The 54736-nt window shown below is 30.5% G+C and carries 65 protein-coding genes, 2 pseudogenes and 1 riboswitch; of the genes and pseudogenes, 61 read left to right on the forward strand and 6 right to left on the reverse strand.

The window, feature by feature from the left end:
• A partial coding sequence (locus HZY83_RS00130; RefSeq protein ID WP_218925277.1) for a hypothetical protein occupies positions 1 to 545 on the reverse strand: 545 nt, incomplete at its 3' end.
• Positions 546 to 758: 213 nt separating this feature from the next.
• On the opposite strand from HZY83_RS00130, the gene HZY83_RS08295 reads away from it, so the two are divergent.
• The 3 genes from HZY83_RS08295 to HZY83_RS00140 all read left to right on the forward strand — a co-directional run bounded on the left by HZY83_RS08295 (position 759) and on the right by HZY83_RS00140 (position 6760).
• On the forward strand, positions 759 to 1088 hold the full coding sequence (locus HZY83_RS08295) for a CapA family protein (RefSeq protein WP_255460127.1): 330 nt from the start codon (positions 759 to 761) through the stop codon (positions 1086 to 1088).
• 34 nt (positions 1089 to 1122) lie between these two features.
• A complete protein-coding gene (locus HZY83_RS00135; RefSeq protein ID WP_370520015.1) occupies positions 1123 to 1950 on the forward strand; it encodes a CapA family protein in 828 nt (275 codons plus the stop codon).
• A 460-nt stretch (positions 1951 to 2410) separates the two neighbouring features.
• Positions 2411 to 6760 carry a mucin-binding protein gene (locus HZY83_RS00140; protein ID WP_179942095.1) on the forward strand — a complete coding sequence of 1450 codons (4350 nt, stop codon included), beginning with the start codon at positions 2411 to 2413 and terminating at the stop codon, positions 6758 to 6760.
• Between the two features lie 74 nt (positions 6761 to 6834).
• On the opposite strand, the gene HZY83_RS00145 is transcribed toward HZY83_RS00140, so the two are convergent.
• Positions 6835 to 8052: a Tle-like phospholipase domain-containing protein gene (locus HZY83_RS00145; RefSeq protein ID WP_179942096.1), complete on the reverse strand. Its 1218-nt coding sequence runs from the start codon at positions 8050 to 8052 to the stop codon at positions 6835 to 6837.
• 153 nt (positions 8053 to 8205) lie between these two features.
• Here HZY83_RS00145 and HZY83_RS00150 point away from each other — a divergent pair, with 153 nt between their 5' ends.
• The 41 genes and pseudogenes from HZY83_RS00150 to HZY83_RS00345 all read left to right on the forward strand — a co-directional run bounded on the left by HZY83_RS00150 (position 8206) and on the right by HZY83_RS00345 (position 30393).
• On the forward strand, positions 8206 to 8880 hold the full coding sequence (locus HZY83_RS00150; protein ID WP_218925278.1) for an HAD family hydrolase: 675 nt from the start codon (positions 8206 to 8208) through the stop codon (positions 8878 to 8880).
• Between the two features lie 477 nt (positions 8881 to 9357).
• Positions 9358 to 9666 (forward strand): 30S ribosomal protein S10, encoded by a 309-nt coding sequence (gene rpsJ / locus HZY83_RS00155; RefSeq protein WP_179942152.1) that lies wholly within the window; start codon positions 9358 to 9360, stop codon positions 9664 to 9666.
• Positions 9667 to 9686: 20 nt separating this feature from the next.
• Positions 9687 to 10349, forward strand: coding sequence for a 50S ribosomal protein L3 (rplC, locus tag HZY83_RS00160; protein ID WP_179942097.1), 663 nt, complete (start codon positions 9687 to 9689; stop codon positions 10347 to 10349).
• Positions 10350 to 10377: 28 nt separating this feature from the next.
• The gene (rplD, locus tag HZY83_RS00165) at positions 10378 to 11001 is read left to right on the forward strand and encodes a 50S ribosomal protein L4 (RefSeq protein WP_179942098.1); all 624 of its coding nucleotides are present in this window, start codon (positions 10378 to 10380) and stop codon (positions 10999 to 11001) included.
• On the forward strand, positions 11001 to 11282 hold the full coding sequence (gene rplW, locus HZY83_RS00170) for a 50S ribosomal protein L23 (RefSeq protein ID WP_179942099.1): 282 nt from the start codon (positions 11001 to 11003) through the stop codon (positions 11280 to 11282). Before rplD ends, rplW begins: the two co-directional genes overlap by 1 nt.
• Before the next feature lie 35 nt (positions 11283 to 11317).
• Entirely contained in the window at positions 11318 to 12148 is an 831-nt protein-coding gene (rplB, locus tag HZY83_RS00175) for a 50S ribosomal protein L2 (RefSeq protein ID WP_179942100.1), read from the forward strand.
• Positions 12149 to 12226: 78 nt separating this feature from the next.
• On the forward strand, positions 12227 to 12508 hold the full coding sequence (gene rpsS, locus HZY83_RS00180; RefSeq protein WP_179942101.1) for a 30S ribosomal protein S19: 282 nt from the start codon (positions 12227 to 12229) through the stop codon (positions 12506 to 12508).
• Positions 12509 to 12535: 27 nt separating this feature from the next.
• The gene (gene rplV, locus HZY83_RS00185; protein ID WP_135156418.1) at positions 12536 to 12871 is read left to right on the forward strand and encodes a 50S ribosomal protein L22; all 336 of its coding nucleotides are present in this window, start codon (positions 12536 to 12538) and stop codon (positions 12869 to 12871) included.
• Positions 12872 to 12914: 43 nt separating this feature from the next.
• The gene (gene rpsC / locus HZY83_RS00190) at positions 12915 to 13568 is read left to right on the forward strand and encodes a 30S ribosomal protein S3 (RefSeq protein ID WP_179942102.1); all 654 of its coding nucleotides are present in this window, start codon (positions 12915 to 12917) and stop codon (positions 13566 to 13568) included.
• 2 nt (positions 13569 to 13570) lie between these two features.
• Positions 13571 to 13996 (forward strand): 50S ribosomal protein L16, encoded by a 426-nt coding sequence (gene rplP / locus HZY83_RS00195; RefSeq protein ID WP_179942103.1) that lies wholly within the window; start codon positions 13571 to 13573, stop codon positions 13994 to 13996.
• A 23-nt stretch (positions 13997 to 14019) separates the two neighbouring features.
• On the forward strand, positions 14020 to 14205 hold the full coding sequence (gene rpmC, locus HZY83_RS00200; protein ID WP_370520016.1) for a 50S ribosomal protein L29: 186 nt from the start codon (positions 14020 to 14022) through the stop codon (positions 14203 to 14205).
• Positions 14206 to 14219: 14 nt separating this feature from the next.
• A complete protein-coding gene (rpsQ, locus tag HZY83_RS00205; RefSeq protein WP_179941099.1) occupies positions 14220 to 14483 on the forward strand; it encodes a 30S ribosomal protein S17 in 264 nt (87 codons plus the stop codon).
• Between the two features lie 40 nt (positions 14484 to 14523).
• The gene (gene rplN / locus HZY83_RS00210; RefSeq protein ID WP_021753546.1) at positions 14524 to 14892 is read left to right on the forward strand and encodes a 50S ribosomal protein L14; all 369 of its coding nucleotides are present in this window, start codon (positions 14524 to 14526) and stop codon (positions 14890 to 14892) included.
• A 39-nt stretch (positions 14893 to 14931) separates the two neighbouring features.
• The gene (gene rplX / locus HZY83_RS00215) at positions 14932 to 15237 is read left to right on the forward strand and encodes a 50S ribosomal protein L24 (protein WP_179942105.1); all 306 of its coding nucleotides are present in this window, start codon (positions 14932 to 14934) and stop codon (positions 15235 to 15237) included.
• Positions 15238 to 15269: 32 nt separating this feature from the next.
• Entirely contained in the window at positions 15270 to 15809 is a 540-nt protein-coding gene (gene rplE / locus HZY83_RS00220) for a 50S ribosomal protein L5 (protein WP_179942106.1), read from the forward strand.
• A gap of 18 nt (positions 15810 to 15827) precedes the next feature.
• Positions 15828 to 16097 carry a 30S ribosomal protein S14 gene (gene rpsN / locus HZY83_RS00225; RefSeq protein ID WP_179942107.1) on the forward strand — a complete coding sequence of 90 codons (270 nt, stop codon included), beginning with the start codon at positions 15828 to 15830 and terminating at the stop codon, positions 16095 to 16097.
• A gap of 29 nt (positions 16098 to 16126) precedes the next feature.
• The gene (gene rpsH / locus HZY83_RS00230) at positions 16127 to 16522 is read left to right on the forward strand and encodes a 30S ribosomal protein S8 (protein WP_179942108.1); all 396 of its coding nucleotides are present in this window, start codon (positions 16127 to 16129) and stop codon (positions 16520 to 16522) included.
• Positions 16523 to 16545: 23 nt separating this feature from the next.
• Positions 16546 to 17082, forward strand: a complete 537-nt coding sequence (gene rplF / locus HZY83_RS00235) for a 50S ribosomal protein L6 (protein ID WP_179942109.1) — start codon at positions 16546 to 16548, stop codon at positions 17080 to 17082.
• Between the two features lie 28 nt (positions 17083 to 17110).
• Positions 17111 to 17467 (forward strand): 50S ribosomal protein L18, encoded by a 357-nt coding sequence (rplR, locus tag HZY83_RS00240; RefSeq protein ID WP_179942110.1) that lies wholly within the window; start codon positions 17111 to 17113, stop codon positions 17465 to 17467.
• Between the two features lie 20 nt (positions 17468 to 17487).
• Positions 17488 to 17985, forward strand: a complete 498-nt coding sequence (rpsE, locus tag HZY83_RS00245) for a 30S ribosomal protein S5 (protein ID WP_179942111.1) — start codon at positions 17488 to 17490, stop codon at positions 17983 to 17985.
• Positions 17986 to 18001: 16 nt separating this feature from the next.
• Positions 18002 to 18178: a 50S ribosomal protein L30 gene (gene rpmD, locus HZY83_RS00250; protein ID WP_179942112.1), complete on the forward strand. Its 177-nt coding sequence runs from the start codon at positions 18002 to 18004 to the stop codon at positions 18176 to 18178.
• 22 nt (positions 18179 to 18200) lie between these two features.
• On the forward strand, positions 18201 to 18641 hold the full coding sequence (gene rplO / locus HZY83_RS00255; RefSeq protein WP_179942113.1) for a 50S ribosomal protein L15: 441 nt from the start codon (positions 18201 to 18203) through the stop codon (positions 18639 to 18641).
• The gene (gene secY / locus HZY83_RS00260; protein WP_179942114.1) at positions 18641 to 19942 is read left to right on the forward strand and encodes a preprotein translocase subunit SecY; all 1302 of its coding nucleotides are present in this window, start codon (positions 18641 to 18643) and stop codon (positions 19940 to 19942) included. The genes rplO and secY overlap by 1 nt, the downstream gene beginning before the upstream one ends.
• Positions 19943 to 19944: 2 nt before the next feature.
• Positions 19945 to 20598 (forward strand): adenylate kinase, encoded by a 654-nt coding sequence (locus HZY83_RS00265; protein WP_179942115.1) that lies wholly within the window; start codon positions 19945 to 19947, stop codon positions 20596 to 20598.
• Positions 20599 to 20613: 15 nt separating this feature from the next.
• On the forward strand, positions 20614 to 20829 hold the full coding sequence (gene infA / locus HZY83_RS00270) for a translation initiation factor IF-1 (protein WP_003144387.1): 216 nt from the start codon (positions 20614 to 20616) through the stop codon (positions 20827 to 20829).
• A gap of 25 nt (positions 20830 to 20854) precedes the next feature.
• Positions 20855 to 20968, forward strand: a complete 114-nt coding sequence (gene rpmJ / locus HZY83_RS00275; protein ID WP_179942116.1) for a 50S ribosomal protein L36 — start codon at positions 20855 to 20857, stop codon at positions 20966 to 20968.
• Positions 20969 to 20986: 18 nt separating this feature from the next.
• On the forward strand, positions 20987 to 21352 hold the full coding sequence (gene rpsM / locus HZY83_RS00280) for a 30S ribosomal protein S13 (protein ID WP_179942117.1): 366 nt from the start codon (positions 20987 to 20989) through the stop codon (positions 21350 to 21352).
• 25 nt (positions 21353 to 21377) lie between these two features.
• Complete coding sequence (gene rpsK / locus HZY83_RS00285) at positions 21378 to 21767, forward strand: 30S ribosomal protein S11 (RefSeq protein WP_179942118.1); 390 nt, start codon at positions 21378 to 21380, stop codon at positions 21765 to 21767.
• A gap of 36 nt (positions 21768 to 21803) precedes the next feature.
• Positions 21804 to 22745 carry a DNA-directed RNA polymerase subunit alpha gene (locus HZY83_RS00290; protein WP_179942119.1) on the forward strand — a complete coding sequence of 314 codons (942 nt, stop codon included), beginning with the start codon at positions 21804 to 21806 and terminating at the stop codon, positions 22743 to 22745.
• A 15-nt stretch (positions 22746 to 22760) separates the two neighbouring features.
• Positions 22761 to 23129 carry a 50S ribosomal protein L17 gene (gene rplQ, locus HZY83_RS00295; RefSeq protein WP_179942120.1) on the forward strand — a complete coding sequence of 123 codons (369 nt, stop codon included), beginning with the start codon at positions 22761 to 22763 and terminating at the stop codon, positions 23127 to 23129.
• 437 nt (positions 23130 to 23566) lie between these two features.
• Positions 23567 to 23803, forward strand: a complete 237-nt coding sequence (locus HZY83_RS00300; protein ID WP_179942121.1) for a hypothetical protein — start codon at positions 23567 to 23569, stop codon at positions 23801 to 23803.
• A 93-nt stretch (positions 23804 to 23896) separates the two neighbouring features.
• On the forward strand, positions 23897 to 24052 hold the full coding sequence (locus HZY83_RS00305; protein WP_179942122.1) for a hypothetical protein: 156 nt from the start codon (positions 23897 to 23899) through the stop codon (positions 24050 to 24052).
• Positions 24053 to 24232: 180 nt separating this feature from the next.
• Complete coding sequence (locus HZY83_RS00310) at positions 24233 to 24433, forward strand: cold-shock protein (RefSeq protein ID WP_179942123.1); 201 nt, start codon at positions 24233 to 24235, stop codon at positions 24431 to 24433.
• A gap of 126 nt (positions 24434 to 24559) precedes the next feature.
• Positions 24560 to 25051 (forward strand): tRNA adenosine(34) deaminase TadA, encoded by a 492-nt coding sequence (gene tadA, locus HZY83_RS00315; RefSeq protein ID WP_179942124.1) that lies wholly within the window; start codon positions 24560 to 24562, stop codon positions 25049 to 25051.
• The gene (locus HZY83_RS00320) at positions 25020 to 25841 is read left to right on the forward strand and encodes a methyltransferase domain-containing protein (RefSeq protein WP_179942125.1); all 822 of its coding nucleotides are present in this window, start codon (positions 25020 to 25022) and stop codon (positions 25839 to 25841) included. Before tadA ends, HZY83_RS00320 begins: the two co-directional genes overlap by 32 nt.
• Before the next feature lie 14 nt (positions 25842 to 25855).
• A complete protein-coding gene (locus tag HZY83_RS00325; protein WP_179942126.1) occupies positions 25856 to 26893 on the forward strand; it encodes a competence protein CoiA in 1038 nt (345 codons plus the stop codon).
• 13 nt (positions 26894 to 26906) lie between these two features.
• Complete coding sequence (locus tag HZY83_RS00330; RefSeq protein ID WP_179942127.1) at positions 26907 to 27806, forward strand: DNA-processing protein DprA; 900 nt, start codon at positions 26907 to 26909, stop codon at positions 27804 to 27806.
• A gap of 146 nt (positions 27807 to 27952) precedes the next feature.
• Positions 27953 to 28720 (forward strand): TatD family hydrolase, encoded by a 768-nt coding sequence (locus HZY83_RS00335; protein WP_179942128.1) that lies wholly within the window; start codon positions 27953 to 27955, stop codon positions 28718 to 28720.
• A 14-nt stretch (positions 28721 to 28734) separates the two neighbouring features.
• Positions 28735 to 29382 (forward strand): annotated as a pseudogene (locus HZY83_RS08300) (ubiquitin-like domain-containing protein); the annotation flags it as partial.
• Positions 29383 to 29475: 93 nt separating this feature from the next.
• Positions 29476 to 29745 (forward strand): annotated as a pseudogene (locus HZY83_RS08305) (transglycosylase SLT domain-containing protein); the annotation flags it as partial.
• A 141-nt stretch (positions 29746 to 29886) separates the two neighbouring features.
• Positions 29887 to 30393, forward strand: a complete 507-nt coding sequence (locus HZY83_RS00345) for a GNAT family N-acetyltransferase (RefSeq protein WP_218925279.1) — start codon at positions 29887 to 29889, stop codon at positions 30391 to 30393.
• A gap of 58 nt (positions 30394 to 30451) precedes the next feature.
• On the opposite strand, the gene serS is transcribed toward HZY83_RS00345, so the two are convergent.
• Positions 30452 to 31732, reverse strand: coding sequence for a serine--tRNA ligase (serS, locus tag HZY83_RS00350; RefSeq protein WP_179942130.1), 1281 nt, complete (start codon positions 31730 to 31732; stop codon positions 30452 to 30454).
• A gap of 486 nt (positions 31733 to 32218) precedes the next feature.
• Positions 32219 to 32317, forward strand: a riboswitch (glycine riboswitch).
• Positions 32318 to 32400: 83 nt separating this feature from the next.
• Here serS and HZY83_RS00355 point away from each other — a divergent pair.
• The 8 genes from HZY83_RS00355 to grdD all read left to right on the forward strand — a co-directional run bounded on the left by HZY83_RS00355 (position 32401) and on the right by grdD (position 39931).
• A complete protein-coding gene (locus HZY83_RS00355) occupies positions 32401 to 32772 on the forward strand; it encodes a GrdX family protein (RefSeq protein WP_179942131.1) in 372 nt (123 codons plus the stop codon).
• Positions 32773 to 32786: 14 nt separating this feature from the next.
• Positions 32787 to 33731 (forward strand): NAD(P)/FAD-dependent oxidoreductase, encoded by a 945-nt coding sequence (locus HZY83_RS00360; protein WP_179942132.1) that lies wholly within the window; start codon positions 32787 to 32789, stop codon positions 33729 to 33731.
• A 23-nt stretch (positions 33732 to 33754) separates the two neighbouring features.
• Positions 33755 to 34072 (forward strand): thioredoxin TrxA, encoded by a 318-nt coding sequence (gene trxA / locus HZY83_RS00365; protein WP_179942133.1) that lies wholly within the window; start codon positions 33755 to 33757, stop codon positions 34070 to 34072.
• 19 nt (positions 34073 to 34091) lie between these two features.
• Positions 34092 to 35378: a glycine/sarcosine/betaine reductase component B subunit gene (locus HZY83_RS00370; protein ID WP_179942134.1), complete on the forward strand. Its 1287-nt coding sequence runs from the start codon at positions 34092 to 34094 to the stop codon at positions 35376 to 35378.
• A gap of 19 nt (positions 35379 to 35397) precedes the next feature.
• A complete protein-coding gene (gene grdA / locus HZY83_RS00375; protein WP_179942135.1) occupies positions 35398 to 35856 on the forward strand; it encodes a glycine/sarcosine/betaine reductase complex selenoprotein A in 459 nt (152 codons plus the stop codon).
• 25 nt (positions 35857 to 35881) lie between these two features.
• Positions 35882 to 37189 carry a glycine reductase complex selenoprotein B gene (gene grdB, locus HZY83_RS00380; protein ID WP_179942136.1) on the forward strand — a complete coding sequence of 436 codons (1308 nt, stop codon included), beginning with the start codon at positions 35882 to 35884 and terminating at the stop codon, positions 37187 to 37189.
• A gap of 66 nt (positions 37190 to 37255) precedes the next feature.
• Positions 37256 to 38776: a glycine/sarcosine/betaine reductase complex component C subunit beta gene (grdC, locus tag HZY83_RS00385; protein ID WP_179942137.1), complete on the forward strand. Its 1521-nt coding sequence runs from the start codon at positions 37256 to 37258 to the stop codon at positions 38774 to 38776.
• A gap of 12 nt (positions 38777 to 38788) precedes the next feature.
• On the forward strand, positions 38789 to 39931 hold the full coding sequence (gene grdD, locus HZY83_RS00390; RefSeq protein WP_179942138.1) for a glycine/sarcosine/betaine reductase complex component C subunit alpha: 1143 nt from the start codon (positions 38789 to 38791) through the stop codon (positions 39929 to 39931).
• 68 nt (positions 39932 to 39999) lie between these two features.
• On the opposite strand, the gene HZY83_RS00395 is transcribed toward grdD, so the two are convergent.
• A complete protein-coding gene (locus tag HZY83_RS00395; protein ID WP_179942139.1) occupies positions 40000 to 40425 on the reverse strand; it encodes an HIT family protein in 426 nt (141 codons plus the stop codon).
• 11 nt (positions 40426 to 40436) lie between these two features.
• Positions 40437 to 41261 (reverse strand): purine-nucleoside phosphorylase, encoded by an 825-nt coding sequence (locus HZY83_RS00400; RefSeq protein ID WP_179942140.1) that lies wholly within the window; start codon positions 41259 to 41261, stop codon positions 40437 to 40439.
• A gap of 156 nt (positions 41262 to 41417) precedes the next feature.
• Here HZY83_RS00400 and HZY83_RS00405 point away from each other — a divergent pair, with 156 nt between their 5' ends.
• The 5 genes from HZY83_RS00405 (at position 41418) to HZY83_RS00425 (ending at position 47544) form a co-directional block, all read left to right on the forward strand.
• Positions 41418 to 42521 carry a BMP family lipoprotein gene (locus HZY83_RS00405; protein WP_179942141.1) on the forward strand — a complete coding sequence of 368 codons (1104 nt, stop codon included), beginning with the start codon at positions 41418 to 41420 and terminating at the stop codon, positions 42519 to 42521.
• Between the two features lie 203 nt (positions 42522 to 42724).
• On the forward strand, positions 42725 to 43831 hold the full coding sequence (locus HZY83_RS00410) for a BMP family lipoprotein (RefSeq protein WP_179942142.1): 1107 nt from the start codon (positions 42725 to 42727) through the stop codon (positions 43829 to 43831).
• 197 nt (positions 43832 to 44028) lie between these two features.
• Positions 44029 to 45540: an ABC transporter ATP-binding protein gene (locus HZY83_RS00415; RefSeq protein WP_179942143.1), complete on the forward strand. Its 1512-nt coding sequence runs from the start codon at positions 44029 to 44031 to the stop codon at positions 45538 to 45540.
• Between the two features lie 15 nt (positions 45541 to 45555).
• On the forward strand, positions 45556 to 46623 hold the full coding sequence (locus HZY83_RS00420) for an ABC transporter permease (RefSeq protein WP_179942144.1): 1068 nt from the start codon (positions 45556 to 45558) through the stop codon (positions 46621 to 46623).
• Entirely contained in the window at positions 46624 to 47544 is a 921-nt protein-coding gene (locus HZY83_RS00425) for an ABC transporter permease (RefSeq protein ID WP_179942145.1), read from the forward strand. It abuts the gene before it with no gap.
• A gap of 207 nt (positions 47545 to 47751) precedes the next feature.
• Here the strand turns inward: HZY83_RS00425 and HZY83_RS00430 are convergent, their stop codons facing one another.
• Positions 47752 to 49083 carry a hypothetical protein gene (locus HZY83_RS00430; RefSeq protein WP_179942146.1) on the reverse strand — a complete coding sequence of 444 codons (1332 nt, stop codon included), beginning with the start codon at positions 49081 to 49083 and terminating at the stop codon, positions 47752 to 47754.
• Between the two features lie 482 nt (positions 49084 to 49565).
• On the opposite strand from HZY83_RS00430, the gene glmS reads away from it, so the two are divergent.
• From glmS to HZY83_RS00450, 4 genes are all read left to right on the forward strand, one after another.
• Complete coding sequence (gene glmS, locus HZY83_RS00435) at positions 49566 to 51365, forward strand: glutamine--fructose-6-phosphate transaminase (isomerizing) (RefSeq protein ID WP_179942147.1); 1800 nt, start codon at positions 49566 to 49568, stop codon at positions 51363 to 51365.
• A 176-nt stretch (positions 51366 to 51541) separates the two neighbouring features.
• On the forward strand, positions 51542 to 52474 hold the full coding sequence (locus tag HZY83_RS00440) for a diacylglycerol/lipid kinase family protein (RefSeq protein WP_179942148.1): 933 nt from the start codon (positions 51542 to 51544) through the stop codon (positions 52472 to 52474).
• A 123-nt stretch (positions 52475 to 52597) separates the two neighbouring features.
• Entirely contained in the window at positions 52598 to 53914 is a 1317-nt protein-coding gene (gene murC / locus HZY83_RS00445; RefSeq protein ID WP_179942149.1) for a UDP-N-acetylmuramate--L-alanine ligase, read from the forward strand.
• Between the two features lie 53 nt (positions 53915 to 53967).
• Positions 53968 to 54507 carry a DUF948 domain-containing protein gene (locus HZY83_RS00450; RefSeq protein WP_179942150.1) on the forward strand — a complete coding sequence of 180 codons (540 nt, stop codon included), beginning with the start codon at positions 53968 to 53970 and terminating at the stop codon, positions 54505 to 54507.
• The last annotated feature ends 229 nt before the right edge of the window (positions 54508 to 54736 follow it).

Consider the following 54736-nt stretch of genomic DNA (forward strand, 5'->3'; position numbering starts at 1 on the left):
CATATAGATATCATATTAGCTCTTGTGAAAAATACTACAAAGAAAGATATTCCTAATAAAATTATATTAAGTTTAGTAATTTTGTTGTTTATAAAGTAGTTTAAATAAATGTATAAAGAAAATGTTATGAAAGGTAAAGCTAATGTTTCTACATTCAAACCTAATTCTGAAATATATGTATAACTAAAGAAAGTTATGATTATGCTAAATAATATAGATAGTTTACTGTTTGTAAATAACTTTATTATTTTCAATGAAAAATAAATAAATATAAAAATAAATGCTGAAAATATTAATTTTATACCTTTTTCTTCTAATATTGTGTAACCAAGGTAGTGGGTTAGAAATATAAAAATACCTTTATGATCAAACAAATCTTTATATGGAAGTTCACCTTTTGTCATAGCATATCCGAAGTATTCAAATATAGGAGTATCTCCCATAGGTAGTCCTCTAAATATGGATACTGGTAGCATAAAATAATATATAATACTAAATATACCTGCTGCAAAAATTAAAGTATTTCTTTTATTAAAATTAAACAATAAAATTCCCCTTTCGCTAAAATAATGCTAAGTAATAATTATATAATATATGTATACATTATTCAAATATTATATATGCAATTATTTTATAATGTAAAATGATTGTTTTGCTAGTTGTCGTATGTGATAGGAGATATACCATTATATTATTTTAATAAAAATTTTTTTTGTTAATTACTTTTGATATAATATTATTTGATAGGAGTTGAATATATGAAAAATAATAAAAAAAGTTTAATTATATTAGGGTTTATATTTTTGATAATTTCATTTGGGGTTTATTTTATCTTTTATCACCAAAACGGTAAAGATACAATAAGTAGCAAGACTGAAGATATAAAAACTGTTCAAATTGTTGCTAATGGAGATATTCTTTATCACGATGTTTTGTATTGGAGTGCTAAGGATGAGAAAGGTAATTATAATTTTGATCCTTATTTTGAATATGTTAGAGATAGGATATCAGAAGCGGATTTAGCAATAGGTGATTATGAAGGGACAATAAGTGATAAACATTCTTTGAGTGGGTATCCTTTAATTTAATAATCCCGAAGAAGTAGCAAAATCTACGAAGAATATAGGTTATGATGTTGTAGATTTAGCGCATAACCATATTTTAGACACAGGGCTATATGGTTTGAAAAATACATATAGACAGTTCAAGGATGTAGGAGTAACTCCTATAGGAGTTTATGTGGATAATAGTCGAGAAGAATCAGATATAGTTATTAAAGAAGTTAATGGAATAAAAATAGCATTGCTAGCTTATTCTTATGGGTTTAATGGTTTAGAAAGTGAACTTACTAATGAGCAGTATAATTATTATTTATCTGATTTAGATGAGGCAAAAATGAAAGTTGAAATAGAAAAGGCTGAAAGACTGGCGGATATCACAGTAGTTATGCCTCAGTCAGGAATAGAGTACAGTATCTACCCAACTGACGATCAAAAAATATTGTATAGAAAGATGATTGATTGGGGTGCTGATGTGGTTTTAGGAGGACACCCTCATGTAGTAGAACCTTCGGAAATAGTAGAAAAGGATAATGATAAAAAATTAATTATTTATTCTATGGGGAACTTTATTTCTAATCAAACTTATGAGATGATGGAAGGGGTATCCAATAGAAAGTGGACTGAACGAGGTGTTCTTATGGATTTGGTTTTTGAGAAAAAAGACGGTAGAACTATTATAAAAAAAGCTAAGGCTCATCCTACGATAGTTGTTGCAAAATCTAATGGTAAAAATTATAATGGATATCCTCTTTTTGATTACCGAGTTATCGTAATAGAAGACTTTTTACCTGGAGGAAAGTATTATGGTAAATATAATGGAGATACACAACGAAAAATAGAAGAAGCTTATGTGGAAATGAATGAACATGTAGGTCTTGTCTGGGATTAGAGAAATAAGCTAATATCATGGAAATAAAAGTATATAAAAGAACTTCGTTAATTCAACGGAGTTCTTTGTTATTTTACTTGTATATTAATAGCGTATGTAATGTGTTTAACTATTAATTTTTAGTATAATTAAATTTTTAATTAATAAATTTAAGATGTTTTTTAATTTTCTTTATAGTGGTTAAATGATTTTAACTTATTAACAAAAATAAATTTAATATAAATTAAAATAATTGTAATATAACCTATATTTTTTATTTTTTAAATTTGTTTTATTAAAATTGAAATACTTTATAACCTATTATTAGCAGGGGATAATAAATTGTGGCGAAATTGTCAACAATTATAAATAAAATAAGATTTATATTACAGATTTTGTTTAAAAGATATTGACAAAGAATATATTAAGTGATATTTTATAAAACATATTTTATAACAAAATTTTATAGGAGGTACTCGTTTTGTTTTCTAAAAATAATTTGAAATTACGTATAGAAAAAAACGCTGTTCGTAGAAATAAATATAAAATAAAAAAATTAAGTATAGGTGTTGCTTCATTTATAGCAGGAGCTTTTCTTGCTTTTGGTGTGTCTGATGAAGCTAAAGCTGCAGATACTGCGGAAACAACAGCAGTTGTAGCGTCAACTTCAGATGCCACTAGTGATGTATATACTACTGAAGTAGAAAAATCAACTACAAATTCAGAAATTTCATCTATACCAACGGATGTTACTGAAAGTAATACTTTAGATAGTCCAAATGTTTCTAGTTTTAGAAATGCTACTAATAACAATGTTAATGTCAGTGAAATGATTGACAATAATGCTCAAAGTGATAAGGTTACATTAACTCATGGTGATAATGATACACGTAATGTTTCAGTTATTTTACCAGTTAATTCAGGAGATGTAGTTACTGTAGAAGTTCCTCATATTTTTAGTGCGTCTTCTGATAAGAGTTTAGAAGCTACTGTTTCTACTTCGGTAGAGCCTGTAACAGATCCAGGATATGTAACAAACAAAGCTAGTCAAAATACGACATTTACTTATGAGTTTAATAATACAGCTTCAGTTGTTTTTAATGTTAAATTAACGCCAACAGTTTCGGATTGGTCATTTTTAGAAGAAGGTAGTACGTATAACGTTACTCTTAAAAAGAATGGTGTAAAATTAAAAGATGTTACTTATACAATAGGAAAACCTGCTGAAATAGAAAATGTAAATATTTCATTTGACCAAAATCAAACTTCAAACAAAGGATTAGTAAAAAATCATAAATATAGTTTAGGTATTAATTTAGATAACAATGGAGTCCAAGATGGAGATAACTTTGAAGGAACTATAACTTTAGATGTTCCTAAAGGATTTGTTGCTGATACTTCTAGTGTAGGTTATGCTTACGGTCTTACTAGCGAAAAAGTTGTTGGAGATACAGAGTCTACATTTAATACTCTAGCTTCAGGAAACAATGTTCAAATATCTCAAGCTTCTGGAGTAGGAACACCAGTTACTATTACTTTCAATAATGGAAAAGATAGTTTAAAAAATGGTTCTTTAATATTGTTTGGAAGTTATACAGAAGACATAAATGCTAGTGAAAATAACTTTAGTGCAACTGTAAATTATCGATCTATAAATAATACTACTGGAGAAAGAGCTAAAAATCAAAACCAACAAGCTAGTGGTAGTAAAAATATCGATATTGGTGTAACTAACAACGAACAAAGTAGCTTGAAAGTTGAATTTAAAGCTAAAGATGGAGATATTTTCACTGATAACGGAAAAGCAGATGGAGATCATCAATCAGATTCTACTAAACTAGATTATGGAAATAGTCGTTCAATAGAAGTATTTAACGATGGAAATATTGCGCAAACTAATGTTAACGTTCATATTGATGTGGAGCCAGGTACTATTGTAAATGGTGGAAATGGTAATTATGCAATAGCTATTTCTACATCAAGTGAGAATCAACCCAACGGAGTTGCGAAAGTTACTTTAGCTGACGGGACATCTTTCAAGCTTAGTGCAGCAGGTAATTATACAACATCTAATCAAAATAATATAGTAATTCCTATTACAGAAAAAGATGTTAGTAATGGAGTTGCTAAAGATGGATCTAATATAAAATCTATTGATATTGGATATAAAAACATTGAAGCAGGTACTAAAGTTAAAATTACTTTTGCCCAAAATGCTATTTTAACTGAAAATAGTATGAAAAATGCAGGGGATAAGGCTGATTACGCATTTAATGTAACTTCTGACCAAGGAATTAATGAAACTGGAAATATGTCATTAGATATAAAATCTCCTAACGCAGTAGCTAACGAATTTACAGGGGTAGTTACAAACTTCAATAATACATCTTATCAACCTAATAGTACTAATGGAGGAAATGAAGCGAATATTAAATATGAAATACGTAATATCGCTAAAATAGACGATAGACCTAGTACATATTTACTTGCTGTTCCTCAAGGATTTGATATTGAAGATGCTAGTCAATTAAATGCCTATAAAGCTAATGCAAAATATGATGATGCAAAAATAGAAGATTTAGGATACGTTGGACTTAATGGAGAACGTATGTTCAAAGTTTCTCTTCCTAACACACCTGACTGGCGAGGAGCTAACAAAATAATTATAGGTGGTGTAGATAGTAATACGCCAATAAAATTAATAGCTGATAAGAATCAACTACCATTATCTTACACGTATTATACTGATAACGGTATGAGTTTATTTATGGAAATAAATGATGACGATCAATTAGCTACTTCATCAGGTAATTGGAAAAATATAGGAGAAATAACATTAAAAAATGGTGAAACTTACAAAGTTCGTTCTTCTAACTTAGGTTTCTATCCTACAAATAAAGAAGCAGAGTATAGCTTTATTTATCCGTCTACATACGGTTCAATGAATGGTGTTAAAAATTATTCTTCTGGAAAATATTTAGGAGAAACTGAAACTGTTAAATTTAATTATGCAAAAGGTGGAAATGTTTCTAATAATAGTGGTAGTATACGTCTAGCTAACGTTTTAACAGATAAAGGAAATTCAGCATATTCATACAATATTGTAAATCTTCCTAATGTTGCAAATGGTTATGATGTTACATTGACTCTTAAAGGTAATGGTAATTATGCAGTATCAACTACAGGAGATAGTGGTAATGGGACATTATTATATTCTTATACAGAATTTAATGGAGATCAAATTACTGATGATGTAGTTACTAAATATGTTACCGCAGATCAAGTTACTGATTGGACAAAAGTTCGCTCTGTTCTATTGAAATCAGAAAACTTATCGCCATCAGCTACAGCATCAGCTGAATTACCTTTTGAAATAACAGATATGAAAGACGGTGTAAAAAATACATCAATTAAATTATATACACACTTTACCGGAGAACATTCAAGTTCTACTGGTGTAGATAACATATTTAACGCAAAACCTACATATAAATTGGAAATTCAAAGATATGTAAATGTTACTACTAAATGGGTAGATACTGATGGAAATGAATTAGCATCTCCTAAAGTAGAAACTATAGAATCTGGAGAAACATACATAACTTCTGGTATTACTAAAGATAAATATACATTTAAAGAAGTGCAAGGACAACCTTCAGGAGTTACTGCTGCACAAGATATTACAGTAAATTACGTTTATGAAGCAGAAAAAGAAACAGAAGATGAAAGTGTTACATTTAAACAAACTATTAAGTATGTATATGCAGACGGTACAGAAGCGAAACCTACTAAAGAAAGTACATATACATTCGCTCGTCAAAAAATAACTAATAAAGCTACTAATGTTGTAAGTTATACTGAATGGAGTAATAACGGTACTTACAATTTTGCTTCAGTAACAAGTCCAGAAATCAAAGGATATACAGCAGATAAGAAAGAAGTTACAGCGGTAACTGTAAATGCTACTGATGAAAATAAAGAATTATTAGAAATAGTAACATATACTAAGAACGCAACAGAGCAAGTAACAGAAGAGAAAAAAGTAACAAGAACAATAAACTATGTATACGAAGATGGAACAAAAGCAAGTGATTCAGTAGTAGAAGAAAAAACATTCACACGCACGGGAATAAAAGATACTGTAACTGGAGAAATCACTTGGGGAGATTGGACAGAAGAACAAACATTTGAAAAAGTAACAAGTCCAGAAATCAAAGGATATACAGCAGATAAGAAAGAAGTTTCAGCGGTAACTGTGACAAATACAAGTGAAAATGTAGAAGAAACAGTAACATATACTAAGAATGCAACAGAGCAAGTAACAGAAGAGAAAAAAGTAACAAGAACAATAAACTATGTATACGAAGATGGAACAAAAGCAAATGATTCAGTAGTAGAAGAAAAAACATTCACACGCACGGGAACAAAAGATACTGTAACTGGAGAAATCACTTGGGGAGATTGGACAGAAGAACAAACATTTGAAAAAGTAACAAGTCCAGAAATCAAAGGATACACAGCAGATAAAAAAGAAGTTCCAGCAGTAACTGTGACAAATACGAGTGAAAATGTAGAAGAAACAGTAACATATAAAAAAGATGCTGAACCTATTATTCCTAAAGAAGATCCAAAAGATCAACCAGTTGTTCCTGAGCAAGAATATGATCAACCATCTCAACCTAATGTAGATAACACAAATAGTGTAAAAGACACTAATAAGAAAGTATTGTCTAACACAGGAGATGCTACAACTAGTACCACTTCACTAGCGGTATTAAGTATATTAGGAGCATTAGTATTACGTTATAAAAAAAGAAAAAATAATAATTAAAATATCTAATTATTATAGAAAAAACCACTCTTTAAAAATAAGAGTGGTTTTTTAAAATTATTAAACTGTATCAATTAAATGTATGAAACTTCGTTGATAAGATGAAGTTTCTTAAATATATTCTCTACACTTTTAACAAAACGGTTTGAACTATTTTTGTTTGTTGTGTTAGCAATATATTCATATTGTTTACCAGTTATGTCTTGTCTTGTTCCGATAGAAAAATAACCTAGATTATTTATTTGTTCTTCATAAAATGAACTTAAAGAGTGTTTACCTGCTGTATTTCCAACGGATATAGCTTCTTTAACAAATCCTACTAGAGGGATAACATTATCATTGTTTACTTTATAGTGAACTGATTTTCCATCTCTAGTTAATTTATCAACGATTTTTTCTGTTTCTTTTAGTTTTCTGTTAAAAATATTTCCTTTAACTTTTGGTGCGTTGAATGTTACAGATTTTTTGACGAAATCGTATCCTTTTTGGAAAGCGTAACTATGAGCACGAAGAGATAGATATCCTCCTAAAGAGTGTCCTGTAATATATAAATTTTTTTTGTTAGGGTCTAAACTTAAAGAATCTATTAAATTTTCTACTGATGTCGCTTGTTTAGGATTTGATCCAGCAAATAAAGCTAAATCATCGTCAATATCACTTAATCCATTTGTTCCTGCTATTGCTAAGACGTTTATGTTAGATTTAATGTTAGGGTTTTTGCTTTTTGTTTCAAAAATAACTGCATCAAAACCGTTGTCGTAGTGATATGTTTTCTTTACTTTCCAAAATGATGATAATTCTTGTTTTATCATAGTAATTTTATTTTTATCTTTAGAATTATCTACTAATTTACTATTTTCATCAAGTATGTTTTTTATATAATCATCGTTTAGATATGATAACCATGAGAACATTAATGCGTCTCTATCAGAGAAATTCCAACTGTGTATTTCGTTTGGTTTTTCTTTTGAATCTACTATTCCGTCTCCATCAGAATCTATGTTATTCTCGTTAATTGAATTAGATTTAATACTTGCTTTTTCTTCTATATTTTCTGTATTATTATCTACTTTATCACCTGATATTTTTGTTACAGTAGTGTTTTCTTTTATTTTAGTAGTTTCTACTTTTACATTATCTTTGTTATCTACTTTTGTATTTAGTTGGATATCATTTTTAGTATTTTCTAATTGTGATATATTTTTTGTTTCATTTGCAAAAGTATCTAATGAAGTTATTGGTGTAATTAGCATTGCTAATAATATGCTTGTTATAAATTTTTTGTTTTTCATTTTTTCTCCTATCTTTTTATAATAAACTAAGTATATAACGAAATTAATAATTAGTCAATAAAAAACTGTACTAATCAATCTACGGGGATTTATATATAGAAATTATATAAGATAAATGATATTATATTCATATCTGAAAATTTGGAGGGGAAAATGATAAAAAGAGTAGATGCTGTAATTTTTGATTACGATGGAACTATTGTAGATACAGAAAAATTATATTTTCAAGTAATGTCTGATTTAGTACGAAAATATACTGGTAGAGAATTAGAAAAATTAGGTTACATATATAATGTGTCAGGAACTAGTGTAGAAAGATGTAGAGAGTACATTACTTCTGAGTATAATATGGAAGAAAAAATTTATGATAAGCTTGAAAGAGAAGTTGCTGTTGAAATGGCTGATAGAATTATAAATGCAGAAATACTTCCTTATATAGAAGAAACTTTTATATTTTTAAAAGAAAATAATATAAAAATAGGAGTTGCTTCAAATGGGACTTTGGAACATATAATAGATGGTTTGAAAAAACATGATTTATACAGATATGTAGATGATATAGTTACTAAATACGATGTTGAAAGAGGAAAACCACACCCAGACATATACTTGATGTCAGCAGAAAGGCTAGGAGTTAATATAGAAAATTGTATAGCTGTAGAAGATTCTAGGCCCGGAGCATTGGCGGCATCAAAATCAGGTGCATACTTAATCCTACAAACTAATGATATAACGAAACATCTAGATTTTACAGATGTTGATTATAAAATAAAAAATTGTAATTTGCTTGAAGAAGTAAAAAAGAAAGTTTTAAATAATCTAAAGTAAGATTATTTAATTTTATGCTGTTTAAATAAAAACGCTACTTAGAGATTATAATACATTAACTATATATTTCTATAGAAATATTTTGTATAAATAAATATTATTTATAGTTTATTGTAGACTAGAGTATATTAGAAATTTATAAAGTAGAAGTTTTGAAAATATTAAAAAAGAGTGTATATTTTTCTTCTATATTAAATAGGTTAATTTATCTTTTGTTAAATTAGTAAATGATTGTTTTGTAGAGTTGTTTATTAATTTTGATTTTAGAAAACATATTCACTAAATTTTTTAAAAAAAAGCTTGCAATATCATATTTAAAAATGTATAATAATAATGTTGGTCTTTACCCAAGACTTGCGTTGAAGCGAAAGGTTACTGACACGCCCGGCCGCTTTGCCATGGCAATGGCGTGCTGGAGAACTTTCGTGGAGAAGTCACTGCATGACAGTGGCGAATATAATTATAGGAGGAGAAATGATGGCAAAACAAAAAATACGTATCCGTTTAAAAGGGTATGATCATAGATTAGTAGACCAAAGTGCAGAAAAAATTGTTGAAACTGCTAAACGTTCTGGAGCAAAAGTTTCTGGACCAATTCCGTTGCCAACAGAAAAAGCGGTTTATACGATTTTACGTTCAGTTCACGTATACAAAGATAGTCGTGAGCAATTTGAACAACGTACTCACAAACGTCTAATCGATATTGTTGAACCAACACAAAAAACAGTTGATGCTTTAATTAGCTTAAACTTACCATCTGGTGTTGACATCGAATTAAAATTATAATATTTAGGAGGTGACTTTCGATGACCAAAGGTATCTTAGGAAGAAAAGTAGGTATGACTCAAGTTTTTGCTGAAAATGGAGAATTAATTCCAGTAACAGTAATTGAAGCAAAAGGGAATGTCGTATTACAAAAGAAAACAGAAGAAGTTGAAGGATACAACGCAATCCAATTAGGATTTGATGATAAACGTCCTTACGATAAAGAGCGTAAAGATCGTTTAGTAAAAGTAGCTAACAAACCTGAGCAAGGACATGCTGATAAAGCTAACACTGCTCCAAAGAGATTTGTTCGTGAAATAAGAGACGCTGAAGTAGCGAATTATGAAGTAGGTCAAGAAGTCCAAGTTGATATATTTGCAACAGGAGACTTAGTTGACGTAACAGGAGTTAGTAAAGGTAAAGGATTCCAAGGGGCAATTAAACGTCACGGACAAAGTCGTGGACCAATGGCTCACGGTTCTCGTTACCACCGTCGCCCTGGGTCAATGGGGCCTGTAGCACCTAACCGTGTATTTAAAGGTAAAGCATTACCAGGTCAAATGGGTGGAGTTACAGTTACTACACAAAACCTTGAAGTAGTTGGTGTAGATGTAGAAAATGGAGTTATCTTAATCAAAGGATGTATTCCAGGTTCTAAGAAAAGCTTCGTAAAAATCCAATCAGCAGTAAAATCTGGTAAATAAGAAATATACGGAAGGAGGAAATTAGCACATGACACAATTAGAATTATTTAAACAAGACGGTACTAAAGTTGGTGTAGTAGAAGCTAATGATGCAGTTTTTGGAATTGAACCAAATCAACACGTTTTATTCCAAGCAGTAACATTACAAAGAGCTTCTTTACGTCAAGGTACACACAAAACTAAAGGACGTTCTGAAGTATCAGGTGGTGGTCGTAAACCATGGCGTCAAAAAGGAACAGGTCGTGCTCGTCAAGGGTCAATTCGTTCACCACAATGGCGTGGAGGAGGAGTTGCAATGGGTACTACACCTCGTGACTATGGGTTCAAAATGCCAAGAAAGATGCGTCGTCTAGCATTACGTTCAGCTTTATCGTCTAAGGTTGCAGCTAGTGAAGTATTCGCATTAGAAACTTTAACATTTGATACAATAAAAACTAAAAATTTCAAAGAAATGCTTAACAATTTAAATATTGACAAAAAAGTATTATTCGTAGTATCAGAATATGAGGAAAATGCTTTAATGTCAGGAAGAAATATTCCAGGAGTTACAATTATTGAATCAACTGGATTAAATGTATTAGACATCTTAGGACACAACAAAGTTGTATTTACTAAAGATGCAGTAGAAAAAGTTGGGGAGGTATTAGCATAATGGAAGCACGCGATATTATCAAACGCCCTGTTTTAACTGAAAAAGCATATCTATTAATGCAAGAAAATAAATATACTTTCTTGGTAGATACAAGAGCTCATAAAACACAAATCAAACAAGCTATCGAAGAAATCTTCGGAGTTAAAGTTGAGAAAGTTAACGTTATGAACTATAAAGCAAAATTCCGTCGTGTAGGAAGACATGCGGGATACACTAATAAAAAACGTAAAGCTATTGTTAAATTAGCTGAAGGACAAACAATAGAAGGATTATTCGCATAGAATAATTAAGTACCATTAAGGAGGACAAATGACAAATGGCTATTAAAGTATATAAAGCTATTACTAATGGTCGTCGTAATATGACATCATTAGATTTCGCAGAAATTACTGCGACAAAACCAGAAAAGTCATTATTAGCACCGCTGCCGAAAAAAGCGGGAAGAAATAATCAAGGTAAAATTACTGTTCGTCACAATGGTGGAGGACACAAGAAACAATACCGTATCATAGATTTCAAGAGAAATAAAGATAATGTACCAGCAAAAGTTGCTACAATAGAATACGATCCAAATCGTTCAGCAAATATCGCTCTATTACACTATGTTGATGGAGAAAAAAGATATATTATTGCACCTAAAGAATTAAAAGTTGGACAAGAAGTTATATCAGGAACAGAAGTAGATATTAAAATTGGTAACACATTACCACTTTCTAACATACCAGTAGGTACGTTAATTCACAATATCGAATTGAAACCTGGTAAAGGTGGACAATTAGTACGTTCTGCTGGAGCAAGTGCTCAAGTATTAGGAAAAGAAGGTAAGTATGTATTAGTTCGTTTGAAATCAGGAGAAGTTAGAATGATTTTAGCAACTTGCCGTGCAACAATCGGAGAAGTTGGTAACGAACAACATGGATTAGTTAATATCGGTAAAGCCGGTAGAACACGCTGGTTAGGTAAAAGACCTACAGTACGTGGATCTGTTATGAACCCTAACGACCACCCACACGGTGGAGGGGAAGGACGTACTTCAATCGGACGTAAATCACCAATGTCACCTTGGGGTAAACCTACACTTGGTAAGAAAACACGTTCTAAAAAAGCTCGTTCAAACAAATTCATCGTACGTGCTCGTAACAAATAGAAAAATAGCTAGGTTTGGTAGGGAGCAAGTGCTCTTTACCAAAAATCCAGCATATAGTATTCGAAAGGAGATAACAAAATGGCTCGTAGCTTAAAAAAAGGACCATTCGCTGATCACCACTTATTAGCAAAAGTTGAAAAAATGAGTGGGCAAGAGAAAAAACAAGTAATTAAAACTTGGTCACGTCGTTCAACAATATTCCCGACATTTATCGGATTAACTTTTGCTGTGTATGATGGAAGAAAACACGTACCAGTATACGTAACTGAAGATATGGTAGGACACAAACTAGGAGAATTCGCACCTACAAGAACATATAAAGGTCACGTAGCAGACGATAAAAAAACTAGAAGAAGATAATTATAAGAAATTTAAGGAGGCACACTCATGGAGTCAAAAGCAATCGCTAAGACTGTCCGCATAGCACCTCGTAAAGTAAGGTTAGTATTAGACTTAGTACGTGGGAAAAAAGTGGGCGAAGCATTAGGAATTTTAGAGTTCACACCTAGAGCAGCTTCATTACCAGTAGCTAAAGTAATTAAATCAGCTGCTGCAAATGCTGAACATAACTATGGAATGAATGTAGAAGACTTAGTAGTATCACAAGCTTTTGCAAACGAGGGACCAACTCTTAAGAGATTCCGTCCTCGTGCAAAAGGATCTGCAAGTGCAATAAACAAAAGAACAAGTCACATCACTATAGTATTAAGTGATAATAAATAATAAATTTTAAGAAGAAAGCTAAACCAATAAAGGAGGCAAAACTGTGGGTCAAAAAGTACATCCAATAGGATTACGTGTTGGAATCATTCGTGATTGGGATTCAAAATGGTATGCAGAAAAAGATTTCGCAACTAACTTACACGAAGATTTTAGAATACGTGAATTCATTAGTAAACAATTAAAAGATGCTTCAGTTTCTAAAGTAGAAATTGAAAGATTTGATAAAAAAGTAAACATCTCAGTACACACTGGAAAACCAGGAATGGTTATCGGTAAAGGTGGTTCTGAAATAGATAAATTAAGATTAGCATTAAACAAATTAACAGGAAAAAGAGTACACATCAATGTTGTAGAAATTAAAAAAGTTGATGTTGATGCTAAACTAGTTGCTGAAGGAATTGCTCGTCAATTAGAAGCTCGTGTATCATTCCGTCGTGCTCAAAAACAAGCTATCCAAAGAGCTATGAGAGCAGGAGCAAAAGGAATTAAAACACAAGTATCAGGTCGTTTAGGTGGAGCGGATATGGCTCGTGCTGAACATTACTCAGAAGGATCAGTACCTCTACACACATTACGTGCAGATATTGATTATGCTCATGAAGAAGCTGATACAACTTATGGTAAACTTGGAGTTAAAGTTTGGATTAACCGTGGTGAAGTATTACCAACTAAAAAATCTGAAAAAGGAGGTAACTAATTATGTTAATGCCTAAACGTGTAAAATATCGTCGTCAACATAGACAATCAACAAAAGGTAAAGCAAAAGGTGGAACAGTAGTAGATTTCGGAGAATACGGATTACAAGCTACAACAGCATCAAGAGTTACTTCTCGTCAAATTGAATCAGCACGTATAGCGATGACTCGTTATATGAAACGTGGTGGTAAAGTTTGGATTAAGATCTTCCCTCATATGCCATATACTAAAAAACCTCTAGAAGTTCGTATGGGTTCTGGTAAAGGTGCAGTTGAAGGATGGGTTGCAATTGTTAAACCAGGTAGAGTGATGTTTGAGGTTGCAGGAGTTAGTGAAGAAGTTGCTCGTGAAGCTCTAAGACTTGCATCTCACAAATTACCTGTTAAATGTAAATTTGTGAAACGTGAAGAAACAGGTGGTGAAGCATAATGAAAACAAGAGAATTCAAATCTATGATTAGAGAATTAACTTCACAAGAGTTAGAAACAAAAATCAAAGAATTAAAAGAAGAGCTTTTCAACTTACGCTTCCAATTGGCTACAGGTCAATTAGAAAATACAGCTCGTATTAGTCAAGTTAGAAAATCAATCGCTCGTATGAAAACTGTTATTCGCGAAAGAGAATTAGCGAATAAATAAAATAGGAGGCAACTATGACTGAAAGAAATGATAGAAAAGTTTACGTTGGTAAAGTTGTATCTACAAAAATGGACAAAACAATAACAGTTTTAGTAGAAACTTACAAAAAACACCCATTATACGGGAAACGCGTAAAATATTCAAAAAAATTCAAAGCACATGATGAAAATAATGTAGCAAAAATTAATGATATCGTTAAAATAATGGAAACTCGTCCATTGTCTGCAACAAAAAACTTCCGTTTAGTTGAAGTAGTAGAAGAAGCAGTAATTATCTAAGAAAAGTATTAATATACTGTAAGAAGGAGGCAAAAAGCGAATGATTCAACAAGAAACACGCTTAAAAGTAGCTGATAACTCAGGAGCAAAAGAAGTTTTAACAATTAAAGTTCTTGGTGGTTCAGGACGTAAAGTTGCTAATATTGGTGACGTAATTGTATGTTCTGTAAAAAAAGCAACACCAGGAGGAGTTGTTAAAAAAGGTGATGTAGTTAAAGCTGTAATAGTTCGTACAAAAACAGGAGCTCGTCGTAACGACGGTTCTTACATAAAATTTGATGAAAATGCTTGTGTAATTATCCGTGATGATAAGAGTCCACGTGGTACACGTATTTTTGGTCCAGTTGCTCGTGAATTAAGAGACGGCAACTACATGAAAATTGTATCACTAGCTCCAGAAGTATTATAATCACTTAAAAAGTACAATAAAGAAGGAGGCTAACAAGACATGTTCATTAAAAAAGGTGATAAAGTAGTAGTAATTACCGGAAAAGATAAAGGTAAAGTAGGGATTGTAAAAGAAGCTTTACCGAAAAAAGATCGTGTAGTTGTTGAAGGTGTAAACATTGTTAAGAAACATACTAAATCAAGTCAAGCAGCACCTCAAGGTGGAAGAGTTGAATTTGAAGCACCAATACACGTATCAAATGTAATGTTACAAGACCCTGAAACTGGAAAACCAACAAGAGTAGGTTTTGAAACAAGAGACGGTAAAAAAGTACGTATATCTAAAAAATCAGGAAAAGAAATATAATTAATAGTTAAGAAAGGAGGCACTATATTTAGATGGCTCGTTTAGAAGAAAAATTTAAAACAGAGATAACAAAAGAATTAATGACAAAATTCGGATACACAAGTGTAATGCAAGTACCGAAAATTGAAAAAATAGTAATTAACATGGGTGTAGGTGATGCAGTTCAAAATTCTAAAAACCTAGATAATGCAGTTGCAGAATTAACTTTAATTTCTGGTCAAAAACCATTAATTACTAGAGCTAAAAAATCAATAGCTACATACAGATTACGTGAAGGTATGCCTATCGGGGCAAAAGTTACTTTACGTGGAGAAAGAATGTATGAATTCTTTGATAAATTAGTAACAGTTGCACTTCCACGTGTTCGTGATTTCCACGGAGTTTCTAAAAAAGCTTTTGATGGACGTGGAAACTACACACTAGGAGTTAAAGAACAGTTAATTTTCCCAGAGATTGATTACGATAAGGTAAGTAAAGTTCGTGGTATGGACATAGTAGTAGTAACTACAGCTAATACTGATGAAGAAGCTCGTGAGTTATTAACACTTTGTGGAATGCCGTTTGCAAAATAATAATAGAGAGGTAGTACAATGGCTAAAAAATCAATGGTACAGCGTGAATTAAAACGCCAAAGATTAGTTGAAAAATATGCAGCTAAAAGAGAAGAACTAAAAGCTAAAGGTGATTACATCGGATTAAGCAAACTTCCAAAAAATTCAGCTCCAGCTAGACTACGTAATCGTTGTAGTATTACTGGACGTCCACACGGATACATTGGAAAATTCGGAATTAGTCGTATTAAATTCCGTGAGTTAGCTTATAAAGGTCAAATACCTGGAGTTAAAAAATCAAGTTGGTAATATAAAAGAAAGAAAGGGGGATTTTCCTAATGACAATGACAGATCCTATCGCAGATTTACTTACTCGTATTCGTAATGCCAATATGGTAAAACACGAATCACTAGAAGTACCAGCATCAAACATAAAGAAAGAAATCGTAGAAATCTTAAAAGCAGAAGGTTTCATTAAAGATGTAGAATATATCGAAGATAACAAACAAGGAATTATCAAGATCTTCCTTAAATACTCAAAAGGTGAAAGAGTTATTAAAGGAATCAAAAGAATCTCAAAACCTGGTCTACGTGTATATGCTAAGGCAAATGAATTGCCAAGAGTATTAAACGGATTAGGAATAGCAATAGTATCAACTTCTAATGGAGTTGTAACTGATAAAGTTGCGCGTAAAAACAATACAGGTGGAGAAGTATTAGCTTACATCTGGTAATAATAAAAGGAGGAGCCCATTAAATGTCTCGTATAGGTAATAAAGTTATTACAGTACCTGCAGGTGTTGAAGTTAAGTTAGATAATAACCTAGCTGTTGTAAAAGGACCTAAAGGTGAACTAACAAAACAATTTGACGCTGAATTAACATTTAACGTTGAAGGAAACGAAATTACAGTAGTACGCCCAAGTGACTCAAAAAGACATCGTACAATTCACGGAACAACTCGTGCATTGTTAGCTAATATGATTGAAGGTGTATCAACTGGATTCAAAAAAGAATTAGAATTAATCGGGGTTGGATACCGTGCACAAAAACAAGGTTCTAAATTAGTACTAAGTGTAGGATATTCTCATCCAGTAGAATTTGAAGAAATAGACGGTGTTAAATTAGCAGTTGAAGGAAATACTAAAGTAAGTATTGAAGGAATTGATAAAGAAGTAGTAGGACAATATGCAGCAAAAGTTCGTGCAGTACGTCCTCCAGAACCATATAAAGGTAAAGGTATTCGCTATGTAGGTGAGTATGTACGCCGTAAAGAAGGAAAAACTGGTAAATAATAACAAGTAAGAAAGGAGTGTTATACTTATGATTACGAAACTTGATAAAAATAAAGTTCGTAAAAAAAGACACGCAAGAGTACGTGTTAAAGTTGAAGGAACTAGCGAAGTACCTCGTTTAAATGTATTTCGTTCAAACAAATACATATATGCACAAATTATAGATGATTCAAAATCTATAACATTAGCTGAAGCATCATCATTAAAATTATCAGAAGTATCTAAATCAAGTGTCGCTGCAGCAAGTGAAGTTGGAAAACTTATTGCTGAAGCAGCAAAAGAAAAAGGAATTACAAAAGTTGTTTTCGACCGTGGAGGATATTTATATCACGGACGTGTTCAAGCATTAGCTGAAGCAGCACGTGAAAACGGACTAGTATTCTAATAAGGAGGGAAATAGATAAGATGCGCCAAGAAGAAATCAAAAAAGAATTTGAAGAACGTGTAGTTGCCATTCGTCGTGTAACTAAAGTTGTAAAAGGTGGACGTCGTTTCCGTTTCTCTGCTTTAGTAGTAGTAGGTGACAAAAATGGTCGTGTAGGTTTTGGAACTGGTAAAGCTCAAGAAGTACCAGATGCAATTAAAAAAGCAGTTGAATCAGCTAAACACAACCTAATTAATGTACCTATTGTTAACGGAACAACTCCACACGAAATCACTGGTCAATTTGGAGCAGGTGCTGTTTTAATCAAACCAGCTGCACCAGGTACAGGGGTTATAGCAGGTGGTCCAGTACGTGCCGTTTTAGAATTAGCAGGAATTTCAAACATTCTTTCTAAGTCATTAGGATCAAACACACCTATAAATATGGTTCGTGCAACAATTGAAGGATTAACTAGATTACAAACAGTAGAACACGTAGCAGCTTTACGTGGGAAATCTGTAGAAGAATTATTAGGATAAGAGGGAGGATTAGAATATGACATTAAAAGTAACCCTAACTCGTAGTACGATAGGTCGTCCAGAAAAACAAAGAAAAGTAGTTCAAGCGTTAGGTCTAAGAAAAATGCACCAAACAGTAGAACACAAAGATAATGCTGCAATTCGCGGTATGATTAATAAAGTATCACACTTAGTAACAGTAGAAGAAAAATAGAAACAAGGAGGTGCTAGTCTAAATGAAATTACATGAATTACAACCAGTTAAAGGTTCTAGAAAAGAACGAAACAGAGTAGGTCGTGGTATAGGATCAGGAAATGGTAAAACAAGTGGTCGTGGACACAAAGGACAAAAAGCACGTAGCGGTGGAGGAGTTCGTCCAGGATTTGAAGGGGGACAAAACCCACTATTTAGACGTATTCCAAAGCGTGGATTTAATAACGTGAATAGAAAAGATTACGCTCTTGTAAATCTATCAGATTTAAATAAATTTGAAGATGGTTCAGTAGTAACACCAGCAGCTTTATTAGAAGCAAAAGTTATCAAAAAAGAGCTTTCAGGTGTAAAAGTTTTAGCTACTGGTAAGTTAGAGAAAAAACTTACAGTTCAAGCTCACAAATTTTCATCATCAGCTAAAGAAGCTATTGAAGCAGCTGGAGGAAATTGCGAGGTGCTATAATGTTAAGTGCCTTTGCAAATCTATTTAAAGTAAAAGAAACTCGTAACAAAATATTATTTACATTTTTTATAGTAGCATTGTTTAGAGTTGGATCATATTTACCAATACCAGGTGTAAATGCACAGGTTTTAAAAGATCAAGATGCATCAGGATTATTTGGAATATTTAATACATTTGCAGGAGGAGCTTTACAACAGTTTTCTGTATTTGCAATGGGAATTATGCCCTATATTACAGCTTCTATTGTAATTCAACTTATGCAAATGGATGTTATACCTACGTTAACTGAGTGGTCAAAGCAAGGTGAAGTAGGTCAAAAGAAAATACAAAGAGTTACTAGAATACTAGCTATCGCATTAGCATTCATTCAGTCTATAGTTATGTCATATGGATTTAATAATGCTTACCAAGGTCTTATAAAAGACACTTCTTTACTAGGATTTGTAACTATTGCAATAGTACTTACAGCAGGGACAGCTTTACTACTTTGGATGGGTGATTTAATTAGCCAATATGGAGTAGGTAATGGAGTTTCTATTATAATATTAGCTGGTATTATAGCAAGACTTCCTGAAGGATTTATACAAGTATATAAATCTCAAATTCAAGGTGCAGAGAATATGACATTGGCAATTTTAAAAATTGTAATTATAGTATTAATAGTATTAGCTATAATAATGAGCGTAGTTTATGTTCAAGAAGCTTTACGTAAAATACCTATTCAATATTCTCAAGCTAAAGCAGGAAGAAAAATGTTAGGAGCTAGATCAACATTTTTACCATTAAAAGTTAATGGTGCAGGGGTTATACCTGTAATTTTTGCAGTAGCGTTTTTACAGTTACCTAGAACTATTGCGATTTTTTGGAAAAATGATAATGTACAAAAGATTGCTAGTTATTTAGATTTTAGCCACTGGATAGGAATGACACTATATGTTTCATTAATAATTGCTTTTGCATATTTTTATGTAATGGTACAAGTTAATCCAGAAAAAATGGCAGATAATCTAAGAAAACAAGGAAGTTTTATTCCAGGTATTAGACCAGGAAAAGAAACACAAAAGTATATTACAAATGTATTGTATAGATTAACTTTTGTAGGATCAATATTTTTAGCGGCGATTGCAGTTCTTCCTACAATGTTCGCCAATATAGCTAAATTACCAGCGTCTGTACAAATAGGTGGAACTAGTTTAATAATTGTTGTCAGCGTAGCTTTAGAAACAGTTAAACAACTTAATACACAATTAACAGAAAGACATTACACAGGATTTATGAAAGTGAAAGGTCATAGGAGGTAATTATGAACATTATATTAATGGGACTGCCAGGAGCAGGAAAAGGAACACAAGCAGAGCAAATCAAAGCTAACTATCCAGTACCGCATATTTCAACAGGAGATATGTTTAGAGCTGCAATAAAAAATGAAACACCACTAGGATTAGAAGCAAAAAGTTATATGGATAAAGGTGAATTAGTACCAGACAGTGTAACTATAGGACTAGTGGAAGAAAGATTAAATCAAGAAGATGCAAAAGGAGGCTTTTTACTTGATGGTTTTCCTAGAACAGTAGAACAAGCTGTAGCCCTTGATAAAATTTTGGCAAAGACAAATAGAAAAATAGAAAAAGTTATAAACATTGATGTAGAAACATCTATTTTACTACCTCGTTTAACAGGAAGAAGAATTTGTAAATCATGTGGAACAACTTATCATTTAGTGTTTAATCCAACTAAAGTAGAAGGTGTTTGTGATAATTGCCAAGGTGAATTATACCAAAGAAGTGATGATAATGAAGAAACAGTTGCTAATAGATTAGAAGTTAATATTAAACAAACTGCTCCTCTTTTAGATTTCTATAATAGAAAAGAAAATGTAGTTGAAAATATTAATGGTGATCAGGATATTAAAGTTGTTTTTTCTGAAATCAAAAAAGTTTTAGATACACTTAAATAATCGGGGAGGAACGATATGGCAAAAGATGTCATCGAAGTAGAAGGTTTAGTAGTAGAAAACTTGCCTAATGCAATGTTTAAAGTAGAATTAGAAAATGGTCATATTATTTTAGCTCACGTTTCTGGGAAAATTAGAATGAATTATATAAGAATTTTACCAGGTGATAAAGTTACAGTTGAAATGAGTCCATATGACCTAACAAAAGGTAGGATAACTTATAGATTCAAGTAAGTTATAAACTCAAGGAGGAATAACGATGAAAGTAAGACCATCAGTTAAAAAAATGTGTGACAAATGTAAAGTAATTCGTCGTGGTGGTAAAGTATTAGTGATTTGCGAAAATGCAAAACATAAACAAAAACAAGGATAATTAGGAGGTGCAAAATTAATGGCACGTATCGCAGGTGTTGATATACCTCGTGAAAAACGAGTAGTAATATCATTAACATATGTATATGGTATAGGTTTAAAAACTTCTCAAAAAATATTAAAAGAAGCAGGAGTTTCTGAAGATATAAGAGTAAAAGATTTATCTGGAGAACAACTAGATAAAATTCGTGAAATAGTAGATAACTATAAAACAGAAGGTGACTTACGTAGAGAAGTATCATTAAATATTAAACGTTTAATGGAAATCGGATGTTATAGAGGAATTCGTCACCGTCGTGGACTTCCAGTGCGTGGACAAAATACTAAGAATAATGCTCGTACAAGAAAAGGTCCTAAGAAAACAGTAGCGAATAAGAAAAAATAGTTAGAATAGGAGGAGAATAAACACTATGGCTCGTAAACAACAATCACGTAAACGTCGTGTGAAAAAAAATATACAAAACGGAGTAGCACACATTCGTTCAACATTTAACAACTCAATAGTAACAATTACAGATGAGCATGGTAATGCAGTATCATGGTCAAGTGCAGGAGCATTAGGGATCAAAGGATCTAGAAAATCAACTCCATTCGCAGCACAAATGGCAAGTGAAGCAGCAGCTAAAAAAGCTATGGAACACGGAATGAAATATGTAGACGTAACAGTTAAAGGTCCAGGTTCAGGACGTGAAGCTGCTATTCGTGCATTACAATCAGCAGGATTAGAAGTAACATCAATTAAAGATGTAACGCCAGTTCCTCATAACGGTTGCCGTCCACCTAAACGTCGTCGTGTATAGTAAAAGCATAGACAAATTTAGAGGAGGTTTAACATAATGTTAGCAATAGAAAAACCAAAGATACAAATCGTAGAATTATCAACAGATGAAAAATTCGGTCGCTTTGTTGTAGAACCATTAGAGCGCGGTTACGGTACTACATTAGGTAATTCATTGAGAAGAATGTTAATCTCATCATTACCAGGTGCTGCAGCAAGATGTATAGATATTACTGGAGTGCAACATGAATTTTCAGCAGTTAATGGAGTAGTAGAAGACGTTACAGAAATTATAATGAACGTAAAAAATATTGCTTTCCAACTGTACTCTGATGAAGAAAAAATTGTTTCAATAAATGTAAAAGGACCAAAAGTTGTTACAGCAGCAGATATTGTATATGATTCAGATGTTGAAATATTCAACAAAGATCAACATATAGCAACAGTAGCAGAAGGTGGTAACTTTGAAATGTTAATCTATGTAGGAAAAGGACGTGGTTTTGTTCCAGCAGATGGAAATAAGAAACGTGAATTACCTATCGGTGTAATACCTATAGATTCAATATATACACCAATTGAGCATGTAAACTATACAGTAGAGAAAACTAGAGTAGGTCAAAGCACAGACTTTGATAAACTTACTATAGAAGTAAGCACAAATGGAACTATAAAAGCTCAAGATGCTTTAGGATTAGCTTCTAAGATATTAATTTCTCATTTAGAGTTATTTATGGAGATGTCAGAAGAAGCAGTTAATACAAGTGTCTTAGTTGCAAAAGAAGAAGATATTGTTGGACAAACATTAGAACTAACAATAGAAGAATTAGATCTTTCAGTACGTAGTTATAATTGTTTAAAACGTGCAGGAATTAATACTGTAAATGAATTAGCAAATAAAACTGAAGCTGAAATGATAAAAGTACGTAATCTAGGAAGAAAATCACTAGAAGAAGTACGTTTAAAATTACAAGATTTAAACTTAGGATTTAAAGAAGATTAGTAAGGAGGAACACTAATGGGTTACAGAAAATTAGGACGTACATCTGCTCATCGTAAAGCAATGTTAAGAAACTTAGTTACAGCTCTTATTGTACATGGAAGAATTGAAACTACGGTTACAAGAGCAAAAGAAGTTCGTTCATTAGCAGAAAAAATGATAACATTCGGTAAAAAAGGTGATTTAGCAGCAAGACGTAATGCAGCTAAATTTATGCAACCAGTAGCAGTAGCTACGGCTGATGGGAATAGCCAATTAGCACTTAAAAAACTATTTGAAGAAGTTGCACCAAAATATGCTGATCGCAACGGAGGATACACTCGTATTTTACGTGTAGGACCACGTCGTGGTGATGGAGCAGAAACTGCAATTATAGAATTAGTTTAATATAAAATAAAATTTTTCATACAACAATAACATACTACATACACACAAAATACAACACATACAACAACAATTTATTTAAACTAACTTGTTGGTCAAAAGAGTGCTTGAAATGCGTAAATGTAATTTACGTCGTCTAGCTCTAATACGTATCCTATCCTTAGTGAAGGTATAGGATACACTTTTGTACCGCAAATATTACCACAACAGATGAACACGCTTTGCAAAAAGGGTGTTTTTTATTTTAAAAGTGTAGATAATTTTTTATAAGAAAAAAGGTATATGATAATAAGTTTTAATAATCTGAGTATATAAATTTTTATATTATGAAAAGTTACTACTAATCAATTAATTATTTTAGGAGAATATAATGATTTTATTAGAGTTTATTATCTTTGTTATATTTAATAGGAAATTTAATATATAGGAGAAAGAGTGAAATGAAATTAGCTTTTATTAAAGTTATATTGAACTTCTTAATAATTATTTTTACAAATGCCATAATAATATCATTATTAATTCCTAATAGTGAAGATTACAGCTATCTAAATGAAAAATTTCCAACAGTTCAAGTTTTACTTATATTATTAATAATAATTGTGTCGGTTTCAATACTACAATTTTTATTTAGAAAAAAGTTATCAAAGAAAATTCCTTTTTTACGTTTAGATGTATGAGAGTATGAGATTTGTGAATACTATATTCAATGGGTAACTATTTATGTTTTAGTTTATCAATTTTTATTCGATGGGATTTCATCAATGTTCTAAATGTTACCAGAATTAAGAGCTAACCATAAATATGTATTTTCTGTTTTATTATCTCCAAATAATATAAATGTAGTTATACAACCACTACTAATATCAACATGGATATTAGTAATTATTGAGAAAATAAAATTACGAACAGAGCTTGAAGAATCATAATTATTGCAATAGTTTACGTATTGGTATATAATTATTATATCAATATATAATATGTTCATAACAATTTGTAATATAAGTTTTAAGTTTTTTAAGTGATTTGCATTTATTCTATTTATTATCTTTGAACAACTGTGCTGTAAATTTTATTATTGATAATAGATAGAAAGGAGATTTTTTCTAATGCAACAAGGAACAGTAAAATGGTTCAATGAAGAAAAAGGTTTTGGCTTTATTTCAGTTGAAGGTGGAAATGATGTTTTTGTTCACTTTACAGCTATCGAAAAAGAAGGATTTAAAACTTTAAAAGAAGGCGAAAAAGTTGAATTTGAAATTGAAAATGGTGATCGTGGACCACAAGCTTCAAAAGTAAATGTACTTTAATAAAAAACTCTACTAATTTATTAGTAGAGTTTTTTATTTTGAATGAAATAGGAAATTATTTGCTTATACTTATATAATTTGATAAAATTTAATTACATAATAGGATGTAAGAAGGAAATAAAATTAATGGATCATGAATACTTTATGCGAATAGCTATTGAAGAAGCGAAAAAGGCTTATATTAAAGGAGAAGTTCCAATAGGAGCAGTATTAGTAGTTAAAGGAGAAGTTATTGCTAAAGCTCATAATCTTCGAGAATTAGAACAACAAGTTTTAAATCACGCTGAAATATTAGTTATAAAAGAAGCTTGTGAAAAGATAGGATTTTGGCGATTAGATGATAGCTTTTTATATTCTACAGTAGAGCCTTGTGTGATGTGTAGTGGAGCTATTGTTCAAGCCCGTGTAGAGAATGTTATATATGGAGCTAGTGATAGTAAGAATGGATGTTGTGGTAGCAAAATAAATCTAGTTAATAGTGGTTTTTTTAATCATAATGCTAATGTGATTTCAGGAGTTTTAGCAGAAGAGTGCGGATTGTTAATGACTAATTTTTTTAAAGAATTAAGAAAGAATAAAAATAGTAATGAAGATAGAAAATGTTATAAAAAAATTTAACAGTAATATAATTTATAACTGTCCAAAATGTTATAACGATATGTATATAGAAAATAATAGTTTGAAATGCAGTTTAAATCATACTTATGATTTTTCGAAAAAAGGCTATGTACATTTAATAAATAATTATAAATCTAGTAAATATGATTATAAATTGTTTGAAGCTAGAGATTTTATTTTTTATAAAAATTTTTACAATCATATATATCTAGAAATAGTGAAAATACTTAGTGGACACAATTTTGACATTTTGGTAGATGTAGGTTGTGGAGAAGGGTATTATATTAGAAATTTAAAAGAATATTTTGGATATAAGTATTTTTTTGGTATAGATAATAGTAAAGATGCTATAGAGTTTGCTGTAAAAAAAGATAAGAAAAACCCGTATATGTTAGCAAATTTATCAAATTTACCATTTGCTAGTAATAGTGTTGATGTTGTTTTGAATATTTTGACACCAGCTAATTATAAAGAATTTACTAGAATAATTAAGAAAGGTGGCTTGTTAATAAAAATAATACCTACTAAAAATTATTTACGAGAAATTAGAGAGAAATTTTATGAACAAGAATATAGTAATGATGATACATTAATCTTGTTAGAAAAGAACTGTCAAATTTTGAGTAGAAATACAATAACAAAAACTTTTACAATAAATGAAGAGGAAGCTAAAAACTTTTTAGAAATGACGCCATTGACTTTTTCTAAAAATATAAAATTAGAAGATATTAATAGTTTACAAAAAATAACTGTAGAATTGGAGATAATAGTAGCAAAAGTTATGAAGTAAAGGAGGTAATAATTATGTATATTGCCTATAATAATAACGGAGAAATATGTAATGCTATTGAGGATGACATTATAAAAGGAGGAGAATATATCTGTCCTCTATGCAAAAACAAAGTTATTTATAAAAAAGGAAGGAAAATACAATCGCACTTTGCTCATTCTAAAAACAATAATTGTAAAATTACTACTTATAAAAAGGAGAGCAAAGAGCATTTAGAAGTTAAGAAAAATTTATATCAACATTTTAAAAACAAGTATAGTGATGTTCAAGTAGAATATATTTTTAAAATAGATGATAGTTTGCAAATAGCAGATGTCTACTTAGTTGATAAAAATATAGCTTTTGAGTATCAACGATCAGTTATTCCTTATGATTCTATAAAACAAAGGACACTAGGATATGAAAAAGCAGAAATAAAATTGGTATGGCTAATAGACGTCAATAAATTTGTTAAAGAATTAAGAAAAAGTAATGAAATTCTGTATATTAGATATGCACCTTTTGTGGATAATTTTTTAAACTATCACAAAGGGTGTATTTTTTTCTACGGTTATGATTATGAAAATAAGGCGATAGTCTTTTATCAGCTATGGTCGTATAATTTAAAAAAGAGAAATGCAATATGTAAGAAAACTGTATGTAAATTAGGGGATGTAGATTTTCCTCTTAATTTTAAGATTTCAAAAGATAATCTTCTATCACAAATTTATAGAAAAGATATAGAAAATTATATTTATGTTCAGTTAAAATATGATAAGACAGTAAAAAATAAACTTTTGGGAATGTTTTATAATCAAAGAATAGAACTTACGAATATACCTAAAGTTATAGGTATAAATTTTAATGAGCAGCTGCTGTTTAATACACCATTATTGATGTGGCAATTAGAAATGTATAGACTTTATAATTTAGGAAAGTCGTACGGAGAAATTTTTTGTAAATTAGGTAACTATATTAAGTTTAATAGCAGTATTTATATAAATAGTAGAATAAAAAGTCACGCATTGGAAAAAGTAGTAAAAGAATATTACAAGATTTTGGTAAATACATAGGGGGAAATTTTTTATGGATAGAGAGCTTTTAAAAGATAAAATCCTAACAGATAAAGAGAAATTAATTTTATTGTCCTTAGTTGCTATAGATAGCATTACTACATTAAAGATTCATAGAGTTCTTGAAAAAATAGAATGCCTAGAGGATTTAGAGCACATCACTTTGAAGAAATTTGTAAGTTATTTTGGAAAAAACAATGAAGAGAGCTTTGCAAAATTTCAGTACAATATGACTTTTAATTATAAAAAATATTTTGAATTTTATAATGTAGAGTATATTTTTTTTGATGATGAATATTATCCACAAGAATTTTTCCGTTTATATGACTATCCTTTTATTATATTTTATAGAGGAAATAAAGACTTATTTTTATTTCGACGAAAAATGTCAATAGTCGGCACAAGAAATAATACTAAATATTCTGAGAGAGCATTAGATGTAATAATTCCATTTTTATTAGATAATAATTTTGTTATAGTTAGTGGTATAGCTATGGGAGTTGATGGTTTGGCTCATCAAAAAACTATTAGAAATAAAGGTTATACTATAGGTGTAATCGCTCATGGGCATAATACAGTTTATCCAGAAGGAAATAAATACCTATATGATATTATGAGAAAAAAGCATTTAATAATATCAGAATATTTTCCTACGGCCAAAATACGAAAATATAGGTTTTTGGAGCGAAATAGACTTGTTGCCGGTTTTAGTTCGGCACTTTTAGTTACTGAAGCGGGTATTAGAAGTGGAACATCACGCACTATTGATTATGCATTAGATATAGGTATATCTGTTTTCTGTCTTCCTGGCAGATTTGGAGATAAGATGAGTATATCATTAAATGAATATATAAAAATGGGAGCCACTATGGTAAATAATCTACAAGATTTTAAAACGGAGTTAAATTTTTAAAAAAGATAAAAATAGAAATCATATTAAAAGATATGATTTCTATTTTTTTAACACTATAATTACAATTTTGTAATAAAAACGAAATAATATAGATACTAATTTGAAAAGATAGTTTGATATAATCTCTATAGTCAAGGAGTGAGATTATGTTATTTGATACGCATGCGCACTTAAATGATGATGCTTTTAAAGATGATTTAGAAGAAACTATACAAAGAGCAAAGGATAACGGTGTTAAACTTATTAATGTTGTAGGGTTTGATGATAAAAGCATAAAGAGTGCATTAGAAATTGCATCAAAGTATGATGAGATTTATTTAACAGTAGGCTGGCATCCAGTAGAAGCTATTGATTTTACAGATGAAAAATATGAAATGATAAAAAATATAGCACTTACTAATGAAAAAGTAGTGGCTATAGGAGAAATTGGACTAGATTATTATTGGGATAAGAGCCCTAAAGATATTCAAAAATATGTATTTCGTAAAATGATAACACTAGCAAAAGAGGTTAATAAACCTATAGTTATTCATTGTAGAGATGCTGTGGGAGATGTTTTGGAAATTTTAAAAGAAGAAAATGCCAAAGAAATAGGTGGTATTATGCATAGTTTTTCTGGATCTGTAGATAGCATGAAAATAGCTTTAAAAGAGAATTTTTATATTTCCTTGGCAGGACCAGTTACTTATAAAAATGCTAAACAACCTAAAGAAGTTGCTAAAGCATGCCCTCTAGATAAATTGTTAATAGAAACGGATTGTCCGTATCTACCCCCAGTACCTTTTAGAGGTAAAAGAAATGAGACAGGTTACGTTAAATATGTAGCTCAAGAAATAGCAGATTTAAGAGATATGAGTTACGAAGAATTAGTAAAAGCAACTTATACGAATGCTTGTAAGTTATTTAAAATATAAATTAGGAGAGAAAAATGTCAAAATTTAAGAAAATAGTAGTAGCATTATCAGTTACTACAGTTTTATCATCAGGAGCTTATATTGCTAACGAGGAGTATAATAAGGTAGCTCTTGCAATTCATTTAGATGATAACACTATAGGAGTTAAAGTAAAAAAAGGAACAGTTAGAGATATACTATCATCACAAGGTATCGAATTAGGTAATTATGATAGAGTAGAACCTTCAGCTGATACACATATTACAAAAGGAGAAACTATAAGGGTTTATAAAGCTCGTGATATTGTAATTAAAGATGGTGATAAAGTAGAAACACGTAAAACTACTTATAAAAAAGTTGAAGATATCTTAAAAGAGTTAGAAATAAAATTAGGTGAAAATGATAAAGTGACACCTGATTTAACGACAGAGGTAGGATTTGTAGATACTATAACTATTACTAGAGTTGATAAGGTGCAAGACGTAACAAAAGAAACTATTGCTTTTGAAACTGTAGAAGAAAAAGATGATAGTATGTATGTAGGTGAAAGAGCAGTAGTAACTTCTGGAAAAGACGGAGAAAAAGAAATCGTTAAAGAAACTGTTAAAGAGAATGGAAACATTGTATCTGAATCAGTAGTATCAGAAAATGTAACTGTTGAACCTGTTAAAGAAGTAGTTAAAGTTGGAACGAAAGAAAGAGTAGGTGGTGCAGTAGCATCATCATATAGTGGCAATAATGTTAATACGCAACAATATGCTTCTTATGGTGGAGGATCAGTAGTATTATCTAATGGTAATACAGCAGGATCTGTTGGATCTTATGCAGCACAACAAATGCAAGCAAGAACAGGGGTATCTGCATCGACGTGGGAGTACATAATTGCTCGTGAATCTAACGGTCAAGTAAATGCTCGTAATGCTTCTGGAGCTTCAGGATTGTTCCAAACTATGCCAGGTTGGGGATCAACAGCTACAGTAGAAGATCAAATAAATGCAGCAGTTAAAGCATACAATAGCCAAGGATTAAGAGCTTGGGGAGTATAAAATATTTAGTAAATTTATCTATAAATAATTGTTTGAAAAATTATTATTTATAGATAAATGTTTATTTCATACAGTATTGTGTTTTACGAGTATGTAACATATATTTAATTTTTATTTTAGTTGTATAATAATAGAGGTATTATGATAAGAGAGTGTAGTATTAAAGATTTAGAGAAAATAAAACAAATTAGTGAAAAAACTTTTTTAGAAACTTTTGAGAAAGATAACTTGAAGGAAAATTTAACTGAATATATAAACAATAATATAACTTTAGAAAAGTTGAAAAATCAGTTAATTAATAAAAATAGTTTTTTCTATTTTGTAATTTATGATAAGAATGTTGCAGGCTTTTTGAAGTTAAATATTGGTGATTCTCAGACAGAAAATATGGGGGAAAATTATTTAGAAATTGAACGTATTTACATTTTAGAGCAATACAAAGGTAAAGGATTAGGTAAGAAATTTATTGATTTTTCTTTAGATAAAGCAAAAGAACTATGTAAAAGTAAAGTTTGGCTTGGTGTTTGGGAACATAATTATCAAGCAATTAAGTTTTATGAAAAACTAAATTTTAGAGTAATAGGAAAACATAATTTTTATCTCGGTAGTGATAAGCAAACAGATTACATAATGGAAGTTAATATTTAAAACAAAAAGATATGTAGAGTATAAATTCTACATATCTTTTTATAATTTTAATTTAGAACTATTTCTTTTCTATTTTTTCCATATTTCTCATATATGGTCTTAAAACTTCAGGTATAGTAATAGATCCATCTTCATTTTGATAGTTTTCTATTATTGCAGCAACCGTACGTCCAACTGCTAGCCCAGATCCGTTTAACGTATGAGCAAATTCTACTTTTCCTGTATCTTTTCTACGGAATCTTATATTTGCACGACGTGCTTGGAAATCAGTACAGTTAGAGCAAGAGCTAATCTCTTTGTATGCGTCATAACTTGGAAGCCATACTTCTAAATCATAAGTTTTTGCACTAGAAAATCCAGTGTCTCCTGTACACAAAGTAATTACTCTGTATGGTAATTGTAATTTTTTAAGAATATTCTCTGCGTGAGAAGCCATAATTTCTAGTTGTTCATACGATTCTTCAGGTTTAGCAAATCTAACAAGTTCTACTTTATTAAATTGATGTAATCTTATAAGTCCTCTTGTATCACGGCCTGCACTACCTGCTTCTGATCTAAAGCAAACACTAAATGCAGTTAATCCTTTTGGTAAGTCTTCTTCATCTAATATTTCGTTATTATGATAGTTAGTTAATGGGACCTCTGCTGTTGGTATAAGCGTCATACCTTCTGACTCTATAGTGTAGACATCTTCTAAGAATTTAGGGAATTGTCCTGTACCGAAAAGAGAATTTCTATTTACAAGCTGAGGAACCATCATTTCTTCGTACCCATGTTCAGTAACGTGAGTATCAATCATAAAATTAATTAATGCTCTTTCTAACAATGCTCCTGCATTTTTGTAAAATAAAAATCTACTTCCTGCTACTTTTCCTGCACGTTCAAAATCAACTATATCTAAATCTTCTACTAAATCCCAATGTGCTTTTGGTTCAAAACCAAATTCTCTAACTTCACCTATTCGACGTACTTCAATGTTTTCTGTTTCATCTTCTCCAGTAGGAGTTTCATCAGAAACTAAGTTTGGTATTCTAGAAATAATATTGTGAAGTTTTTCATCTATTTGTTTAACTTCTAAATCTAGATTAGCAATTTCATCAGAAACTTTCTTCATTTCATTAATAACTGCCAAGGCATCTTCTTTTTTTCTCTTTAAAATAGCAATTTCTTCGCTAGTTTTGTTACGTAGAGCTTTTAAATCCTCTACCTTAACTAATAATTCACGGCGAGTTTTATCTAATTCTAAAATAGTGTCAACTACAGCTTCATCGTCTCCGCGTTTTTTAATTTTTTCTTTTACTAATTCTGGTTGTACTCTTATTAATTTAATATCTAACATATTTTTTCCTCCTAAATATAAAAATAAAAGTCCCTTACGTCTATAATATAAACGTAAGGGACGATAAAATTTCGTGGTTCCACCCTAATTCTGCCTAAGGCACTTTACTTTTTTACATAAAAGTTAATGTATTTGACTTTAACTATAGTAGAATTTTAAAAATGAAATTGAGTATTTTCAGCTAACATACTCTCTCTAAAAATTTCAATAATTTAAAACATGTCTATAATCAAATAAGTGTTATTTAATTTGATTACTATTTTACATTTAATGATTTATTTTGTCAATACATAATTTTAAAAAATTTTTTTAGTTAATAAATTATTAAGAAAAAATTGTATGAATTCAAAATAGATAAAATTTTTTAAAAAAAAGTTAAAAAAAATAAAAAAAAATCAAAAACTGTTATATATCTAACAAGACATTTTATAAAAGTTGATATATAATATAAATATAGTAATCGATTACTCAATAAAGAAAATATGGTTGATGAGTGTGGGAGAGTCTCATTCGAGCACCGAAGGTACAAGTTAGTAATTAGCAATTTCTAATGAAATTCTCAGGTAAAAGAACCACAGTCGGACAAATTCTGAAATTTAATAACTATTAAACAACAGAAAGAAATGCTTGATATTATTTCTTTCTGTTGTTTTTATTAGGAGTTAATTATGATTTTAATAACTAATAATCCAAGATTTAAAAAACTAGATATAAAAAATTTAAAAATAGAATATTATGATACAGATTATTTTCATATTTTAGAAATAACTCGTGATTATGTTCATAAAAATTATGAAATATTGACACATCCTTTATATGGAAGTGTAAAGCCAAATGAAACTATTTATAGGACTATTTTGGTGACTAAGAATGATAGCTTAAACTATAATTCTGTAACATTAATATCTGAAGCTATAGATACTTTTATTAAATTCAAAAAAAATAAAGTAACGCCCACTTGGAATGATAAGGTAAAAGATGATTTTAGTGTTATAGATTATGACTTATTAATAAATGCTATAAAGAGAATAATAAATTAAAAAGGAGGTACTATATGGCAGAACATTTTGATCTAATAATTATAGGTTCGGGACCGGCTGGTCTATCATCTGCACTCTATGCATCAAGAGCAAAACTTAAAACATTAGTTTTGGAAAAAGGTAAAAATGGAGGTCAAGCAGCTTCGACACACCTTATTGAGAATTATCCAGGATCAATAGAAAATCCTACAGGTCCAAACTTGATAAATAGAATGCTAGAACAAGCTAAGAGTTTTGGTGCGGAGATTCGTAAGGAAGAGGTTATAGAAGTAGACTTTTCTGGTGATGAAAAAATAGTTAAATGTAAGAGTGGAGATTTATCTGCTAAAGCAGTAGTTATAGCTACAGGAGCAACGCCTAGAAAGATGGATGCTCCAGGTATTAAAGAATTATCAGGTAAAGGTGTATCTTATTGTGCAACCTGTGATGCGGATTTCTTCCAGGACTTAGATGTATATGTTGTAGGTGGAGGAAATAGTGCTATAGAAGAAGCTATATTCTTGTCTAAATTTGCACGTTCGGTAAATATAGTTCATATGCTATCAGATTTCCAATGTGAAAATATAATTTTAGAGAAAGCTCAAAATACGCCTAATATTACTATTAAGACTCGTACAGTAGTACAAGAGGTAAAAGGTGATGGTATTTTAGAAGCAATAGTATTCAAAAACCTAGATACAGATGAAGTTTATGAAATAGAAGCTGATGAAGATGATGGAACTATGGGATTATTTATCTTTATAGGATATGTACCACAAACAGAATTATTTAAAGATAAAGTAGATTTAAATAGTAATGGCTATGTAATCGCTAGTGAAGATACAAAAACTAGTGTTCCAGGAGTTTTTGTTGCAGGTGATTGTAGGATAAAAGAAATACGTCAAGTAGTTACAGCTGCTTCTGATGGGGCGGTATCAGCTATTATGGCAGAAAGATACATTAGTGAAAAATTTGAATAATAAATAATTAGGAGGGCTAAAATATGTTAGCAGTAGATAAAACTACTTTTGAAGCAGAGGTTTTAGAAGCAGAAGGTTATGTTTTTGTAGATTTTTGGAGTGAGGGATGTGAACCTTGTAAGGCACTTTTACCAGAAGTTCATAAATTAGCAGAAAAATATAGTGGAAATATGAAATTTGTTTCTTTGGAAACAACAAAAGCTAGAAGATTAGCCATTAAACAAAAAGTTTTAGGGTTACCTACACTTGCAGTATATAAAGATGGTGAAAAATTAGAAGAGGTTACAAAAGATGATGCTACTATAGAAAATATAGAAGCATTGATAACAAAATATATTTAAATTAAAGGAGGAGCAAGATATGCGTCTTGAACTAGGAAAAATTCAAATTAAAGACATTCAATTTTCTTCAGAGTCAAAAATAGAAGGAAATATACTGTATGTTAATAAAGAAGAGCTTATAAAAGCTATATGGGATGATGAGAATATTGTTTCAGTTGATATCGATATAGCTAAGCCAGGGGAAAGTGTCCGTATAACACCTGTAAAAGATGTAATAGAGCCTAGAGTAAAAGTAGAAGGGCGAGGAGGAATTTTCCCAGGAATACTATCTAAAGTAGATACAGTAGGAGAAGGTAAAACTATAGCACTAAAAGGTATGGCAGTAGTTACTACAGGTAAGATAGTAGGATTCCAAGAAGGCATTATTGATATGACTGGAATAGGTGCTGATTATACACCATTTTCTAAATTAAATAATTTAGTAGTTATAGCAGAGCCGGCAGACAATGTAAAACAACATGATCACGAAAAAGCTGTTAGATATATTGGGTTCAAAGCTGCTAAATATTTAGGAGAATTAGCTCGTAATTTAGAGCCAGAAGAAACAGTAGTATATGAAACAAGACCATTGTTAGAGCAAATAGCAGAATATCCAGATTTACCTAAAGTTGGATACGTATATATGTTACAAACACAAGGATTATTACATGATACTTATGTTTACGGTGTAGATGCAAAACAAATAGTTCCTACTATCCTTTATCCTACAGAATTAATGGACGGGGCAATTGTTAGTGGAAACTGTGTGTCAGCGTGTGATAAAAACCCAACATACGTACACTTAAATAATGGAATTGTTGAAGATTTATATGAAAAACATGGTAAAGAAATTAACTTCTTAGGAGTTATAATTACTAACGAAAATGTTTATTTAATGGACAAAGAAAGATCTTCTAACTGGACTGCAAAATTAAGTAGTTATTTAGGATTAGATGCCGTAATAATCTCACAAGAAGGATTTGGTAATCCAGATACAGACTTAATAATGAACTGTAAAAAAATAGAAAATGAAAATATAAAAACTGTTATCGTTACCGATGAATATGCAGGTCAAGACGGAGCAAGTCAAAGTTTAGCAGATGCAGACGCAAAAGCTGATGCAGTAGTTACTGGAGGAAATGCTAATGAAGTAGTAGTTCTGCCTAAACTAGATAAAATTATAGGACATATAGATGTTGTTAATGTCATAGCTGGAGGAAATCAAGATTCTCTAAGAGAAGATGGAACTATAGAAGTAGAAATTCAAGCTATTACAGGTTCAACAAATGAAACAGGATTTGGATATTTATCAACAAAAACATATTAATTAATGGAGGAAAAAGATAATGAGTAGTCTAAAAAATAAAAAGATAGTTATTATCGGAGACCGTGACGGAATTCCGGGATTAGCTATAGAAGAATGCGTAAAAACTATAGAGGGGACTGAAGTAGTATTTTCATCTACTGAGTGTTTTGTCTGAACGGCTGCAGGCGCTATGGACTTAGAAAACCAAAAACGTGTTAAAGAAGCTGCTGATAAATATGGAGCAGAAAACGTTGTGGTATTACTAGGTGCATCAGAAGCCGAAGCTGCTGGTCTAGCAGCTGAAACAGTAACTGTTGGAGATCCAACATTTGCAGGAGTTTTAGCAGGAGTTGCATTAAACTTAGCTGTGTATCATGTATTAGAAGAAGAAGTAAAAGAACAATTTGATCAAGCTGTTTATGAAGAACAAATGGGTATGATGGAAATGGTTCTAGACGTGGATGAAATTTCTCAAGAAATGCAAGATATACGAGGATAGATTTGGTAAAAGGAGGATAAGCAAAATGTCGAAAATTAGAGTAGTACATTATATAAATCAATTTTTTGCTGGAGTTGGTGGAGAAGAGAAGGCTCATATCGAACCAGAACTTAGAAAAGAATTGCCACCTATATCTACACAGCTACAAGCAGGATTAGGAACAGATTTTGAAGTAGTAGCTACTGTAGTATGTGGTGATAGTTACTTTAATGAAAACTTAGAAGTTGCACAAGATATTTTAATTAAAATGATTGAACGTGAGAACCCACAATTATTTATAGCAGGACCTGCGTTTAATGCTGGGCGTTACGGAGTTGCTGCAGGAACTATAACTAAATTAGTTCAAGAAAAACTTAATATTCCTGCTGTAACAGCTATGTACATAGAAAATCCAGGAGTAGATATGTACAAAAAAGATATCTACATTATCGAAACAGCAGATAGTGCAGCTGGTATGAGAAAGAGTTTACCTAAATTAGCTAGATTTGCTGCAAAATTTGCTAAAGGAGAGGAAATACTATCTCCTAAAGAAGAAGGATATATAGCAAGAGGTATAAGAACTAATTTCTTCCACGAAGAAAGAGGATCTAAACGTGCAGTAGATATGCTTATTAAGAAAATAAAAGGAGAAGAGTTCGAAACAGAGTATCCTATGCCTGATTTCGATAGAGTTGAGCCAAATGCTGCGATCAAAGATTTATCAAAAATAAAGATTGCTTTGGTAACTTCTGGAGGTATTGTACCTAAAGGAAATCCAGATCATATTGAATCTTCTTCTGCTTCAAAATATGGAGAATATTCTATTGCAGATTTCAAAGATTTAACGGAAGAAACTCACGAAACAGCTCACGGAGGATATGACCCAGTTTATGCTAATTTAGATGCAGATAGAGTATTACCTGTTGATGTGATGAGAGATTTAGTTGCAGAGGGTGTAGTAGGAGAATTACACGAGAAATTCTATACTACAGTAGGTAATGGTACTGCAGTAGCAAGTGCGAAAAAATATGCTTCAGAGTTTAGTCAAAAATTACTTGCAGATGGAGTTCAAGCTGTTATCTTAACATCTACTTGAGGTACGTGTACTCGTTGCGGTGCAACGATGGTTAAAGAAATCGAAAGAGCAGGAATACCAGTAGTACATATGTGTACAGTAGTTCCTATTTCGTTAACAGTTGGAGCTAATAGAATAGTACCAACAATCGCTATACCTCATCCATTAGGTAATCCAGCATTAGATAAAGCTGATGAGAAAAAACTAAGAAGAAAATTAGTAGAAAAAGCACTAAAAGCCTTAACTACAGAAGTTGAAGGACAAACAGTATTTGAGTAATACTGCATAACAAAAGAAAGGGGATAGGAGAGAAGGGTTACTTAGTCTTCTCTCCTAAAATGAAAAATGAACTATCCAGTATTTAAAGGAACAGGATATGTATTAATTCATACACCTGATATGATAGTTGAGAATGGATCAACTTGTGAAATAGAAAAAATAACAAATCCTGATTCAGAATTTTTAAAAGAAGTAAAAAATCATATTAGAACTTACGATGAAGTAGTAAACTATTTACCTAATCAAGTATATATAGGTAATAAAAAACCAGAAGATTTAAATAACTATCCTATGCCATGGTATGATATTAAAGATTACCAAGGAAATAGATTTGGTAAATTTGGTCAAATAGTTCCGCAAGATGAGTTCATAGCTATTATGCAACTTTGTGATACATTTGATTTGGTGAAGTTATCAGAAGAGTTTGTTACTGCTGTAAAACCTAAAATTGAAGAAAATTTCCCTGAATTAAGTTACCTATTTGATAAATTAAAAGGTAGTGATGTTTCTACGTTAGAAAGTGGTAGTCAACCATTAATTAATGATGGAAAAATAGTGGGATACATAAAAAAAGCTCACGACGTAGATGTCAATTTAAATGCTCATGTTATATTTGAAAATCTAGTAGTAAAAGCTTCAGGAGTAATATCAGTATTAGAATTATTTAAGAATACAGACACTAGATTAGAAGATATTGATTATGTTATAGAATGTTCAGAAGAGGCGTGTGGAGATATTAACCAACGTGGAGGAGGAAATTTTGCCAAAGCTATAGCAGAAACATGTAACTTGATTAATGCAACAGGGTCTGACGTGCGTGGATTCTGTGCGGCACCAGCTCATGCGTTGATAAATGCTTCATCTCTAGTTCAAGCTAAAGTTTATAAGAATGTATTAGTAGTAGCTGGTGGAGCAAGTGCAAAATTAGGTATGAATGCCAAAGATCATGTAAAAAAAGGATTACCTGTTTTAGAAGATGTTTTAGGTGGATTTGCAGTACTAGTTTCTGAAAATGATGGCAAGAGTCCAGTAGTCAGAACAGATTTAGTAGGAAAGCATAATGTTGGAACAGGATCTTCACCACAAGCAGTAATGTCTGCTTTAGTAATAAGTGGTTTAGAAAAAGCAGGTTTAAAAGTTACAGATGTTGATGTATTTTCAGTAGAAATGCAAAACCCTGATATAACTAAAGCGGCTGGTGCAGGAAATGTTCCAGAAGCTAATTACAAAATGATTGGTGCATTAGCAGTAATGAGAGGCGATATAGAGAAGAAAGACTTGAAATCATTTATTGAGAATAAAGGACTTCCAGGATGGGCGCCAACACAAGGACATATTCCATCAGGTGTACCTTATTTAGGATTTATGATGGATGATCTTACTACTGGAGATAAGAATAGAGCTATGGTTATAGGTAAGGGAAGTCTGTTCTTAGGAAGAATGACTAACCAGTTTGATGGTGCATCATTTATAGTAGAGAGAAATAGCGGAATAACAGAAGAAACTAATACTGTGTCGAAAGATGAAATAAGAAAAATTATAGCAGAATCAATAAGAAAATTTGCTCAAAATATAGTAGAAGAGTAGAGGTGATGCTGTATGAGTAAAAAAATAGTTTCAGAAGTTTTATTAGAACTAGCAGATTCTATAGAAACAGGAAATTTTAGAAAAAAACTTAAAGTAGGATTAACCACTCTAGGAAGTGAACACGGTACAGAAAATCTTATAGCAGGGGCAAAATTGGCGAAAAATGACTTGTTTGACATAGTTTTAATAGGTCAAGGACACGAAGATTTTGAAAGTTATAAAGCTACTACAGAAGAAGAAAGCCATAAGATAATGGAACAGTTATTAGACACTGGAGAAATAGCATCGTGTGTAACATTACATTATAACTTTCCTATAGGTGTTTCTACTGTAGGACGTGTGATAACACCAGCAAAAGGAAAAGAAATGCTTATTGCAACTACTACAGGAACATCTTCTACAGATAGAGTAGAAGCAATGGTAAGGAACGCTATTTACGGTATTGCTACAGCAAAATCAATAGGAATAAAAGAACCTACGGTAGGGATAATAAATATTGATGGGGCACGTCAAGTAGAAAAAACACTATTAAATCTAAAAAACAATGGCTATAATTTTGAATTTACAGAATCACAAAGATCTGATGGAGGCTCAATAATGCGTGGTAATGATTTACTTATGGGAACTCCTGATGTTATGATTACAGACTCTTTAACTGGCAATATATTTATGAAGCTGTTCTCTTCTTATCATACAGGAGGAGATTATGAAGCTCAAGGTTATGGATACGGTCCAGGTATTGGTGAGGACTATTCTAGAAAAATTCTAATATTATCACGAGCATCAGGATCAACAGTAGTAGCAAAATCACTACAATATGCTTATGAAGTAGCTTTAGGAGAAGTCGATAAAATAGCTAAAAAAGAATTTGTAGAAGCTAAAAAAGCAGGTTTAGAACAAATATTAGGAGAATTAAAAAATAAAAAACAAACATCAACTAGTGATGAAAAAGTAGTTATGCCTCCTAAAGAAACTGTTACAGCTTCTATAGCAGGAGTAGATATTTTAGACTTAGAAGATGCTGTAAAAATATTATGGCAAAAAGGTGTTTATGCCGAAAGTGGAATGGGTTGTACAGGACCTATTATCTTAGTAAATGAAACAAAAGAAGAATTAGCTACAACAATATTACAAGAAAGTAATATGCTAGCTTAAAAGAAAAGCGATACACATAATAATTGTGTGTATCGCTTTTCTTGTTTATTGTATAATTATATTATTTTTTATAGTTTAGATACTATTCTTTTTTGAATTTCTATGAATTGTTCATCAGAAAGTTTTTCTGACGGATATTTTATTTCTAAATTATCAAAATGTAAATCTTTGTCTTTATATCTAGGAACTATATGGAAATGAAGGTGGAATACAACTTGTCCAGCAAATTCTTCATTATTTTGGAATATGTTAACTCCGTCTGCTCCAAAACTGTCTTTGACAGCATTAGCTATTTTTGGAAGTGCAGCCCCTATATGACTGGCAGTTTCACTGTCACAATCTAAAATGTTTTTACAATGTTTTTTGGGGATAACTAGAGTGTGACCCTTTGTAACAGGAAATATGTCCAAAAATGCATAAACAAAATCATCTTCATAAATTTTGTAGCTAGGTAATTCATTATCTAATATTTTTTCAAAAATTGTTTTTTCCATAAAATTTCTCCTTAATTAAGATTTTTAAGAGTAGTATTTAGTAACTTTTTAAGGTTAATACTAATTTGTTGTGCTGTTTTTAGTACGTGTTCGTGATCGTGATTTTTTTCTTGTATACCAGTTGCCATATTAGTTACGCAAGATAACACTGCTACTGGAAGCCCTGCATGATTAGCTGCTATTACTTCGGGTACAGTAGACATTCCTACTAAATCACACCCCATAGTTTTGAAAGCTTTTATTTCGGCACGAGTTTCGAAATAAGGTCCCATAAAGAATCCATATGTTCCATGATGTAAAGTAATATTTAATTCTTTAGCAGAAGAAGATAAACTTTCTACTAATGTAGGATTAAACGGCGTAGTCATATCCACAAATCTCTCACCAAGTCGTTCGTCATTAACTCCGATAAGTGGATTATCAGTGACTAAAGATATAAAATCATCTAAACAGACGATATCGCCTTCTTTGTAATTTGTGTTTATAGCTCCACAAGCATTTGTAATAAATAGTCCCTTAATGTTCATAAACTTAACTACATAAGTCATAAAAGCTACATCTTTCATACTATGACCTTCGTAGTAATGCAAGCGCCCGTTTAGCACCATAACAGTTTTTCCAGAAATTTGTCCAAAAGTTAATTTATTAGCATGACCTTTAACATTAGATGTAGATTTATTTCCAGGAAAATTAGGAATATCAGAATAACTAAGTTCTTTTTGATTTTCTAATTCTAAAGTTATCCCACTACCTAAAACTACAGCGTAGTCAATATCTTTTCCATAAAAATCATTTATAAAATTAGCAGCTTCGGTTATTTTGTCATAATAAGTCATATTAATTCTCCTTGTAGTTTATTATATAAAAAATTATATCAAAAAATAACATAAAAATAAATAGAGGTTACATACATCTTAAAATATAAAAAAACGTTTGCATTTTGTTTATTAATATGTTATATTTTAGGTGTATTACATAGTAAGGAGGATATTATGAAAAAAATATTAAAACAAGTAGCAATCTTAGTTTCTATAATACTAATTTTTATTGGTTGCTCTTCTAAAAATAAAGAGTCTGAAGACAAATCTAGTTATAAAATAGGAGTAGTAGTCGGAGAAGGAGGAGTAAAAGATAAAAGTTTCAATCAGGCTAATGTGGAAGCTGTTCAGTCGTGGGCTAAAGAGAACGATGCAACGGCACATCCACCTATAGAAAGCAAGAGCGCTGCTGATATAAATACTAATTTACAAAACGTTTCATCTAAATCAGACATAGTTTCTGTAGCAGGTTATGATTTTGAAAAAGAACTTCCAAAAATTGCAGAGAAAAATAAAGATGTTAAATATATCTATATAGACATGGAAGCAAAAGGAGATAATATCGTATCTGCTGTTTTCAAAGAGCAAGAAGCGGGATATTTAGCAGGATATGTAGCAGCATTACAGTCAAAAACTGGAAAAGTAGGCTTTATAGGTGGACTAAAAATACCACCAGTAGCTAAATTTGGTTTAGGATTTGTGCAAGGTGCTAAAGAAGCAAACCCTAATATCGAAGTAATTTACAATTATAGTGGTAGTTTTGCAGATATTAATAAAGGAAAAACTATAGCTGCAACTATGTATGACGAAGGAGCAGATGTAATATTTACAGCTGCTGGTAATACAGGAAATGGTGCTATAAAAGAAGCGCAAGAGCGAGCAGTAAATGACCTTAAAGATAGTGGAGAGATAAAACATTGGGTTATCGGTGTTGATAAAGACCAATATGAAGAGGGTACTTTCAAAGCTAAAGATAAAGATGGAAAAGATGTAGAAAAATCAGTTATTTTAACTTCAGCAATGAAAAAAGTAGATGTTGCTGTGAAAAATATTTTGGATAAAATTAAAGCGGGTACTTTCCAAGGAAATACTACATTGATTTTTGGAATAAAAGAAAATGGATTAACTTTACCTAACAATAATCCTAACTTATCTGAAGATATAGCATCTAAGGTCAAAGCTATTATGGAAAAAATATCTTCAGAAGAAATAAAAGTAAAAGATGACGAAAAATCTTTAACAGAATCAGAAAAGATGATTGTTAAAGGAGAACTTTAGAGAAAATTGTAAGATATTGTTTATGATAATAATTCATAAAAAACGACTAAAAAAATAAAATTCAAATATATACAGATTAATGAAAGCGATATTTCCGAACTTTCATAATCATATATTAAAATATAGAATAAAAATATTGATATTTAAAAAATTTTATGATATCATTTTCTTATAAAATAAAACTCAAAGGAGACAATTTTTTTATGAAAAAGTTATTTTCATTTGTAGCAGTAGTTTTATCAACTGCTCTAATATTAGTAGGATGTTCTTCTAAGTCTGGGAGCAATGGTAGCAGTTCTTCAGGACTAAAAGTAGCAGTAGTTACTGATGAAGGGGGAGCAAAAGATAAAAGCTTTAACCAAAGTAATGTTGAAGCTGTAGAAGCTTGGACAAAAGCTAATGGTGGTACAGCACAACAACCTATTGAAACTAAAAGTCAAGATAAAATAGTTCCTAACTTAGAAACAGCAGCAAAAGTTTCTGATGTAGTTTCTATAGCTGGATTCTATTTTGAGAACAGTTTACCAGAAGTTGCAGACAAATATAGCGATAAGAAATTCATTCTTTTAGATGGTGTAGTAGATAAAGAAAATGTAGTATCAACTACTTTCCAAGAGCATGAAGCAGGATATTTAGCAGGATATGCAGCAGCATTACAATCTAAAACTGGAAAAATAGGATTTGTTGGAGGAGCAAAAATTCCAGCAGTTGTTAAATTCGGTGTAGGGTACATTCAAGGTGCTAAAGCAGCTAATCCAGATATTCAAATATTCTATCAATACAGTGGCTCATTTACTGATTCTAATAAAGGAAAAACATTAGCTGCAACTATGTATGATGAAGGTGCAGATGTTATTTTCGCAGCAGCAGGTGGAACAGGAACAGGTGTTATTAAAGAAGCACAAGAAAGAGCAATAAATGACCTTAAAGATAGTGGAGAAGTTAAACACTGGGTAGTTGGTGTTGATAAAGATCAATACGAAGACGGTGTATTCAAAGCTAAAGATAAAGATGGAAAAGATGTAGAGAAATCTGTTATTTTAACTTCTGCAGTTAAAAATATTAATGTTGCAGTAACAAAAGCACTAGATTCTATTAAAAATGGAACATTCAAAGGTGGAAAAGCTAACGCTGTAGTTTTAAGTATTAAAGACAATGGTGTAGGAGTACCAGAGAAAAACCCAAATCTTACAGATGAGATTTATAAAAAAGTTATTGCAGCTGGAGAAGAATTGAAATCAGGAGCAGTTAAAATTGTAGAAACTGGTGAAGAATTACCAAATAAAGATAACTTAAAAGGCGAAGCTTAATTCTTTGATTACTAAAAAGAGTCTAGATACTAGGCTCTTTTTAGTTTTATATAAAACTTAATAGAGTTTTATTTTTCATATTAAACTTATACTTAAATACAAAAGAAAAAATACAAAAAGTTTTAGAAAAACATATACTATATAAGAAAAATATATTATAATTATATTGTACAAAATTATTGAAACGAGGTGCCTATATGTATGCAATAGAAATGCTAAACATCACAAAAAAGTTTGGTGACTTCTACGCAAATAAAGATATAACTATTCAGGTTAAGAAAAATGAAGTACACGCACTATTAGGTGAAAATGGAGCTGGTAAATCAACTCTTATGTCTGTTCTTTTTGGTATGTATCATCAAGAAGAAGGAACTATAAAGCTAAATGGTAAAGAAGTTAAAATTAAAGATCCTAAGCATGCCAATCAGTTAGGAATAGGGATGGTACACCAACACTTTAAATTGATTAAAAACTTTACTGTTGCAGAAAATATTATATTAGGAATGGAAGAAGTAAAAAGTGGAAAGATAGACATGGAAAATGCTTCTAAAAAAATATATGATTTATCTGCAAAATACGGGTTACAAGTAGATCCAAATGCTTTAGTAAGTGATATAACAGTAGGTATGCAACAAAGAGTAGAAATTTTGAAAATGTTGTATCGTGATGCAGAAATATTAATTTTTGATGAACCTACTGCAGTATTAACACCAGCGGAGATTGAAGAATTTCTGGTTATTTTGAAAAATTTACAAAGTGAAGGAAAAACAATTTTATTAATTACTCACAAACTTAATGAAATTATGGCAGTAGCAGATCGTTGTAGTATTATTCGTCGTGGTGAGTATTTTGGAACAGTTGAGATAGAAAACACTACAAAAGAAGAATTAGCCAGTCTAATGATAGGAAAAGATTTAGAAATTATAAATTATCAAAGATCTCGAGAAGGTAAAGAAAATATACTAGAAGTTAAAGGTGTTTATGCAGACACTGATGAGAAAAAAGATATTTTACACGATTTTAACTTAGAAGTTAAAGAAAAAGAGATTTTAGGTATTGCAGGTGTTGATGGTAATGGACAGCAACAATTTGTAGAAGTACTTAATGCTTTATTAAAACAAACTGCAGGAAATATAATTTTCAAAGGGCAAGATATTTCTAAATTATCTACTGCAAAAAGAAAAGAGTTAGGATTAGAAATTATTGCTGAAGATAGACATAAAGATGGGTTAGTATTGGATTTTAGTATTGAAGAAAATTCAATTTTAGAAAATTATTATACTTCAAAATTTGCAAAAAAAGGATTTTTACAACAAAAATCTATCACGAAATTTGCAAAACATTTATGTGAAAAATATGATGTTCGTAAAGCGGGAACAGAGAAAATAGCAGCTCGTAGTATGAGTGGAGGTAATCAACAAAAATTAATTATAGGACGAGCTTTAGAGTTAGATCCTAGCCTTATAGTAACAACTCAACCGACAAGGGGGCTTGATGTTGGAGCTATTAATGGTATTCATAAAATGTTAATTGATTATCGTGATAAAGGAAACGGCGTATTATTAATTTCTTATGATTTAGATGAAATTTTGACATTATCAGATAGAATAGCTGTTATTCATAACGGAAACATTATAGATGTGGTTGATAATGACGAAAAAGTAACAAAAGAACAATTAGGTCTATTAATGGCCGGAGTTAAAAAATAGGAAGGAGATTTAAGAATGTATAAAATATTAACCAATGCTATTCTACCTATACTGGCTTCATTTTTAGTCGGAGCTATTATAGTATTAGCTATAGGGGCATCTCCTGCTGACGTTATAGCTATTATGCAATCGGTAGTTACGGATAGAGGTAATATATCAGAAATTATTATTTCGACTATACCTTTGGTATGTACAGGTTTGTCTATAGCTTTCGCATTTAGAACAGGATTATTCAATATAGGGGCAGAAGGTCAATTCATTATGGGTGGTCTTATGTCAGGATTTGTTGCTATAAGTATGCAAGGATCTAACTTCTATTTAGTTTTAACTTGTAGTGTTTTAGCAGGTATTTTAGCTGGAGGTCTTTGGGCTTCTATTGCAGGATATTTAAAAGCTAGATTTAATATAAGTGAAGTAGTTGTAACAATTATGTTAAACTATACAGCACTATATTTTGTTCAATTTTTTGTTCCTAAGTATATACGTGGAACTAATGACGTTGTTTCAAAATTAATAGTTGATGCAGATGGAAAAACTAGCTATTTGTATAATAGTTTTATTTATTCAATATTTGGAAACAGTCGATTAGGATCAGACTTAATATTTGTTATAGTAAGTTTAATTATTTTCTATATTTTAATGGAAAAGACAGTTTTTGGATACGAATTACGTTCAGTAGGATTTAATAGAAATGCTTCGGAATTTGTTGGTATGAAAGTAAACAGAAATGTTATTTTATCAATGTTTATTTCGGGAGCTTTTGCTGGATTAGGTGGAGTTCTTTATAATATGGGGCCTGTTGGTCAAGTAGTTGTAAGTTCAACATTCCAAGGGTATGGATATATGGGTATTGCTGTGGCTCTTATAGGTGCTAATACTGCAATAGGAGTTTTATTAGGAGCATTATTGTTTGGGTTTTTATCAGTTCTTACACCGCTTCTTACGTTTGTCGGTATACCAAAAGATATATCTAATATTTTAATAGGATTAATCGTTCTATTCGTAGCAGCTAAAGCTATGTTTGAAAATAAATTTTTAGCAAAACTTTTTGCAAAAAGTAAAAAAACGAAAGGAGAAAAATAGATGAATACATTTTTATCACTATTAGACTCTATGTTGCAATATACAGCACCTATACTAATAGCTGCAATAGGAGGTTTCTATTCAGAAAAAAGTGGGGTTGTTAATATTGCATTGGACGGATTTGTAATTTTTGGTGCTTTTATTACGTCTATATTTGCAACTAGTTTATTCGCTGGAGAGCCTACATTTGCACAATTAGTATTGTGTTTAGTAGTAGCTACATTGGCTGGAGGAATCTTCTCTGTACTTCATGCATTTATAAGTATTAACTTAAAAGCTGATCAAGTTATTTCGGGTACAGCAATTAATTTAATGGCACCAGCAATAGCATTGTTTTTAGTTAATCACTACAATGGAACTTATGAATTATTATTAAAAACAGGATTTCCTAGATATTCTATAGTAGGAAAGTTAACTGTTTATCCAACTATTGTTTTAGCTATCATAATAGTAATTGCTACATACTACTTAATATATAAGAGACCATTTGGATTGCGTCTGCGTTCTGTGGGTGAAAATCCTCAAGCCAGCGATTCACTAGGTTTAAATGTATTTAAATATCGTTATATCGGTGTAATTGTATCAGGATGTTTAGCAGGGCTTGCTGGAGGAATAATAGCTACTACATTCAGTCAAGGATTTAATGCTTCGATGACAGTATACGGATTTGGATATTTAGCTCTAGCAGCATTAATATTCGGTAAATATAATCCTATAACTGTAACATTATCAGCGTTATTCTTTGGAGGAACTAAAGTTTTTGCAGAAAAAGTATCTATTTTGGCTCCAGATTTACCAGTACCGGTATCATTTTGGAATATGTTCCCATTCGTAGCAACTATTATAGCTTTAATAGTGTTCTCGAAGAAATCTTCAGCACCAGAGGCTTTAGGTATTCCTTACGATAAAGGGTTAAGATAAAAGAAAAATGGTATATAATATTCAGTGTAGTGAAAAAAAATCTCTATGCTGAATATTTTTTGGTTAAAAAATATATTTATATAGTATTTAATATAAAGAATTAAAATTTTTATGTTAAATATTTTTTATTTATCGCTAAATAGTAAATACATTAATATACAAAAAAGTCTAACTTATTATAAGTTAGACTTTTTTATCTTTACTATATTATTCATTCATTTCATCTGATAATAGTTTTATCATTATTTTTTGAACAAATTCTGCTAAAATCATTTGTTGGTCAGAAGAATTTTTACCAGCTAAGTCTTTGATTTCTTTAGTAGTTTCAGATGGTTTAGTAGGGTTATTACTATAAATTAGTGTAACTAATTTCATATTACTACTATCAGATAACTCATAAGTTAGAGTTGAATCTTGGACAGTAGTTTTTAGTTCCATATTACTATACGGTGATCCTACCATATCTGGTATCTTAATGTTAGTTGCAGTTGAGTTTCCAGATTTTTTAGTATCAACATTTATTTTTTGTTCACCATTGTAAGTAAGTGTATCTTTATAGCTGTTATCACCAGTTTTTTCACTAACATATTGTACTGTATCGTTAGACTCATTAGTTAAATTGAAAGATAATTTTTCTTTAGATATATTAGATTTAATTTCTAATTTCATATCTTTTGGTTTTGTTTTAATTGTATTATCTTTATAGTGAATAGTTCTAGTTACTTCTTCTTTTGTTATTTTATAATCTATTTTTATATCATCTTTAAGTTTAGAAGTATTTTCTTTTACATTTTTTACATACTCTTGTACATATTTTTTAGAAAATTCTGTTTTAGCTTTTTTAGTAGCAATTTCTTCATATTTAGATGCTAGATTATCAATTCTTTCTTTATTTAGTGTTACAGTGTATATATCATCTTTTTTAGTGATAGCTTCTTTAGGCAGAGTTTTTAATATTTCTATTACGTCACTATTGTTTAGTTGGAAGTCTGAGGTATTTTTGTCTGGAATAAATATTTTTGTAATTTCATTTACACTAATATCTATTGAATCTATGTATGATGAGTCTAAAGAATTTTGTGTTTGAGCTAATGGATATTTAAGTTGCTCTTTTATGAATTTTTCTGGAATTGAAATTGCATAGTCGCTAAGGTTAGAGTCTACTACAATGGCATCATTTCCTTTATCATAAAATGATAAATTAATTCTTTGTTCTTTATTTGTTGGATTACTAGCTTCAGCAGAAATAAATCCTTTATTCTCTTTAGGATTTTGATACATAGTTACTGCAATATCAGCACTTTCTGTATTAGACTTAATAGTAAGAGATTTTTCTTTTCCAGCATTTTTATCAAACCAAGAAATATCTTCTTTTAAACGCTCATTTGTATAAGCTGATATTTTTTCGACAGTCTCAGCTTCAGCCCTAGCTATTTTTAATACAGGGTCATTATAATATGTATAACCATAGTAAGCTCCACCTGCTCCAGCAATTGAGGCAGCAATAGCTCCTGCTATAAATATATTTTTCTTTTTCATAGTTTATTCTCCTTTATAAATGTCTATACAATTATTATAACATAATAAAAAAAAATCACAAAATTTTATCTGATTGTTGTAGTTCATCTTTATAATAAATTTTATTTTTCGTGTAATTTATAAATAATCCGTTATAAAATACGGTATGTTGACTTTCAATATTATGTGTAGTATAGTATATTTATTGAATATATAATATATGGAGGATTTAATTTTATAATTATAGCGCCCGGTCTAAGCTTTAACGGTTGACTTAAGCTTAGGTGACGAGGAAAAAAGTTATCGAATATTCGGCGGATGCTTTTTCGGAAGTTAAGAGTTTCGTTAAGTAACATACAAATAAAACAAAATTGTTACTATCTCTTTATATTTAAGGTATTAACCTTTATTTATTGTGCGTATTTTGAATAGTTTATTTAATGATATTTTTTAGATTTCTGAATTATGTACAAAATATAAAATTTATAGGAGATTAACAAATTATGTGTGGAATAGTAGGATATATAGGAAACGGAAATGGTGTAGAATTTTTAATAGATGGACTTAATAGTCTGGAGTATAGAGGGTATGATTCTTGCGGTATAGCAGGTATTTCAGATGAAGATGTCAGAGTTATAAAAACAGTAGGTCGTATAAAAAATTTAGAAGAACTAACACCAGAGGATTTAGTATTTAATGTAGGTATAGGTCATACTCGTTGGGCAACTCACGGTGGTGTAAATGTAGTTAACTCTCACCCTCATCAAAGTGCAAGTAGTAGATTTACATTGGTACACAATGGAGTTATAGAAAATTTCCAAGAGTTAAAAGATAGATTTTTTAAAGGACATAATTTTGTATCAGAAACAGATACAGAAGTTATAGTTCAATTAATAGAATTATTTGCTCAAGATGGACTTACTACTAAAGAAGCGTTCTTAAAAGCTATTTCTAAATTGCAAGGGTCTTATGCTCTATGTCTTTTAGATAAAGAAGATGCAGACACTTTATATGTAGCTAAAAATAAAAGTCCGTTATTAATAGGATTAGGTTCAGAGTGCAACTACGTAGGAAGTGATGCTTTGGCTATGATTAAGTATACTAATAAATTTTTGGAAATAAATGACGGAGAGATAGTTATAGTAAAAGCAAATAGTGTTGACATTGAGGACAAAGAAGGGAATTTAGTTTCTAGAAATCCATTTACACCTAATATTAAGTACGGAGAAATAGATAAAGGTGTTTATGATCACTATATGATAAAAGAAATAAATGAGCAGGCATTCGCTATGCGAAATATAATTTCTAAATATTTTGATGGTAAAAATGTTTCTATGGACGAAGAAATTATTAACAACATCAAAGATGCTGACAGACTATATATTATCGGTTGTGGAACTAGTTATAATGCTGGTTTAGTAGGTAAAAATTATTTTGAAAAATGGGTAAGAATACCGACAGAAGTCCATTTAGCATCAGAATTTGCATATAATATGCCTATACTTTCTAAAAAACCTATGTTTATTTTCTTATCACAATCAGGGGAAACAGCAGATTTACGTGCAGTACTTACAAAAGTAAGAGAAATAAACTCTGATTACAAATTCTTAGTATTAACTAATGTTGATGCTTCAACTTTAAGTCGTGAGTGTGATTACACATTATTGCTTCATGCAGGTGTGGAAATTGCCGTAGCATCTACAAAAGCTTATACATCACAAATAGCGGTATTAAGTATTTTAGCTTATGAAGTTGCTAATAGATTAGGGTATAAACTTAAGTTGGATATAGAAAAAGAGTTATCAGTTGTAACTAATGCAATAGAATCAATTCTTGATGATGCAAAAAATATAAAAGTTTTAGCAGATAAACTATTTACAGAACGTAATGCATTTTATATAGGGCGTGGGGTAGACTATTATAGTGCTTGTGAAGCTGCTCTTAAACTAAAAGAAGTATCTTATATTCAAACAGAAGGATTTGCAGGAGGGGAGCTAAAACACGGAACTATAGCTCTTATAGAAGAAGATACTCCAGTAGTAGCATTGATTACAAATACAAAATTAGATTTGAACACTAGAGGTAACATAAGTGAAGTTGCTAGTAGAGGAGCTAACACGTTAGTAATAACTTTAGAAAAATTAGCCCGTGAAGGTGACTATGCTATACCTAATGTTAATGAAGAGTTAGCCCCTATCGTTAGTATAGTAGTAACACAATTATTTGCTTACTATGCAGCTACAGGAAGAGGTTTAGATGTTGATAAACCACGTAACTTGGCAAAAGCTGTAACTGTAGAATAATTTTATTATAAAACTTGAAGGAATTAAATATTTCTTCAAGTTTTTTGTTGTAAATTAATTTGTAGTATTTTTTATATCAGAGCTGACACGATTTAATATTTGTTGTTTTTATGAAATAAAGCTAATTTTATGATACAATTATTATAAAATATTTCTAGTTAGTAAGAGGAAATTATATGAAAAATATAACAATAGTTACTCATTTATATGCAGGAGGAAATAAAGGCAAAGGTGTCTTGTCAAAACTACAATCTGCGTGTAATAAGAATAATATTAATTATAAAATTTATATATCTAACTATTCCGGGCATACAAAATTATTAATAAAAGAAGCGTCTAAATCTATAAAAGATATTAATAGCGAAAGAATTGTAGTTGTTGGAGGAGATGGAACTTTAAACGAAGCTATAACAGGCTTAAAAGAAGAAAATCTAAATATTCCTATTTCATATTTTCCTGCAGGAACTGGTAATGACTTTGCAAGGTCACTTAATTTGGAAATTAATGAAGAGAAGTTTATTGAGAAATTATTTAATTCTCAAGAAGAAAATGTAGAGCTTATAAAAGCCAAAGATAATAACGAAATATATTATGCGTTGAATGGCTTAGGTATCGGCTTTGATGCCTTAATATCTAATTTAGTAAATATATCAAAAAAAGATAGAGCCTCAAAGCTAGGACGCTTATCTTATTTAAGTAAATTGTTAAGTGCTTATAAAAATCGCAAGTTATTTTCTGTTGATATTATAGTAGATAATGTAATAAAATTAAAATTCAATGATGTTTTGTTCTCGGCATTTATGAAAAATCAATATTTTGGCGGCGGTATAAAAATTAATCCACAAGCTAAAGAAAATAATAATGAAATAGCATTGATAATTGCCCAAAATGTAAATTTAATTGATGTAGCTAGAATTTTGCCACATATATTATTTACAGAAAAACATTTTAAAAAGACTAAAAAGTTACAAAGAGTTGTTGGAGAAAAATTTATTTTCAATATTAAAACTAAAAATTTATTACAATTTGATGGGGAAACAAGAAAAGTAAATAATATAAATCTAGAAATATCTATTACAAATCATATATTTTACTTAGTTAGAAGATAAGATTATTAAATATTTTCTAATGTTACAAATATGTTACACTTTTCTTGAAAAAAAGTAAAATATAATGTAGAATTGTAATGGCAAATAAAAGTTATTGTAAATAACTTAGGAGGAGTATTATTAATGAATAAGTACCATTTTATAGGTATAAAAGGTTCGGGTATGAGTGCTTTGGCACAAATATTGCATGATATGGGGAACTATGTTCAAGGCTCAGACGTACCTACATACTTTTTTACACAGAAAAAATTAGAAGATAGAAATATAGAAATATTAAACTATGATGTTAATAATATAAAAAAAGATTTTATAGTTATATTAGGAAATGCATTTAATGAAGATCAAATGGAATATGTTAGAGCGAAAGAAATAGGTTCTAAAATATATACTTATAGCGAATTTTTAGGGGAGTTAGCAGACGAAATAAAATCTATAGCTATTACAGGAGCTCATGGGAAAACAACAACAACTACTATGACAAGCGCAGTTTTCAAATGTAATATGCCTACTTCTTATTTAATAGGTGACGGAACAGGAATAGGTGTAGAAAATCCAGATATTTATATTTTTGAAGCGTGTGAATATTACAGACATTTCTTACATTATAGACCTAATTATGCAGTAGTTACTAATGTTGATTTTGATCATCCTGACTATTTTAAAGATGAAGAAGATGTACTTGATGCTTTCCAAAGTTTTGTAGATCAAGTAAAAGAGGCTGTAATATATTGTGGTGATGATATACTTGCATCACGCTTAAAATCAAAAAATGCTAAAATGATTTCATATGGTTTTAATGAAGGTAATGACTACACAATAAAAAATGTTACAACCGATGAAGAAGGAAGTACATTCGATATATATAAATATGACAATTACTTTGCGACATTTAATATGAGTGTATTTGGCTTGCATGAAATTAGCAACGCAACTAGCTCTATAATTTTGGGAGATATTTGTGGATTGAGTAAAGAAGATATTCAAAAAGGATTACTTACTTATCAAAATGCAGAACGTCGCTTTACAGAATATAAATTTAAAAATAGTATAGTTGTAGATGACTATGCGCATCACCCCAAAGAAATAACAGCTACATTAAATACAGCTAGAAGAAAATATAAAGATAAAGAAGTAGTAGCTATATTTCAACCACACACTTACACTAGAACAGAAACATTTTTGACAGAGTTTGCTGACAGCTTGCGTAATGCTGACAAAGTATATTTGTATTCAATATTTGGTTCTGCACGCGAAAAAACAGGAAATGTAACTATAGAAGACTTACAAAAAGCTATAGGTAATGCCGAAGTAATAGAGGGTGCAGACGGAATAAAAAAATTATCAGTTTTGGACAATCACGTTATTTTATTTATGGGAGCCGGAGATATTAACAAATATCAACAAAAATTTTTGGAAGAAGTTAAAGAAAAAGCATTGTAATTCTATAAATTATAATTTAAAATATAATTAGTATGTAAAGAGGAGGTATAGAAATGCCAAATATAGATTGGTTAGTTCTAGCTTATGCAGGAATATTCTTATCGGGTGTAGGTATTCTTATAGTTTGTATTAGTGGAGCAGCTACTTTATTACGCGTTAGAAAATCTATAGATATTGTTACTGATATAGCAGAGGATGGATTAGATTTAGCTAGAGATCTTAATGAAACAGTGAAGAAAGTGGAGCAACAATTAGAACCTATTATGATTGAAACAAATATTCTACTTCAAAACACTAATATTTTAGCCGAAGATTTACAAGAAAAATCTGAGAAATTAAATCCTTTATTTGATTCAACAGAAAGTTTAGTGAAATCAGTAAATTCATTGCAAGATTCTGTTGTGGGAATGAAAAATAATGTCACTAATTTTAAAAAAGATACAGACGAGAAAATAAATAACGCTGTAAATAAAAGTAAAGATAGTGTAAGTAAAGCTAATGGCTTATTAAATAAATTTTTAAAAAAAGATAAATCATCAGTTGATATTTCGGTAGATATTACCACTACTGAAGAAAATAAAGAAGAAATTTAATGAAAAATAAAAGTTTAAAATGAAGTTTTTATTATGGATTAATACCATTTTGAAAACTTCATTTTAAACTTTTTTTATTTATTGGAAATTAATTTTAAATTTACTCTGTTATTTAATTTTATTATTTTGTGAATTATAAATATGTTTACTCTCAATATATAAAGTACATTTATTAAAATTCCTTATATCTGTTATATATGCTAATATTTATCTGTTAACTAATTTATAC

It is taken from the genome of Gemella sp. GH3, assembly GCF_013415425.1.
Taxonomy (GTDB): Bacteria; Bacillota; Bacilli; order Staphylococcales; family Gemellaceae; genus Gemelliphila.

Coding starts and splice junctions, on each gene's coding strand:
- HZY83_RS08295 (WP_255460127.1), top strand. CDS start 759: ATGAAAAATAATAAAAAAAGTTTAATTATATTAGGGTTTATATTTTTG.
- HZY83_RS00145 (WP_179942096.1), bottom strand. CDS start 8,052: ATGAAAAACAAAAAATTTATAACAAGCATATTATTAGCAATGCTAATT.
- HZY83_RS00150 (WP_218925278.1), top strand. CDS start 8,206: ATGATAAAAAGAGTAGATGCTGTAATTTTTGATTACGATGGAACTATT.
- rpsJ (WP_179942152.1), top strand. CDS start 9,358: ATGGCAAAACAAAAAATACGTATCCGTTTAAAAGGGTATGATCATAGA.
- rplC (WP_179942097.1), top strand. CDS start 9,687: ATGACCAAAGGTATCTTAGGAAGAAAAGTAGGTATGACTCAAGTTTTT.
- rplD (WP_179942098.1), top strand. CDS start 10,378: ATGACACAATTAGAATTATTTAAACAAGACGGTACTAAAGTTGGTGTA.
- rplW (WP_179942099.1), top strand. CDS start 11,001: ATGGAAGCACGCGATATTATCAAACGCCCTGTTTTAACTGAAAAAGCA.
- rplB (WP_179942100.1), top strand. CDS start 11,318: ATGGCTATTAAAGTATATAAAGCTATTACTAATGGTCGTCGTAATATG.
- rpsS (WP_179942101.1), top strand. CDS start 12,227: ATGGCTCGTAGCTTAAAAAAAGGACCATTCGCTGATCACCACTTATTA.
- rplV (WP_135156418.1), top strand. CDS start 12,536: ATGGAGTCAAAAGCAATCGCTAAGACTGTCCGCATAGCACCTCGTAAA.
- rplP (WP_179942103.1), top strand. CDS start 13,571: ATGTTAATGCCTAAACGTGTAAAATATCGTCGTCAACATAGACAATCA.
- rpmC (WP_370520016.1), top strand. CDS start 14,020: ATGATTAGAGAATTAACTTCACAAGAGTTAGAAACAAAAATCAAAGAA.
- rpsQ (WP_179941099.1), top strand. CDS start 14,220: ATGACTGAAAGAAATGATAGAAAAGTTTACGTTGGTAAAGTTGTATCT.
- rplN (WP_021753546.1), top strand. CDS start 14,524: ATGATTCAACAAGAAACACGCTTAAAAGTAGCTGATAACTCAGGAGCA.
- rplX (WP_179942105.1), top strand. CDS start 14,932: ATGTTCATTAAAAAAGGTGATAAAGTAGTAGTAATTACCGGAAAAGAT.
- rplE (WP_179942106.1), top strand. CDS start 15,270: ATGGCTCGTTTAGAAGAAAAATTTAAAACAGAGATAACAAAAGAATTA.
- rpsN (WP_179942107.1), top strand. CDS start 15,828: ATGGCTAAAAAATCAATGGTACAGCGTGAATTAAAACGCCAAAGATTA.
- rpsH (WP_179942108.1), top strand. CDS start 16,127: ATGACAATGACAGATCCTATCGCAGATTTACTTACTCGTATTCGTAAT.
- rplF (WP_179942109.1), top strand. CDS start 16,546: ATGTCTCGTATAGGTAATAAAGTTATTACAGTACCTGCAGGTGTTGAA.
- rplR (WP_179942110.1), top strand. CDS start 17,111: ATGATTACGAAACTTGATAAAAATAAAGTTCGTAAAAAAAGACACGCA.
- rpsE (WP_179942111.1), top strand. CDS start 17,488: ATGCGCCAAGAAGAAATCAAAAAAGAATTTGAAGAACGTGTAGTTGCC.
- rpmD (WP_179942112.1), top strand. CDS start 18,002: ATGACATTAAAAGTAACCCTAACTCGTAGTACGATAGGTCGTCCAGAA.
- rplO (WP_179942113.1), top strand. CDS start 18,201: ATGAAATTACATGAATTACAACCAGTTAAAGGTTCTAGAAAAGAACGA.
- secY (WP_179942114.1), top strand. CDS start 18,641: ATGTTAAGTGCCTTTGCAAATCTATTTAAAGTAAAAGAAACTCGTAAC.
- HZY83_RS00265 (WP_179942115.1), top strand. CDS start 19,945: ATGAACATTATATTAATGGGACTGCCAGGAGCAGGAAAAGGAACACAA.
- infA (WP_003144387.1), top strand. CDS start 20,614: ATGGCAAAAGATGTCATCGAAGTAGAAGGTTTAGTAGTAGAAAACTTG.
- rpmJ (WP_179942116.1), top strand. CDS start 20,855: ATGAAAGTAAGACCATCAGTTAAAAAAATGTGTGACAAATGTAAAGTA.
- rpsM (WP_179942117.1), top strand. CDS start 20,987: ATGGCACGTATCGCAGGTGTTGATATACCTCGTGAAAAACGAGTAGTA.
- rpsK (WP_179942118.1), top strand. CDS start 21,378: ATGGCTCGTAAACAACAATCACGTAAACGTCGTGTGAAAAAAAATATA.
- HZY83_RS00290 (WP_179942119.1), top strand. CDS start 21,804: ATGTTAGCAATAGAAAAACCAAAGATACAAATCGTAGAATTATCAACA.
- rplQ (WP_179942120.1), top strand. CDS start 22,761: ATGGGTTACAGAAAATTAGGACGTACATCTGCTCATCGTAAAGCAATG.
- HZY83_RS00300 (WP_179942121.1), top strand. CDS start 23,567: ATGAAATTAGCTTTTATTAAAGTTATATTGAACTTCTTAATAATTATT.
- HZY83_RS00305 (WP_179942122.1), top strand. CDS start 23,897: ATGTTACCAGAATTAAGAGCTAACCATAAATATGTATTTTCTGTTTTA.
- HZY83_RS00310 (WP_179942123.1), top strand. CDS start 24,233: ATGCAACAAGGAACAGTAAAATGGTTCAATGAAGAAAAAGGTTTTGGC.
- tadA (WP_179942124.1), top strand. CDS start 24,560: ATGGATCATGAATACTTTATGCGAATAGCTATTGAAGAAGCGAAAAAG.
- HZY83_RS00320 (WP_179942125.1), top strand. CDS start 25,020: ATGAAGATAGAAAATGTTATAAAAAAATTTAACAGTAATATAATTTAT.
- HZY83_RS00325 (WP_179942126.1), top strand. CDS start 25,856: ATGTATATTGCCTATAATAATAACGGAGAAATATGTAATGCTATTGAG.
- HZY83_RS00330 (WP_179942127.1), top strand. CDS start 26,907: ATGGATAGAGAGCTTTTAAAAGATAAAATCCTAACAGATAAAGAGAAA.
- HZY83_RS00335 (WP_179942128.1), top strand. CDS start 27,953: ATGTTATTTGATACGCATGCGCACTTAAATGATGATGCTTTTAAAGAT.
- HZY83_RS00345 (WP_218925279.1), top strand. CDS start 29,887: ATGATAAGAGAGTGTAGTATTAAAGATTTAGAGAAAATAAAACAAATT.
- serS (WP_179942130.1), bottom strand. CDS start 31,732: ATGTTAGATATTAAATTAATAAGAGTACAACCAGAATTAGTAAAAGAA.
- HZY83_RS00355 (WP_179942131.1), top strand. CDS start 32,401: ATGATTTTAATAACTAATAATCCAAGATTTAAAAAACTAGATATAAAA.
- HZY83_RS00360 (WP_179942132.1), top strand. CDS start 32,787: ATGGCAGAACATTTTGATCTAATAATTATAGGTTCGGGACCGGCTGGT.
- trxA (WP_179942133.1), top strand. CDS start 33,755: ATGTTAGCAGTAGATAAAACTACTTTTGAAGCAGAGGTTTTAGAAGCA.
- HZY83_RS00370 (WP_179942134.1), top strand. CDS start 34,092: ATGCGTCTTGAACTAGGAAAAATTCAAATTAAAGACATTCAATTTTCT.
- grdC (WP_179942137.1), top strand. CDS start 37,256: ATGAACTATCCAGTATTTAAAGGAACAGGATATGTATTAATTCATACA.
- grdD (WP_179942138.1), top strand. CDS start 38,789: ATGAGTAAAAAAATAGTTTCAGAAGTTTTATTAGAACTAGCAGATTCT.
- HZY83_RS00395 (WP_179942139.1), bottom strand. CDS start 40,425: ATGGAAAAAACAATTTTTGAAAAAATATTAGATAATGAATTACCTAGC.
- HZY83_RS00400 (WP_179942140.1), bottom strand. CDS start 41,261: ATGACTTATTATGACAAAATAACCGAAGCTGCTAATTTTATAAATGAT.
- HZY83_RS00405 (WP_179942141.1), top strand. CDS start 41,418: ATGAAAAAAATATTAAAACAAGTAGCAATCTTAGTTTCTATAATACTA.
- HZY83_RS00410 (WP_179942142.1), top strand. CDS start 42,725: ATGAAAAAGTTATTTTCATTTGTAGCAGTAGTTTTATCAACTGCTCTA.
- HZY83_RS00415 (WP_179942143.1), top strand. CDS start 44,029: ATGTATGCAATAGAAATGCTAAACATCACAAAAAAGTTTGGTGACTTC.
- HZY83_RS00420 (WP_179942144.1), top strand. CDS start 45,556: ATGTATAAAATATTAACCAATGCTATTCTACCTATACTGGCTTCATTT.
- HZY83_RS00425 (WP_179942145.1), top strand. CDS start 46,624: ATGAATACATTTTTATCACTATTAGACTCTATGTTGCAATATACAGCA.
- HZY83_RS00430 (WP_179942146.1), bottom strand. CDS start 49,083: ATGAAAAAGAAAAATATATTTATAGCAGGAGCTATTGCTGCCTCAATT.
- glmS (WP_179942147.1), top strand. CDS start 49,566: ATGTGTGGAATAGTAGGATATATAGGAAACGGAAATGGTGTAGAATTT.
- HZY83_RS00440 (WP_179942148.1), top strand. CDS start 51,542: ATGAAAAATATAACAATAGTTACTCATTTATATGCAGGAGGAAATAAA.
- murC (WP_179942149.1), top strand. CDS start 52,598: ATGAATAAGTACCATTTTATAGGTATAAAAGGTTCGGGTATGAGTGCT.
- HZY83_RS00450 (WP_179942150.1), top strand. CDS start 53,968: ATGCCAAATATAGATTGGTTAGTTCTAGCTTATGCAGGAATATTCTTA.